The sequence below is a fragment of the Enterobacter sp. Tr-810 genome (assembly GCF_011752765.1).
Classification (GTDB): domain Bacteria; phylum Pseudomonadota; class Gammaproteobacteria; order Enterobacterales; family Enterobacteriaceae; genus Enterobacter; species Enterobacter soli.
Window position 1 is genome coordinate 226,964 of the sequence record NZ_VWWW01000002.1, and the last position, 57,671, is coordinate 284,634.

57 protein-coding genes, 1 other RNA gene, 1 pseudogene and 1 other annotated feature (2 of these 60 running past the window's edge) are annotated in these 57,671 nt (G+C 52.4%); of the genes and pseudogenes, 25 read left to right on the forward strand and 34 right to left on the reverse strand.

All coding sequences use genetic code 11. The features are described 5' to 3' along the window. Positions 1-203, reverse strand: partial view of a MerR family transcriptional regulator gene (locus tag F3J30_RS07620; RefSeq protein WP_166716857.1) — the beginning only. Its footprint begins 526 nt before the window's first position; 203 of the gene's 729 nt are visible here — the first part of the coding sequence; its start codon is at positions 201-203; its stop codon lies beyond the left edge, outside the window. A gap of 188 nt (positions 204-391) precedes the next feature. Next, positions 392-1,612: a diguanylate phosphodiesterase gene (locus F3J30_RS07625; protein WP_014069930.1), complete on the reverse strand. Its 1,221-nt coding sequence runs from the start codon at positions 1,610-1,612 to the stop codon at positions 392-394. A 338-nt stretch (positions 1,613-1,950) separates the two neighbouring features. Here F3J30_RS07625 and ycgZ point away from each other — a divergent pair, with 338 nt between their 5' ends. The 5 genes from ycgZ to F3J30_RS07650 all read left to right on the forward strand — a co-directional run bounded on the left by ycgZ (position 1,951) and on the right by F3J30_RS07650 (position 5,978). After that, the gene (gene ycgZ, locus F3J30_RS07630) at positions 1,951-2,190 is read left to right on the forward strand and encodes a regulatory protein YcgZ (RefSeq protein ID WP_014069929.1); all 240 of its coding nucleotides are present in this window, start codon (positions 1,951-1,953) and stop codon (positions 2,188-2,190) included. A 4-nt stretch (positions 2,191-2,194) separates the two neighbouring features. After that, positions 2,195-2,515, forward strand: a complete 321-nt coding sequence (locus F3J30_RS07635) for a hypothetical protein (protein WP_166716858.1) — start codon at positions 2,195-2,197, stop codon at positions 2,513-2,515. Positions 2,516-2,544: 29 nt separating this feature from the next. Further along, entirely contained in the window at positions 2,545-2,823 is a 279-nt protein-coding gene (locus F3J30_RS07640) for a biofilm/acid-resistance regulator YmgB/AriR (protein WP_166716859.1), read from the forward strand. A 185-nt stretch (positions 2,824-3,008) separates the two neighbouring features. Further along, positions 3,009-5,159 carry a formate dehydrogenase subunit alpha gene (gene fdhF / locus F3J30_RS07645; protein WP_166716860.1) on the forward strand — a complete coding sequence of 717 codons (2,151 nt, stop codon included), beginning with the start codon at positions 3,009-3,011 and terminating at the stop codon, positions 5,157-5,159. 189 nt (positions 5,160-5,348) lie between these two features. Beyond that, complete coding sequence (locus tag F3J30_RS07650; RefSeq protein WP_166716861.1) at positions 5,349-5,978, forward strand: helix-turn-helix domain-containing protein; 630 nt, start codon at positions 5,349-5,351, stop codon at positions 5,976-5,978. A gap of 46 nt (positions 5,979-6,024) precedes the next feature. Here the strand turns inward: F3J30_RS07650 and F3J30_RS07655 are convergent, their stop codons facing one another. The 3 genes from F3J30_RS07655 to F3J30_RS07665 all read right to left on the reverse strand — a co-directional run bounded on the left by F3J30_RS07655 (position 6,025) and on the right by F3J30_RS07665 (position 9,777). Further along, positions 6,025-6,219: a YdiH family protein gene (locus F3J30_RS07655; RefSeq protein WP_014069924.1), complete on the reverse strand. Its 195-nt coding sequence runs from the start codon at positions 6,217-6,219 to the stop codon at positions 6,025-6,027. Positions 6,220-6,313: 94 nt separating this feature from the next. After that, positions 6,314-6,724 (reverse strand): 1,4-dihydroxy-2-naphthoyl-CoA hydrolase, encoded by a 411-nt coding sequence (menI, locus tag F3J30_RS07660; RefSeq protein WP_166716862.1) that lies wholly within the window; start codon positions 6,722-6,724, stop codon positions 6,314-6,316. Beyond that, positions 6,721-9,777, reverse strand: a complete 3,057-nt coding sequence (locus F3J30_RS07665; RefSeq protein WP_166716863.1) for an FAD-binding and (Fe-S)-binding domain-containing protein — start codon at positions 9,775-9,777, stop codon at positions 6,721-6,723. The genes menI and F3J30_RS07665 overlap by 4 nt, the downstream gene beginning before the upstream one ends. A gap of 198 nt (positions 9,778-9,975) precedes the next feature. On the opposite strand from F3J30_RS07665, the gene ydiK reads away from it, so the two are divergent. Then, positions 9,976-11,091 (forward strand): AI-2E family transporter YdiK, encoded by a 1,116-nt coding sequence (ydiK, locus tag F3J30_RS07670; RefSeq protein ID WP_166716864.1) that lies wholly within the window; start codon positions 9,976-9,978, stop codon positions 11,089-11,091. 193 nt (positions 11,092-11,284) lie between these two features. Next, an RNA gene (rprA, locus tag F3J30_RS07675) (antisense sRNA RprA) lies at positions 11,285-11,392 on the forward strand. Positions 11,393-12,092: 700 nt separating this feature from the next. Here rprA and F3J30_RS07680 read toward each other — a convergent pair. The 8 genes from F3J30_RS07680 to ppsA form a co-directional block, all read right to left on the reverse strand. Then, complete coding sequence (locus F3J30_RS07680; protein WP_166716865.1) at positions 12,093-12,584, reverse strand: hypothetical protein; 492 nt, start codon at positions 12,582-12,584, stop codon at positions 12,093-12,095. 170 nt (positions 12,585-12,754) lie between these two features. Then, positions 12,755-13,276: a hypothetical protein gene (locus tag F3J30_RS07685; protein ID WP_166716866.1), complete on the reverse strand. Its 522-nt coding sequence runs from the start codon at positions 13,274-13,276 to the stop codon at positions 12,755-12,757. 12 nt (positions 13,277-13,288) lie between these two features. Continuing rightward, positions 13,289-13,939 (reverse strand): hypothetical protein, encoded by a 651-nt coding sequence (locus tag F3J30_RS07690; protein ID WP_166716867.1) that lies wholly within the window; start codon positions 13,937-13,939, stop codon positions 13,289-13,291. A 4-nt stretch (positions 13,940-13,943) separates the two neighbouring features. After that, positions 13,944-14,147, reverse strand: a complete 204-nt coding sequence (locus F3J30_RS07695) for a hypothetical protein (RefSeq protein WP_166716868.1) — start codon at positions 14,145-14,147, stop codon at positions 13,944-13,946. Between the two features lie 324 nt (positions 14,148-14,471). Continuing rightward, the gene (locus tag F3J30_RS07700; protein ID WP_166716869.1) at positions 14,472-14,675 is read right to left on the reverse strand and encodes a hypothetical protein; all 204 of its coding nucleotides are present in this window, start codon (positions 14,673-14,675) and stop codon (positions 14,472-14,474) included. Positions 14,676-15,632: 957 nt separating this feature from the next. Beyond that, positions 15,633-18,008, reverse strand: coding sequence for a glycoside hydrolase family 3 N-terminal domain-containing protein (locus tag F3J30_RS07705; protein ID WP_166716870.1), 2,376 nt, complete (start codon positions 18,006-18,008; stop codon positions 15,633-15,635). Between the two features lie 3 nt (positions 18,009-18,011). Beyond that, positions 18,012-19,412 carry an MFS transporter gene (locus F3J30_RS07710; protein WP_166716871.1) on the reverse strand — a complete coding sequence of 467 codons (1,401 nt, stop codon included), beginning with the start codon at positions 19,410-19,412 and terminating at the stop codon, positions 18,012-18,014. Between the two features lie 237 nt (positions 19,413-19,649). Beyond that, complete coding sequence (ppsA, locus tag F3J30_RS07715) at positions 19,650-22,028, reverse strand: phosphoenolpyruvate synthase (RefSeq protein ID WP_014069918.1); 2,379 nt, start codon at positions 22,026-22,028, stop codon at positions 19,650-19,652. Positions 22,029-22,365: 337 nt separating this feature from the next. Here ppsA and F3J30_RS07720 point away from each other — a divergent pair, with 337 nt between their 5' ends. From F3J30_RS07720 to F3J30_RS07755, 8 genes are all read left to right on the forward strand, one after another. Then, a complete protein-coding gene (locus tag F3J30_RS07720; RefSeq protein ID WP_014069917.1) occupies positions 22,366-23,199 on the forward strand; it encodes a pyruvate, water dikinase regulatory protein in 834 nt (277 codons plus the stop codon). A gap of 152 nt (positions 23,200-23,351) precedes the next feature. Beyond that, positions 23,352-24,398: a 3-deoxy-7-phosphoheptulonate synthase AroH gene (gene aroH / locus F3J30_RS07725; RefSeq protein ID WP_166716872.1), complete on the forward strand. Its 1,047-nt coding sequence runs from the start codon at positions 23,352-23,354 to the stop codon at positions 24,396-24,398. Positions 24,399-24,571: 173 nt separating this feature from the next. Next, entirely contained in the window at positions 24,572-24,760 is a 189-nt protein-coding gene (gene hemP, locus F3J30_RS07730) for a hemin uptake protein HemP (RefSeq protein WP_166716873.1), read from the forward strand. A gap of 77 nt (positions 24,761-24,837) precedes the next feature. Then, the gene (locus F3J30_RS07735) at positions 24,838-26,823 is read left to right on the forward strand and encodes a TonB-dependent hemoglobin/transferrin/lactoferrin family receptor (RefSeq protein WP_166716874.1); all 1,986 of its coding nucleotides are present in this window, start codon (positions 24,838-24,840) and stop codon (positions 26,821-26,823) included. Positions 26,824-26,871: 48 nt separating this feature from the next. Further along, positions 26,872-27,900 carry a hematinate-forming heme oxygenase ChuS gene (gene chuS, locus F3J30_RS07740; RefSeq protein ID WP_166716875.1) on the forward strand — a complete coding sequence of 343 codons (1,029 nt, stop codon included), beginning with the start codon at positions 26,872-26,874 and terminating at the stop codon, positions 27,898-27,900. Beyond that, on the forward strand, positions 27,897-28,718 hold the full coding sequence (locus F3J30_RS07745) for a hemin ABC transporter substrate-binding protein (protein ID WP_166716876.1): 822 nt from the start codon (positions 27,897-27,899) through the stop codon (positions 28,716-28,718). The genes chuS and F3J30_RS07745 overlap by 4 nt, the downstream gene beginning before the upstream one ends. After that, positions 28,718-29,710 carry an iron ABC transporter permease gene (locus tag F3J30_RS07750; RefSeq protein ID WP_166716877.1) on the forward strand — a complete coding sequence of 331 codons (993 nt, stop codon included), beginning with the start codon at positions 28,718-28,720 and terminating at the stop codon, positions 29,708-29,710. Before F3J30_RS07745 ends, F3J30_RS07750 begins: the two co-directional genes overlap by 1 nt. Beyond that, complete coding sequence (locus F3J30_RS07755; protein WP_166716878.1) at positions 29,703-30,482, forward strand: heme ABC transporter ATP-binding protein; 780 nt, start codon at positions 29,703-29,705, stop codon at positions 30,480-30,482. The genes F3J30_RS07750 and F3J30_RS07755 overlap by 8 nt, the downstream gene beginning before the upstream one ends. Here F3J30_RS07755 and selO read toward each other — a convergent pair. From selO to thrS, 14 genes are all read right to left on the reverse strand, one after another. After that, positions 30,479-31,921: a protein adenylyltransferase SelO gene (selO, locus tag F3J30_RS07760; RefSeq protein ID WP_166716879.1), complete on the reverse strand. Its 1,443-nt coding sequence runs from the start codon at positions 31,919-31,921 to the stop codon at positions 30,479-30,481. The genes F3J30_RS07755 and selO overlap by 4 nt on opposite strands. 64 nt (positions 31,922-31,985) lie before the next feature. After that, complete coding sequence (locus F3J30_RS07765) at positions 31,986-32,696, reverse strand: EAL domain-containing protein (protein ID WP_166716880.1); 711 nt, start codon at positions 32,694-32,696, stop codon at positions 31,986-31,988. A gap of 295 nt (positions 32,697-32,991) precedes the next feature. After that, on the reverse strand, positions 32,992-33,456 hold the full coding sequence (locus F3J30_RS07770; protein WP_014069907.1) for an NlpC/P60 family protein: 465 nt from the start codon (positions 33,454-33,456) through the stop codon (positions 32,992-32,994). A gap of 74 nt (positions 33,457-33,530) precedes the next feature. Next, positions 33,531-34,286 (reverse strand): vitamin B12 ABC transporter ATP-binding protein BtuD, encoded by a 756-nt coding sequence (gene btuD / locus F3J30_RS07775; protein ID WP_166716881.1) that lies wholly within the window; start codon positions 34,284-34,286, stop codon positions 33,531-33,533. Beyond that, positions 34,286-34,837, reverse strand: a complete 552-nt coding sequence (locus F3J30_RS07780; protein ID WP_166716882.1) for a glutathione peroxidase — start codon at positions 34,835-34,837, stop codon at positions 34,286-34,288. Before F3J30_RS07780 ends, btuD begins: the two co-directional genes overlap by 1 nt. Before the next feature lie 35 nt (positions 34,838-34,872). After that, entirely contained in the window at positions 34,873-35,853 is a 981-nt protein-coding gene (gene btuC / locus F3J30_RS07785; RefSeq protein ID WP_166717142.1) for a vitamin B12 ABC transporter permease BtuC, read from the reverse strand. A gap of 101 nt (positions 35,854-35,954) precedes the next feature. Further along, entirely contained in the window at positions 35,955-36,254 is a 300-nt protein-coding gene (gene ihfA / locus F3J30_RS07790) for an integration host factor subunit alpha (protein WP_003857805.1), read from the reverse strand. 4 nt (positions 36,255-36,258) lie between these two features. Further along, entirely contained in the window at positions 36,259-38,646 is a 2,388-nt protein-coding gene (gene pheT / locus F3J30_RS07795) for a phenylalanine--tRNA ligase subunit beta (protein WP_166716883.1), read from the reverse strand. A 15-nt stretch (positions 38,647-38,661) separates the two neighbouring features. Beyond that, positions 38,662-39,645 (reverse strand): phenylalanine--tRNA ligase subunit alpha, encoded by a 984-nt coding sequence (gene pheS / locus F3J30_RS07800; protein ID WP_014069902.1) that lies wholly within the window; start codon positions 39,643-39,645, stop codon positions 38,662-38,664. A gap of 62 nt (positions 39,646-39,707) precedes the next feature. Then, positions 39,708-39,832 (reverse strand) — a sequence feature (Phe leader region). Next, positions 39,783-39,827 (reverse strand): pheST operon leader peptide PheM, encoded by a 45-nt coding sequence (gene pheM, locus F3J30_RS07805; protein ID WP_001386830.1) that lies wholly within the window; start codon positions 39,825-39,827, stop codon positions 39,783-39,785. Its footprint overlaps the feature before it by 45 nt. Before the next feature lie 117 nt (positions 39,833-39,949). After that, entirely contained in the window at positions 39,950-40,306 is a 357-nt protein-coding gene (gene rplT, locus F3J30_RS07810) for a 50S ribosomal protein L20 (protein ID WP_000124850.1), read from the reverse strand. Positions 40,307-40,358: 52 nt separating this feature from the next. After that, a complete protein-coding gene (rpmI, locus tag F3J30_RS07815; protein ID WP_003030583.1) occupies positions 40,359-40,556 on the reverse strand; it encodes a 50S ribosomal protein L35 in 198 nt (65 codons plus the stop codon). Between the two features lie 97 nt (positions 40,557-40,653). Next, a complete protein-coding gene (gene infC / locus F3J30_RS07820) occupies positions 40,654-41,196 on the reverse strand; it encodes a translation initiation factor IF-3 (protein WP_014069901.1) in 543 nt (180 codons plus the stop codon). A gap of 3 nt (positions 41,197-41,199) precedes the next feature. After that, positions 41,200-43,128, reverse strand: coding sequence for a threonine--tRNA ligase (thrS, locus tag F3J30_RS07825; protein ID WP_014069900.1), 1,929 nt, complete (start codon positions 43,126-43,128; stop codon positions 41,200-41,202). A 322-nt stretch (positions 43,129-43,450) separates the two neighbouring features. Here thrS and yncL point away from each other — a divergent pair, with 322 nt between their 5' ends. Together yncL and yniD are read left to right on the forward strand one after the other, a co-directional pair. Continuing rightward, entirely contained in the window at positions 43,451-43,543 is a 93-nt protein-coding gene (gene yncL / locus F3J30_RS07830; RefSeq protein WP_021241082.1) for a stress response membrane protein YncL, read from the forward strand. A 98-nt stretch (positions 43,544-43,641) separates the two neighbouring features. Next, entirely contained in the window at positions 43,642-43,749 is a 108-nt protein-coding gene (gene yniD / locus F3J30_RS07835; protein WP_008500658.1) for a small membrane protein YniD, read from the forward strand. A 206-nt stretch (positions 43,750-43,955) separates the two neighbouring features. On the opposite strand, the gene F3J30_RS07840 is transcribed toward yniD, so the two are convergent. Then, positions 43,956-44,189, reverse strand: coding sequence for a hypothetical protein (locus F3J30_RS07840; protein WP_166716884.1), 234 nt, complete (start codon positions 44,187-44,189; stop codon positions 43,956-43,958). Positions 44,190-44,453: 264 nt separating this feature from the next. Then, complete coding sequence (locus F3J30_RS07845) at positions 44,454-45,212, reverse strand: YdiY family protein (RefSeq protein WP_014069898.1); 759 nt, start codon at positions 45,210-45,212, stop codon at positions 44,454-44,456. Positions 45,213-45,507: 295 nt separating this feature from the next. Here F3J30_RS07845 and pfkB point away from each other — a divergent pair, with 295 nt between their 5' ends. The 3 genes from pfkB to F3J30_RS07860 all read left to right on the forward strand — a co-directional run bounded on the left by pfkB (position 45,508) and on the right by F3J30_RS07860 (position 47,800). Further along, entirely contained in the window at positions 45,508-46,440 is a 933-nt protein-coding gene (pfkB, locus tag F3J30_RS07850; RefSeq protein ID WP_166717143.1) for a 6-phosphofructokinase II, read from the forward strand. 103 nt (positions 46,441-46,543) lie between these two features. Then, complete coding sequence (ghoS, locus tag F3J30_RS07855) at positions 46,544-46,834, forward strand: type V toxin-antitoxin system endoribonuclease antitoxin GhoS (RefSeq protein WP_064555877.1); 291 nt, start codon at positions 46,544-46,546, stop codon at positions 46,832-46,834. A gap of 105 nt (positions 46,835-46,939) precedes the next feature. Further along, positions 46,940-47,800: a fructosamine kinase family protein gene (locus F3J30_RS07860; RefSeq protein ID WP_014069895.1), complete on the forward strand. Its 861-nt coding sequence runs from the start codon at positions 46,940-46,942 to the stop codon at positions 47,798-47,800. A gap of 36 nt (positions 47,801-47,836) precedes the next feature. On the opposite strand, the gene F3J30_RS07865 is transcribed toward F3J30_RS07860, so the two are convergent. After that, a complete protein-coding gene (locus F3J30_RS07865) occupies positions 47,837-48,373 on the reverse strand; it encodes a YniB family protein (RefSeq protein WP_014069894.1) in 537 nt (178 codons plus the stop codon). A 149-nt stretch (positions 48,374-48,522) separates the two neighbouring features. Here F3J30_RS07865 and hxpB point away from each other — a divergent pair, with 149 nt between their 5' ends. The 4 genes from hxpB (at position 48,523) to F3J30_RS07885 (ending at position 52,296) form a co-directional block, all read left to right on the forward strand. After that, complete coding sequence (gene hxpB / locus F3J30_RS07870; protein ID WP_166716885.1) at positions 48,523-49,194, forward strand: hexitol phosphatase HxpB; 672 nt, start codon at positions 48,523-48,525, stop codon at positions 49,192-49,194. Positions 49,195-49,331: 137 nt separating this feature from the next. Next, on the forward strand, positions 49,332-50,093 hold the full coding sequence (kduD, locus tag F3J30_RS07875) for a 2-dehydro-3-deoxy-D-gluconate 5-dehydrogenase KduD (RefSeq protein WP_166716886.1): 762 nt from the start codon (positions 49,332-49,334) through the stop codon (positions 50,091-50,093). 94 nt (positions 50,094-50,187) lie between these two features. Then, positions 50,188-50,778 (forward strand): metal-dependent hydrolase, encoded by a 591-nt coding sequence (locus tag F3J30_RS07880; protein WP_014069891.1) that lies wholly within the window; start codon positions 50,188-50,190, stop codon positions 50,776-50,778. Between the two features lie 126 nt (positions 50,779-50,904). Beyond that, positions 50,905-52,296, forward strand: a complete 1,392-nt coding sequence (locus F3J30_RS07885; protein ID WP_014069890.1) for an L-cystine transporter — start codon at positions 50,905-50,907, stop codon at positions 52,294-52,296. Positions 52,297-52,344: 48 nt separating this feature from the next. Here the strand turns inward: F3J30_RS07885 and cedA are convergent, their stop codons facing one another. Then, positions 52,345-52,599 carry a cell division activator CedA gene (cedA, locus tag F3J30_RS07890; protein WP_071881293.1) on the reverse strand — a complete coding sequence of 85 codons (255 nt, stop codon included), beginning with the start codon at positions 52,597-52,599 and terminating at the stop codon, positions 52,345-52,347. Between the two features lie 188 nt (positions 52,600-52,787). Here cedA and katE point away from each other — a divergent pair, with 188 nt between their 5' ends. Then, positions 52,788-55,037 (forward strand): catalase HPII, encoded by a 2,250-nt coding sequence (katE, locus tag F3J30_RS07895; protein WP_166716887.1) that lies wholly within the window; start codon positions 52,788-52,790, stop codon positions 55,035-55,037. A gap of 90 nt (positions 55,038-55,127) precedes the next feature. Here katE and chbG read toward each other — a convergent pair whose 3' ends face one another. The 3 genes and pseudogenes from chbG to chbR all read right to left on the reverse strand — a co-directional run. Continuing rightward, a complete protein-coding gene (chbG, locus tag F3J30_RS07900; RefSeq protein WP_166716888.1) occupies positions 55,128-55,886 on the reverse strand; it encodes a chitin disaccharide deacetylase in 759 nt (252 codons plus the stop codon). Positions 55,887-55,897: 11 nt separating this feature from the next. Continuing rightward, positions 55,898-57,253, reverse strand: a complete 1,356-nt coding sequence (locus F3J30_RS07905) for a 6-phospho-beta-glucosidase (protein ID WP_014069886.1) — start codon at positions 57,251-57,253, stop codon at positions 55,898-55,900. 111 nt (positions 57,254-57,364) lie between these two features. Beyond that, positions 57,365-57,671: pseudogene (gene chbR / locus F3J30_RS07910) on the reverse strand (transcriptional regulator ChbR); its annotated part runs 530 nt beyond the window's last position; the annotation flags it as partial.

Below are 57,671 nucleotides of genomic sequence, written 5' to 3' on the forward strand. Positions count from 1 at the left end.
ACTTTAACTTTTCCGACCGAAACGCCGCTTTTCATCAGGCGTTTGATCTCTTCAATACGCAGAATATCTTCATCGTCAAACTGACGATGTCCCCCTTCGCTGCGCTGCGGCTTCAACAATCCATAACGACGCTGCCAGGCACGCAGCGTAACGGGGTTGATACCGCATCGTTCGGCCACTTCGCCGATACTGTAATAGGCCATTAACTCCCTCACGCTCAGAACTTCCATACCTAACTACACTAACCTTATCAGATTGTACAAACCATTTGTATAACTAAGACCACATTTTACTCAGGTGAATGGGCTACTCTTCCCTTCGCCTGTGAATATATTGTTGTATAAAATTTACCATTCGTACAGTTAAGTCTGCCGCTTTGTGTACAGCTTTATCAGAATTCGAATTTTTTCTCCGGCCACGCAATAACCGGAATACCGCCATGCCGGGGGCTGGCAAAGAGATGCCCCTGGAACTGGGAAATTCCCGCAGACTCCAGCCACATCCACTCTTCCGCCTTCTCCACACCCACCGCGCAGAACTGGATCTCAAGCGTGGTACAGCATTTGATAATCGCCTGAATGATAGCCTGTCGGGGGCCACTTTTGTGCACGTTAGCGACAAGATCGCGATTTATCTTAATTCTGTCCGGCTGGAACTGAGCCAGCAGTTGTAGCCCCGCGAAACCGGCGCCAAAGTGATCGATCGTCACACTGATGCCTGCACTTTTTAGCTGCCTGACCGAATCCGAGAATTCATCAAAGCGGGAAATGGCTTCACTTTCAGTAAACTCCACCACAATTTGCTCTGGCACAAACCCATTTGCTTCAATCGCTGTGAGCAGAAAATCCACGGCGTTGGGAATGTTAACCAGCGTCATGGGCAGCAAGTTAAGGGATAATGTTTGGTCCTGTAATCCCAGCGCGCTGGCCATTGAAAGCGCCACCTGCTTGCTTTGCAGATCGGACGTATACACTTCGTCACGCGGGAGTTTGGCAAAATAGGCCTCCGGCGAGCCGCCGTCATGGGTGCGGATAAGCGCCTCCCAGGAAACGACCTGCTGCATAAACGGATCGACTATCGGCTGGAACGCAAAGCTGCAATCCGCTCCCTTGGCGATCACCTCGGGCTGCGCGGATAAGCGCGTTTCTTCGGGAACAAAATCCCATGAATCCGCAGGCGGAAGTTCAAAGTAGTTCTCTTTTTCCGTGGCATCGACAAAGGTGCGGAAAAACTGGAGTGGGCGGTCGTTATACGTCAGCTGGTAGCGAGTCGTTCCTTTGTCGAGCACCTGCTGTAGCACCTCATCCCTGTCGAACTGGCGTAAATCGAAAAGCTCCATGCCCACGTTGCCAAAGCGCCGAACAGGCCCGTGATCGCGCATCAACTCCACCACATTATGGTGACGTGGGTCGTTACAGATCTGCTCATAGATCGACGAAACGTGCTCCACTGGCCCTTCAAGCAGTTGGAAAAAATGAGTGCCGTTAAACAGCAGGATCCCCGTGACATTAGATTGCTGATTTTTACTGTTTGCAGCAGCGACCATGGCTTCCAACGCTTTCACTGGAACGTCCTCGCAGATATGACTGCGGTAAATGATGGTTGTGAGCATGCTATTCCTGGGGTTCGGGTTTTTTCCACAAAAGACGTGGGTAATGTTCATTTATAGCACATTAATTGCTTAACAAATAATTTACATCTCAACCATTTACAGCAGTTAATGAGACCTGTTTTCTCTGCTGTACAACTTACCAGTGCCTGCTCTTTTTGTACAATATATCCTGTAACATTAGCGCTTCACGAAAGACATATAACCAATTAAAAACAAAAGACTTTATTAAAAATATTAAAAAAAACACAAAAATTTGTACATTTTTCATGTACAGATTTTGAAATTGTGTATACCTTAAATGTAACGTTATTGACGACATGATTTTACAGGAGTGAGACATGCAGCAGGAAGGTTACGGCACAGATTCCGCAGCAGCGATTGCACAGTACTTTGAAAAGGCTGCGCTTCCCACCCAGCAGGAGACGCTGGGTCAGGTAGTGGTTGAAATTCTCAGCGACGGACGAAACCTTAATCGCAAATCGCTTTGTACCAAGCTGCTCAGCCGCCTCGAACGAGCCGACGGGCCGGAAGAGGAAGAACATTACCACATGCTGCTTGGTTTGCTCTTCGAACGGTAAAGTTATGAACAGCAGTGACGCAGACCGACTGATCGACACGCTTATCGGTGAAGCCGTTCTTTCTCTTCTGAAAGAGCGGGGACCTGTGACAACCGAAGGATTGCTACAGCGTCTGCGGGTGATGAAGGAACATGAAAAGGATCCCCAGCGGCGGGAGACACTTGCGATGGTGATTACCGAAATCGGCTCAAACAGCATCGCCCTTAGACGTCGCAGAACCGCGCAAGGACGAACGAAAAGAGAGGGACCTCTTAACAACAACAGAGACAATGTCATCCCTTTATTTGGAAATGGAAAACCGTCAGACCCCAAAAAAATACATTGACTGCAATTTAACAGCTACGGTGAGAACAAATGAGACAAAATATTCAGCTTCAACCCGAATACCATTCTGCTTTTATAGACAGTGCGCTGTCGGAATATTTCCGTCACGCAGGCGATCGTTTTGCTGAAGAGTCCGCTGTTTTTTCTACTGCAGTACGCTGTGTTCTGGCCTCCGAGGGACACCTGTCCAATAAAGCGATCATCCTCTGGCTCATTCAAACTTTGGAAACCACCCACGACGTGGTTCAGGCAGATGTGATCCGTAAGACCCTGGAAATCGTGGTGGGTTACACGATGGACGATCTCTAAGGCCCCTTCACTCCCCTAACGTGTCATCGTCAAAACTGACGAACGGTCTGACGATGACACGCACCTATGAGCATAACACCCTGTAAAACCAGCAAAGCAAACCTGGCACGGTTCCTGCTTACCTTCGCCTACGGGACTGGGTTTTCCAGTCAACTTTGCTTCATTTCTTAACAGGTCTGTTATTGATGAAAAAAATCGCAAGCGTCTGCCCTTACTGTGGTGCAGGCTGCAAATTGAATCTTGTCGTCGAAAATAACCGAATCATCCGTGCCGAAGCCGCCAATGGCGTCACTAACCAGGGCACGCTGTGTCTGAAAGGCTTTTACGGATGGGATTTTCTCAACGATACCCGCCTGCTGACTCCCCGCTTAACACAACCCATGATCCGCTATCACAAAGGTGAAGCATTCACCCCCGTTACCTGGGAAGAAGCCATTCGCTATACCGCCCACAAACTGAAAAGCATTAAGGCGCAGTTCGGCCCCCGTTCGATTATGACCACTGGCTCTTCCAGGGGTACAGGCAATGAAACCAACTACGTAATGCAAAAATTTGCCCGGGCGGTGCTTAACACTAACAATGTGGATTGCTGCGCGCGTGTCTGCCACGGCCCTTCCGTAGCAGGCCTTCAGGAGACACTTGGCAATGGTGCCATGAGCAACTCCATCAACGACATTGAAAACTCAAAATGCCTGTTGGTCTTTGGCTATAACTGCGCTGACTCGCATCCGATCGTGGCAAGACGCGTGCTCAAAGCGCGTGAAAATGGCGCGAAAATTATTGTCTGCGATCCGCGTCGCATCGAAACCGCGCGCATTGCCGATCAGCATTTGCAGCTTAAAAACGGCAGTAATATGGCACTGGTGAATGCCTTCGGCTACGTACTTCTGGAGGAAGAGCTATACGACAAAGGCTATGTTGCGCGCTTTACCGAAGGGCTGGATGCCTATCGCGAGGCGGTAAAAGATTACGCCCCAGAGAGTGTCGAACACCTTACCGGCATTGCCGCCAGCGACGTTCGCCAGGCGATGCGCACTTTCGCGGCAGCACCGTCGGCCACCGTCATGTGGGGGATGGGTGTTACCCAGTTCGGGCAGGCTGTTGATGTGGTTAAAGGGCTTTCCAGCCTCGCCCTACTGACCGGTAACCTGGGACGCCCGGCTGTCGGCGTCGGCCCGGTACGTGGACAGAATAATGTCCAGGGTGCCTGTGATATGGGGGTGCTGCCTAACATGTTCCCCGGTTATCAGGATGTCACCGATGTAGCGGTCCGGCAAAAATTTGCCGATGCCTGGCACATCGATTTCAACCAGATGGATGCCCGCGTCGGGACACGCATCACGGAAGTCCCACACCTGGCGCTGGAAGGTAAGATCAAGGCCTACTACATCATGGGGGAAGATCCGCTCCAGACAGAGGCCGATCTTGGCCTGGTACGCCGGGGTTTCGAGGCCCTTGATTTTGTGGTGGTGCAGGACATTTTCATGACCAAAACCGCCGAAGTGGCAGATGTGTTGCTGCCTGCGACCTCCTGGGGTGAACATGGCGGCGTATTTACCTGCGCTGACCGGGGCTTCCAGCGGTTCGGCAAAGCCATTGAGCCCAGCGGCAACGTGAAACGCGACTGGGAAATCATCAGCCTGCTTGCCACCGAAATGGGCTATCCGATGCACTATACGTCCAACCAACAGATCTGGGATGAGATGCGCGAGCTGTGCCCACTGTTCTTTGGCGTGACCTATGAAAAAATGGGCGAGATGGGTCATGTCCAGTGGCCATGCCCAACACTGGAACACCCGGGGACCCCTCACCTGTATAAAGACAATCAGTTCGACACGCCAACCGGCAAAGGGCAACTTTTCGCTACGGCATGGCGCCGCCCAGCTGAAATTCCTGATGCGGAGTATCCCCTTGTGCTCTGCACGGTAAGGGAAGTTGGCCACTACTCCTGCCGCTCAATGACCGGCAATTGTGCAGCACTGCAAAGCCTTGCCGACGAACCTGGCCGCGTGCAGTTAAATCCGGCAGATGCCGACGCGCTGAACATACGCGACGGGCAGCTGGTCTGGGTGCGATCGCGCAGGGGGAAAGTGATCACCCGCGCCAGCATCAGCGAGCGCATCAATGCCGGTGCGGTTTATATGACGTATCAGTGGTGGATTGGTGCCTGTAATGAGTTGACGCAGGATAATCTCGACCCGATATCGAAAACACCGGAAACAAAATACTGTGCAGTACAAATTGAGGCGATTGAAGACCAACGCTGGGCGGAAGATTTTGCCGCATCAGCGTATCAGTCCATGAAGACGCGATTAATCAGTGCAGTAAATGTATGACGCCCCTGAGGCTCGCCTGGCGAGCCTCTCACTCACGCAATGATCAACTTGCCTCCCCCGCCATCCAGACATTCGCGAAAATGGTTGGCGCAGGCCACAGTCTCTGCCAGCCTGATACTGGCGTAATTGTGGCACAGGTTCCCGCACTGGCAATATAATCAGATGGGCTTTTCTTAAAGGTTATCCGCCATGTCTGCTTCAGGCTCATCTCATCGAGGTTCACCCTACGCGCAAGAGCTTATTGCCCATTTACAGCCCTACTCTGTAACGCGAAAAACGGGCCGTGGTGAGCAACTTGACCTTCAGGTAAACCATCAGGGCATGTGTTATCTGGTTATTGAAGGGACAATCGCTATATATCGCAGAAGCGACAATAGGCTGCTTTCTACGGCGAAAGGCCCGGCCGTTTTAGGTGTCGCCAATATCACAGATATCTTCTTTGATGACTATCTTAAAACCATCACCCCCTGCCTTATCGCCACACTGACGACTGAGCAACTTAACGAGATTATCAAAGACGAAGCGCTGTGGGGGCTTATCTCAAAACACCTGATGTTTATGTATAACCGGCTCTATAACAATATCATGCCCCGCGGTGTACCAACGGCATATGAGATGATTCGCCAGCAGCTTATGCTGTTGATGAATGAAGACGAGAATTTTCGCAGGAGTATCACAGTGGAGCGGTATATCAGGGAGAAAACCCAGCTCTCGCGCAGCGGCGTGATGCGCATTCTGGCAGATTTAAAAACCGGCGGATTTATCGAAATGGAAGATGGCAGGCTCATTAAAATCAACAAACTCCCCGCCCGATACTGAATTTCAAACACAAAAAAGGCCGCAAACGCGGCCTTTTTATCAGCAATCAATGGACATGAACGCCCAACCGCCAGGCAAAATAGATCTCTTCTTTCAGCTCGCTGGAAGAGAGCGCGAGTAAGTCAGCAAATTCCAGCTCAAGCTGTTTCAGCTTTTTCAGGTACTGTGCCGGAGACAGGTTGCTCTTATCGCGACGTAAATATTCAACTGCCAGTTGGGTTGGGTTCAATTCGGTATCCATGATGTCCTCGCTTATGTACAAAACCTGAGCAGTATAACACGTTTCACTGCACATATTTTGACCAAAGGCAAAACATCACGGATGTTTACACGCTTTACACTACCGCCGTTGTCAGACGCGATGAACAGCACAGACGGTCCTGTTCATCCAGGATATCAATCTGCCACACCTGATGACGGCTGCCTGCGTGCAATGCGCGGCAAACACCGCGCACACGACCACTGCGTACAGAGCGAATATGGTTGGCGTTCACTTCCAGTCCCACCACTTTGTGTTCCCCTTCGGTACACAAATAGCCTGCGACTGAGCCAAGCGTTTCAGCCAGTACCACCGACGCACCGCCGTGCAGCAGGCCAAAAGGCTGATGCGTGCGGCTATCGACAGGCATGGTCGCTTCCAGCGAATCCTCACCAATATGGGTAAACTGAATATCCAGCAAACCCACCATATTCCCTTCTCCCATGGCATTGAGCGCCTGAAGCGTCACTGCTCGTTTCCAGATCATCCCATAATCTCCAGTAAAGCCTGTAATGGATGGCGTACACCGTTACCTTCAACGCGTTTCACCTGGCTGCGGCAGGAGTAACCTGTCGCCAGACAGCGGTTGCGCGGTAAACGCTGCATGGCCTGATGCCATGACAACTCGTAGATCCCAAGTGAGTTCTCATGATTTTTGACTTCATGCCCGTAGGTTCCCGCCATGCCGCAACACCCCACGCTGACGCTCTCAAGCTTCGCGCCGAAGCGGGCGAAAATAGAGGCCCACTGTCCAGGCGCCCCCGGCAATGCAGTTACCTCGGTACAGTGCCCAAACAGATACCAGGACTCACCGCTGACCTCTTTGGCCGCTGTTTTTTGCAGCGCCGCAGGCAGCCATTCGTGCACCAGCATGACGTGGAAATCCCCACGTTTTTCGCCAAGCGTCTGCTTGTACTCATCGCGGTAGCAGAGCACCAGCGCCGGGTCGACGCCGACCATTGGGATCCCCAGCGTAGCAACACGGTTGAGGAAGTCCGACGTTTTTTGCGCAGTTTTCGCAAAGCGATTCAAGAAGCCTTTGATGTGCTGCGCCTTGCCGTTTGGCGAGAACGGCAGCACTACCGGCTGAAAACCGATTTTTTCAGCCAGACGGACAAAATCGGCCACGACCTGCGCATCGTAGTAGCTGGTGAACGGATCCTGCACCACCAGCACTACGTTGGCTTTTTGCTCTGCGCTTAACGCTTCAAGCTGCTCCAGGGTCATGTTTGCAGAACGATGTCCCACCAGCTGACGCTGTAATGATGGCGTCGACAGCAACGGCAGGTCCACCATGCCGATATGTTTCTCTGAGAGCTTGCGTACCAGCGGTTGATTAATAAAGAAGTTGAACGTCTTAGGCGCTCGCGCCATCAGCGGCGCATAGCTTTCCACCGTGGCGACCAGATGATCGCGAACCGGGCGCAGATAGCGCGTGTGGTAAAGTTGCAGGAAACGCGAACGGAATTCCGGGACGTCGATTTTAATCGGGCACTGGGTCGAACAGGCCTTACAGGCCAGACAACCGGACATGGCTTCTTTGACTTCATGAGAGAAATCATATTCGCCTTTACGGGCGTGCCAGCTGTTCCGCGTGCGTTCGATCAGCGTGCGCAGGCTGGCCGCTTTTTCCGGCAACTCGCTTTCCAGCTTCAGCGGATCAACACCGCGATCGGCCAGCAGACGCAGCCATTCCCGCACCAGGGTTGCACGCCCTTTTGGCGAATGAATACGGTTACTGGTGATTTTCATCGACGGGCACATTGGACTTTTCGCGTCGAAGTTAAAGCACAGACCGTTCCCGTTACACTCCATGGCACCACGCCAGGATGAGCGAACGGCGATAGGAATTTGCCGGTCATAAGTGCCGCGTTTCACCGCATCCACGCGCAGCATTGGCGCATACACGCCTTCTGGCGGGCAAATCTTGCCCGGGTTGAGACGGTTATCCGGGTCAAACGCCGCTTTGACTTTACGCAGCTCCCCGAACAGTTGCTCACCGAAAAACGCCGGGCTGTATTCCGCGCGGAAGCCTTTTCCGTGCTCGCCCCACAGCAGACCGCCATATTTTGCCGTTAACGCGACGACGTCATCGGAGATCTGTTTCATCAGGATCTCCTGCTGCGGGTCGCACATATCCAGAGCCGGGCGCACGTGCAGTACCCCGGCGTCCACGTGGCCAAACATGCCATAGCTCAGCCCGTGGCTATCCAGCAACGCACGGAACTCAACAATATAGTCAGCCAGATGCTCCGGCGGTACGCAGGTGTCTTCTGCAAACGGAATGGGTTTCGCTGCACCTTTGGCATTGCCCAACAGCCCCACCGCTTTTTTACGCATCGCATAGATACGCTCAATACCGGAAAGGTCGTTACACAGCTGCCAGCCAATAACCCCGCCCTCACCTCTGGCGATAAGCTCGTCCAGACGCTGGCAGAGCATCGACACCTGGCTTTCAATCAGCTCAGCGTCATCGCCTGCAAATTCAACGATGTTCAGGCCAAGCATCTCTTTATCCGGTACATCGGTGATCAGTTCGCTCACGGAGTGCCAGACAATATCTTCCCGCGCCAGGTTAAGCACTTTGGAGTCGACGGTTTCAACCGACAGCGCCCGCGCGTCAACCATAAATGGCGCATTGCGCAGCGCAGAATCGAAAGAGTTGTATTTCACATTGACCAGGCGGCGTACCTTCGGCAGCCGGGTGATATCCAGACGCGCCTCGGTAATAAATGCCAGGGTGCCTTCCGAACCGGTCAAAATACGGGTCAGATCGAACTGGGTCAGGTCATCGTTAAACACATGACGCAGATCGTAGCCCGTCAGGAAGCGGTTCAGTTTGGGGAATTTATCGAGGATCAGCTGGCGGTTGTCGCGACAACGTTCCAGTACGGTGCGATAGATTCGCCCGCTGGCGGTGTTATCTTTGCCCAGCGTTTCAGCCAGCGCAACGGGCATTGGCTGAGTATCAAGGATGTCGCCGCCCAGCAGTACAGCGCGGACGCCCAGCACATGATCGGAGGTTTTGCCATACACCAGCGACCCCTGTCCGGACGCATCGGTGTTGATCATCCCGCCAATGGTCGCGCGGTTACTGGTAGAAAGCTCTGGCGCGAAAAAGTAGCCGTAGGGCTTTAAATACTGGTTGAGCTGATCTTTGATAACGCCCGCTTCAACACGCACCCAGCCCTCTTCAGGGTTGATTTCAATAATGCGGTTCATATAGCGGGACATATCAATGATGATGCCCTGATTAAGCGCCTGGCCGTTTGTGCCGGTGCCGCCGCCACGCGGGGTGAACACCAGGGACGTAAAACGTTCCTGCGCCGCCAGACGGGAAATTAATGCCACATCTGCCGTCGAGCGGGGAAAGACGACGGCATCGGGAAGAAGCTGGTAGATACTGTTATCGGTCGCCATCGTTAGCCTGTCGGCATAATTTGTGGCGGTATCACCTGTAAAACCCTGTTGCTCCAGTGCCTGCAAAAAATTAAGCACCAGCTGAACGACGCCAGGTGCCTGAGAAATCTGTGGGATCATTACGGTCGACCCTAATTAGAGGTGTGAAATCGTTTGCGTTGTGTCGTGAAAGTTTTATCACATTTTTTTCTTATACGCTCAGCTGAATTACATGCAGAATCTGCCTGTTAAAAATCGCTGAAATCACTAATGATTAGAGTGACGCGGTTTCATGTTCTCGCCAGCCTGGCTGGTGTTCATCTAAGGAAAGTTTTATTTATGGTCAATCTTCGTCAGCCGAGGGATGTTGCGCAAATCCTGCTGTCAGTGCTGTTTCTGGCAATCATGATTATTGCGTGTCTGTGGATTGTTCAGCCATTTGTGCTCGGCTTCGCCTGGGCCAGTACCGTAGTCGTCGCCACCTGGCCACTGCTGCTGCGTTTACAGAAACTGCTGTTTGGCCGCCGTGCGCTTGCCGTGCTGGTCATGACCTTACTGCTGTTCCTGCTGTTTATTATTCCGATTGCCTTACTGGTTAATAGCCTGGTTGATACCAGCGGCCCGGTTATTCGCGCCATCAGCAGCGGCGACATGACGCTGCCGGATCTCGCCTGGCTAAATAGCATTCCGGTTATCGGTTCAAAACTGTACAGCGGCTGGCACGGCCTGCTGGAGATGGGCGGCAGCGCATTGATGGCGAAAGTGCGTCCTTATATTGGCACGACAACCACCTGGTTTGTCGGGCAGGCCGCACACATCGGTCGCTTTATGATGCACTGTACGCTGATGCTGGCCTTCAGCGCCCTGCTGTACTGGCGTGGTGAGCAGGTCGCACTGGGTGTGCGACATTTTGCTACTCGTCTGGCCGGTAAACGCGGTGATGCGGCGATCCTGCTGGCGGCTCAGGCCGTACGCGCCGTAGCGCTGGGAGTGGTGGTGACGGCCCTGGTGCAGGCTGTTCTGGGCGGTATCGGTCTTGCGATTTCTGGTGTGCCATACGCCACTATCTTTACCGTGATCATGATAATGACCTGCCTTGCGCAACTTGGGCCATTGCTGGTGCTGATCCCTTGCATCATCTGGCTCTACTGGTCCGGGGACACCACCTGGGGCACCGTTCTGCTGGTCTGGAGCTGCGTGGTCGGTACGATGGATAACGTTATTCGCCCGATACTCATTCGTCTGGGCGCAGATCTGCCGCTGATTCTGATCCTGTCTGGCGTTATCGGCGGGTTGATTGCATTCGGCATGATTGGCCTGTTTATTGGCCCGGTGCTGCTCGCTGTCACCTGGCGTCTGTTCTCTGCCTGGGTGCATGAAGTACCACCACCAGGCACCGACCCCGATGTGATCCTCAGCGAACTGGAAGATCTGGAAGAGAAGAACAAACAGTAACGGTATTGCCGGGTGGCCCTGCGCTTACCCGGCCTGATTTCCTCGCAATACTTAAACATCATTAATCATTTCACTGGTCAGACCCGCCACATTGCCTGTAACTCTGTCATTCACCTCAAAAAATCTTTACGTCTCTTTAACTATTGAGACGAATCTGATCGACGCAAAAAACCTCAATGCCTACTATTACCTCACGGTTATAAATCAACACCTTGATTTATAAGCATGGAAATCCCCTGAGTGAAACAACGAATTGCTGTGTGTAGTCTTTGCCCATCTCCCACGATGGGCTTTTTTTTCGTTTGCATACAGCTAATTAGGGATTTCGCTAGGTGCTTAGTGTGTGCCGCGTGTATGTAGCTTAAAATGCGTTGCCTCTTTTCCCCTGAAAGAATCAATAGCTTAGAGTGTGTATTACTTTGTTTCTGGTGTGCATCAAACGAGAAAAGGCCACCTGTTAAGGCAGCCTTTGAGGGTTAGGCACTCATGCGTAACACATCACCCATTTGCATTGTTAACCCTAGCGTGAATGGTCCAGATCGTGAATCTTTGCCTCTGGTGAAGTCCAGTTAACGTAGCCATCATTAGACAGCTTCCAGCTAGCTCTAAGCGCTTCACTCATTTCTAGAGGAATATCACTAACCAGATAGCCACCCTCACCCCGTAAGCCGTAGCAAGCAGGAATATAGCTAGTAACAGTAATATCACCTTCACCAATCCAGTGATGAACAGGTCACCAGGCTATATAAATACAATACTACAAAAGAAAAAAGCGGCAAGAAGCCGCCTAACGCTGATAGGAATAAGAACAGAATTAAGAGATTATTCTTAAGCACGTTTATAATCACATACACCCACTGTACCTAATGCCCCTAGAGGCGTATAGCTAAATACACGTTGCGTATTATTAGTTTTTCCACCTGCACATTCATCAACCCATTTATTATAGGATGAACAGGAGCAGCATAGCAGGATTATTAGCCCTACCATCAGAGGCTTCATTAGTGGTTATTGGTATTGTTCAGCGTGTTGTTAATCACTACAGGCTGTTTCCCTGCATTCACCGTGTTCAATGGACTATTAACATTCACGCTATTCACGTTGGCTACAGTGTCCACAGTTACGGATTCATCTAAATCCCATGCAGCACCCGTAGCCAAATCAACACCACCACACACAATAATTCCGCAAAGCAAATCACCCCACAGCCACCCGTTCAGATTGTCAGTGATTTGGCTTGTCGCCTCCTGACTATCATCAGTGCGTTTCAGGCTCACCGTGTAAGGCGCTCCATCCCTTCTAAGGTTCACGGTAGCAGGAGCAACACCAGAAGCCACCGTAGCCCCTTCATCGTTCTTAATGGTGTACAAAGCAGGTGCATTAGTTTTAATGGCTACAGGCTGCGTTTTACCATCAACCGTTAAAGCACATCCTGAAACAGACACGCAAGCAAGCACAGCAGCTAAAGCAGCAGCTAAAGATTTAACTTTCATTTATTAATTCCTATTGAGTAAAAATAACATTGCCCTAGTGGGCTTTTCTTTCCATTCCTTATAGCGTTCTGCTAAATCGCCGTAAGGGTGAAACTTCAATCTTTCAATAGCCCTTCCTAGTGGGTTAATTTCCTCTCTACCTATCCTGTAAATTGTGAGGCTATCTAATTTCATCTAACCACATGTTTAGCCATATCGAATACTTCACCTGTTTCATTAAAATCAATCTTCCCGAAAATATAACGAGACTTTAGTTTAAATGGTAAATCTACTCTCATGACTACATCATTATCAAAAAACATCACCAGCGTATTATCTACCACTTGAGAAAGAAACGCCGTGTAGGTTGTTCCATTCATTTTAAATTCAGTATTAGGACGCCTATCAAAATCAGCAGGAAACAACACCCCCTTATTCACTACCTTTAAATTATCTTCAAGCTCTATCGGGAAATGCCACCCTAAAAGCTCTGTTTCAGGGTGTTCAGTATTAAAGCGGCTAATAGCAGCTTCTTCACGCGCTTCTTCCTCTGCTGCCTCCTTCTCATATCGCGCCTTACGCTTTCTGTATTTAACCCTGTCAATCCATCCACCAATTAAATAGAACGGGGCGTAGATAGCTAACAGGATTGCAAACAAACCCAAACACCACACACCAGCCTTAACAATCATTACACCTATAGAGAAAATCATCACCATCACCTGTTAACGAGAAAGCTTTATTGCTATACGTGGTGAATCATATCCCTGCTCCATCCAGCCACATTCTTTACCCATTTCAATTGGAAAATTAAAATGAATCCTCACGCCATCATTAAACCAAACATCTAAACAGTGTTCGCGCTTCATAAAGTCTGTAGATGGTGGTGTGTATTCTGAACGCTTCCAGCTAAATTCTTCTTTGTTGTGTGTTCCTTTTGATAACCGTGTTGGAAATGTAGAGCCACCTTCAAACACAGCAATATTCATATAATAATAAAGCCAGTCACATTCTTCATTACGTTCTACATGGTGAATACCAAAACCATTAGGCAAATAAATAGATTCGGGGTGTTCATGCTTAAATAACTCAAACCTATTAGCCCTGTCTGCCTGTTCGTGCTTCTCCATCATCCAGAAGATAGCCACCAACACCACGATCGCAGCACCAAAGCCTAACAGGTATTGAACCCAGCTATCATTATCAAAGAAGATAGCTAGAAGCATTACAGGCACAAGGAGCATAGCCACACAAAGCGCTTTATATTGATGCTGACCATCTTTTAAAGACAAGGCCAAACACACCAACATATAAAGAACAGCAAGCCCTAACACAACCGGATAGCCAACAACTACCACTGAAATAATTGAATCCACTTGCCTACCAGCTCCAGCTACTAATTAATGAATGTTGAACCATCACACTATGCACAGTTGATTTAAGCTTGCCCTGCATACAGCTATAAGCCATACGACCGACACCAAACCTAGCCCACATAGCACCACCTTCCATTACTTCTACAAATCCAGCACATCCATTTACTAAGAAGTGAGCATAATGCTTAACGCTATCTTTCTTGCTCATTCCTAATAATTCTCATAACCCAAACCAGCCCTAATAAATATATACAGAAGATATAAGACCACACAAATAACCATTCCAATAGCAGCGCACGAGTCAACATCAAAGGAACGTAAATCACCATCTATCTGACTAATCACTAAACCAATTAAGCTACCTGTAATAGCACAAACCCAAATAGTTAGCATGAAATGACCTAACCACGCTGCAAAGTGCGTAGATTTAATAGTTACGTGTTGCATGTTAATTGTCTTTTGTGGATGTCTCTAAAACGCTCTGTAAGCCCCGCCATTCATTTTATTATTAACCGCGTCACCAGAATATTAATTAACCTAATAAAGCTTGCTGTACGTCGTCTGTGGTTGCTCCTGCAATAATCAGCTTAGCTACCTCAATCGTTTTAGTTGGTACTTTCTCACCTGCTGTAGCTTTGTCTAATGCTGTTTGAGCCTTAGCGATTAATTCAGCTTCATATTCCCACTTACTAGGCTCTTGTTCTGGGTGTGGAATCATTGCAGCTAAGCCGCCCATTTCGGCCCCTACTTCTGCCAGAATACGCGCCTGCGCTGCTTTTATTTTCCTGAGGTACAGGTCAATACAGGATTAATAATAGCAACACCAGCAGCAGTGCTGATTCATAACATCTTTATTTTAACGCTTTCGCATTTCATTACTGTCAGCAGTATAAGGACATCATCATTTTTAAAGGTTTACGATATTTAGATGTAAACTAAACCACATCCTTATTAGACCATTTAGCAGTCTGTAATGGCTAACACAGAGCTCATTCTGAAAGTGATATAGCCAGGTCAATTATATTAACAGTCATAATAAATGATAAGTTTAAAAATACAGAGTCATAAGTTATGTCCTAAGGGCAAAAGTTCATTACTCAATTAGAATAACAACTCCCTCAATGGAGTGAATTATAATCGCCATGAAATTATTTCCCTCCCTGGAAAACAGAAGCAGTCTCCGTTAATCAAACAAACACCACAGATAATATAGTGTTTGTTTACACTTTCACTTTAACCATAAACAGCCTCCTGCACAGTATGTATCAGGAGCATTATCCATGCTGTGATAGCATCTAGATTTCCTCATTACTTTCCTTTATTAATCACGGTAACGATCCGCGAAAAGCATATGCCTCACTCACAGTTCCGGCCTCAACCTCTTTACCTACAATCTATGAAGCATCTGTGACTCAGTTCACCACCTCACTGACCTGAATCATCTTGTTATATTTTTCATTATCTATTAATTCATTTAAAACATTCACCCAATGAATAAAATCTATAGTTGCTAACGCGGTGTTCTATAGTAAAAATATCAGAAATATTGGACCAGATAATTGAACGGCGTAAGATTATTCTCATGTCGCGCTGATTTTTGGGGTAATTGTGCTATTCAAGAAGATATTTTTCTTTTTTTATACGATATATTCATGCTCACCCTCGCAATAGTGCCCAGGGTGAGCATAATTGATTATTTCGCAACCACCTCACATTGACTTAGCATCCGCCAGTCGGCAGGCAATTCACGTGTCTCACCGGCGACGTTCACCGTAACCACTTCGCGAATATCTGCCGACGACGTGCCAATCTGTAGCTCAAACTCACCAGGCTCGACAATTCGTTTACCGTCGCGGCGGGTAAAGTTGAACATATCGACCGGCAACGTGAAGGTCAGCCGGGTTGTCTCACCGGGTGAGAGCGTCACCCGCTGGAAGGCTTTCAACTCCTGCAACGGGCGCACCTGGCTTGCTACTTTATCGCGCACATAAACCTGCACCACTTCGCTGCCGCTGCGTTCACCGCGGTTGGTCACATCAATACTCAGGGTCACTTCCCCTGTGATATCAATCTTATCTGATGCCAGTTTTGGGTTGCTTAAGCCAAAGTCGCTCCAGCCCAGACCAAACCCGAAGGGATAACGCGAGCCAAAATGAAACGCAAATGGTGTGCCGCCACTTTTGAGTTTGTGGTTGTAGTAATACGGCATCGCCCCTGCGCTTTTCGGCACGCTGACCACCAGCCTGCCCTGTGGCTCAGCACGGCCGGTCAGCACGTCGGCAATCGCCCAGCCGCCCTCCTGTCCTGGTGCCCAGGCCAGCATAAATGCCGCGACCTTGTCCTCCAGGCCTTGCAGGTTGTACGGCCTTCCCCCGGTCACCACCACCACCACCGGTTTACCTGTTGCGACAAGCGCTTCCAGTAGCTGCTGTTGCACGCCTGGCAGGTTCAGGGAGTCCGTGTCGGAACCTTCCCCGACGGTCCCGCTCTGGAACAACCCGGCAAGATCCCCCACGCAGGCCACCACCACGTCACTCTCTTGTGCCGCACGCACAGCCTCGGGGATCAGGGCGGTACTGCGCGAAACCGGAGATTGCTGCATCGGTTTTCCGCCGCTGTCGCCCGGGAAGACCGGCGCGCCCGCCATGCGTTTTTCGATGATGTGACAACCTTTGGCATACCGAACCTGTGACGCCCCCAGGTAGTGCTCAAGCGCCGCGCGCGGTGTCGTCACCTGCGAGGTTTCGTCCACCATATCGCTGATTATCAGATGTACCGGGAAGCTATAACCACTGAGCAATGCCAGAGGATCGTCTGCCGTAGGCCCCACCACCGCCACACGCGGTTTTCCGCTGAGCGGCAGGATGCCGTTATTCTCAAGCAAGGTTAGCGAACGGGTCGCTACCTCACGCGCAACCTGCCGGGTGGCGTTATTTTGCAGATCAATGGCGTTTTCATCAGCATAGGGTTTTTCAAACAAACCAAGACGGAATTTCTCGGTCAGTACGCGCCCCACGATCTCATCCACCTTCGCCATGGTGATAAGCCCGCGTTCAACCGCCTGTGCCAGATGGCGCGCGCAATCATCTTTTGGCAGCTCAACGTCCAGCCCGGCATTAAACGCCAGAGCTGCCGATTCAGCGGCGTCATGCGAAATACCGTGATGCTGATGCAGAAGGCTCACGCCACCGTAATCGGCAACGATAATGCCATCAAAACCCCACTGCTCGCGCAGCACCGTCGTCAGCAGGAAACTGTCACTGTGGCCAGGCTGGTTGTCGATATCGTGATAAGCAGGCATTACCGACCCTGCATTAGCGAGTTTCACCGCCATTTCGAACGGCAGCAGGAAGGTATCGTTCAGTTCACTGAACCCCAGATGCACGGGCGCATGGTTACGCGCCCCTTCGCTGAAGGAGTGGCCAACATAGTGTTTCAGGGTTGCCAGCAGGTCGCGTTTTTCGCCCTGTAATCCCTCGACATAGGCGCTGGCCATCACGCCTACTAACCACGGGTCTTCACCAAACGTCTCTTCGGTGCGCCCCCAGCGGACATCGCGTGAGACATCCAGAACCGGTGCCAGCCCCTGTTGACAACCCACCGAGCGGGCCTCGGCACCAATGTGCTCTGCGGCACGTTTGACGAGCGCCGGATCCCAGCTTGAACCATAGTTCAACGATGAGGGGAATAAGGTGGCGTCTTTACAGAGCAAGCCGACCAGACACTCTTCGTGGAACAGCGCCGGGATGCCGAGCCGCGTCTCTTCCATCATCATCCGTTGCAAGCGATTTGCCGCCCGCACGCCCGTTCTGGCGTCAACAATATGCGTCCCCAGTGGCCGGGTTATCTGTCCGACACCCAGCTTCAGCCTCTCACCCAGCGCAGCCTGTTCGCTGGCGCCCGCAAACTCATCACTTAAATCCGTCCGCTCGCGGTGGTTGCCGTGTTCATCGAGGATCAGCCAGTACGCGTGCATCTGCGCAAATTTCTCTTCTGAGGTCATACGGGCCAGTAAATCCGCCACACGTTCGTGCACGGGACGACCCGCATCCTTATAGATTGCAGTCATACGTTACTCCTTGATTACATGATGAAGTGCCGGGGTGAGTGCTTCTTCGTCCGGGCGCGCCTGGCGCTTGCTGGCAAGCTCGCGGGCAATAGTGTCAACCAGTCGGCTATTGAGTTTGTAAACGGTGAGCAGCGCGACCATACCGATGAACAGCGCGCAGGGGATCAGCGTAAAGAGTGCGTTGATGGTGCTCAGCACATGCGGAGCCTGTACGGCCTGGCCCGGTGCATAGTCCACCATGCCCAGCACCCAGCCCACCACGGCCCCACCCAGCGCCAGGCCAAATTTGATGGCAAACAGCGCGGTGGAGAACACCAGCCCATCCAGACGACGGCCACTGCGATGCTCTTCGTAATCCACCACGTCAGAGAACATGGTCCATTGCAGCGGCGTGGTCAGGTTTTGAATAAAGCTGAAGATAATGTTCAGGCCGAATATCAGCCAGACCTGCGACGGCGGCAGGAAGAAAATAAGTGCGCCGAATATAACGAAAGTGATAATCGTCCACTGATAGGCCCGCACCCGGTCGAATTTACCCAATAACCGTTCAGACAATAATGCACCACTGAGGGAAGCCACCATACCGGAAACAATAAAGGCGAAAACCAGCTCCGGGCGTAACAATACATAGTTCACGTAATACAGGGTTGCCGAGCCACGCGTCACCACTGCGGTCAGCAATAAAATATTAAATACAAACACTATCCGCCACTGACTATTTCCTGCCAGTCGTTTTAAATCGGTAATCATCGAGCCGGAAGTGTCGCTGCGCGGAGAATAACGCTCGCGGGTCATCAGGAAACAGCAGAAGAATAAGATAATGCCTAATAACCCCATTAAACTCATGGCGTAGAAATAGCCTTTTTGCACATTGCCATCACCCAGTTTTGCCACCAGCGGCAGCGCAATGACCGTGACAATCAGGCCGCCGATAAAGGACAACCCAAAGCGCCAGGATTGCAGTGAATGACGTTCACGCGGGTCAAGGGTGAGCGATCCAGGCATCGCGCAGTAGGGAACATTAATGGCCGAATAGATAAGGCTCAGGATAGTGTAGGTCACGCAGGCGTAGATGATTTTCGCCGTTGGCCCGACATCAGGAACATAGAACGTAATCAGGCAACTCACGCCAAAAGGAATGGCGAACCATAACAGCCATGGGCGGAAGCGGCCATGACGGGTTTGCGTGCGATCCACCAGCGCGCCAATACAGGGATCGACAAAGGCATCAACCACGCGCACCACTAAAAACATGGTTCCCATTATTGCTGCCGGCAGACCAAATACATCCGTATAAAAATAGGCAAGAAATAAGGTTGCGGTTTGCCAGACCAGCGCGCTGGCCATATCACCTAAACCGTAACCTATTTTATCTTTCGTACGTAAGACAGGGGAGATGTTCATTTTTATGGGCCTTTTATCAGGTTAAAACGTATTTCAACCAGTTGCGCATCGTGTAGGGTAATGCGCAGTTAAGGCTCAAGTATTAGCAACGCTTTGCGCGCTAACAATTGTCTAAATTAACAGACAAATTATGATATTTGGTTTTTTGCTTTATTTGTGACGGGGAGCATGTCGGCATGAAAATAAAAAAGGTGAGGATAAATATCCTCACCTTTTCTGCAAACGGGTATTACGGCATTACTTTTTCAGTTCTGCCAGGCTCAGCCAGGTTTGCACCACGGTGTCCGGGTTCAGGGAGAGGCTATCGATCCCCTCTTCCATCAGCCAGGCGGCAAAATCTTCATGGTCGGATGGACCCTGACCACAAATCCCGACGTATTTACCCTGCTTCTTCGCCGCTTTGATGGACATTGACAGCAGTGCTTTAACCGCCTCATTACGCTCATCGAACAGCTCGGAAACCACACCAGAATCGCGATCCAGACCCAGCGTCAGCTGCGTCATGTCGTTTGAGCCGATAGAGAAACCGTCGAAATATTCCAGGAACTGCTCAGCCAGCAGGGCGTTAGACGGAATTTCGCACATCATGATGAGCTTCAGTCCGTTTTCACCACGCTTCAGACCCTGACGCGCCAGTTCCTCTACTACCGCTTTGGCCTGTGCCACGGTACGTACGAACGGGATCATGATTTCAACGTTGGTCAGCCCCATGTCGTTGCGCACGCGTTTCACCGCATCGCACTCCAGCGCAAAGCAGTCACGGAAGCTGTCAGACACATAACGTCCGGCACCACGGAAGCCCAGCATCGGGTTCTCTTCTTCTGGCTCGTAACGCTCACCGCCCACCAGGTTGGCGTATTCGTTAGATTTAAAGTCAGACAAACGCACGATGACGCGTTTCGGATAGAACGCCGCACCCAGCGTCGCGATCCCTTCGGTCAGACGGCCAACGTAGAACTCTTTCGGCGAGTCGTAGCCTTTCATCATTTCGCGAATTTCGTTTTGCAGTTTCGCGTCCTGATCGTCAAACTCCAGCAGTGCACGCGGGTGCACGCCAATCATACGGTTGATGATAAATTCCAGGCGCGCCAGGCCAACCCCTTCGTTTGGCAGGCAGGCGAAGTCAAACGCCCTGTCCGGATTACCCACGTTCATCATGATCTTCAGCGGCAGGTCCGGCATGGTATCCACGCTGGAGCTTTTCACGCTGAAGTCCAGCAGCTCGGCATAGACATAACCGGTATCACCTTCCGCACAGGAGACGGTGACGTTCTCGCCATCCTTCATGCGTTCGGTCGCATCACCACAGCCAACCACCGCCGGGATACCCAGTTCACGGGCGATAATCGCCGCATGGCAGGTACGGCCACCACGGTTGGTAACAATCGCCGCAGCCTTCTTCATGATCGGTTCCCAGTCCGGGTCGGTCATGTCGGTAACGAGCACGTCACCCGGCTGAATGCGGTTCATCTCGCTGATGTCCTGAATAACTTTCACCGGGCCCGCACCAATGCGGTGACCGATGGCACGGCCTTCAGCAATCACTTTGCCCTGTGCATGAAGCGTATAACGCTCCATCACCTGACCGCGAGAACGGACGGTTTCCGGGCGCGCCTGCACGATAAACAGCTTGCCGGTGTTGCCGTCTTTGGCCCACTCGATATCCATCGGGCGGCCATAGTGTTTCTCAATCTGCACGGCCTGCTTCGCCAGCTCCTGCACTTCGGCATCGGTCAGAGAGAAGCGGTCGCGCTGTTCCTGCGGCACGTCTTCAATTTTAACCTGCTTGCCGTGCTCCTGAGTCGGGGCATAAATCATGCGGATCTTTTTCGATCCCATGGTACGGCGCACGATAGACGGACGGTTTGCCGCAAGCGTTGGTTTGTGCACGTAGAATTCGTCCGGGTTAACCGCACCCTGCACAACCATTTCACCCAGACCCCACGCAGAGGTGATAAACACCACCTGGTCGAAGCCGGATTCGGTATCAATGGAGAACATCACGCCGGATGAGCCGACATCTGAGCGCACCATGCGCTGAATGCCTGCCGAGAGCGCCACGCCACGGTGGTCATAGCCCTGATGCACGCGATACGAGATGGCGCGGTCGTTGAACAGGGAAGCAAACACGTGCTTCACCGCCACCAGCACGGCATCGTAGCCCTGCACGTTGAGGAAGGTTTCCTGCTGACCGGCGAAGGAGGCATCTGGCATATCTTCTGCGGTGGCTGAAGAGCGTACCGCAAACGAGGCCTGCGCATCATCAGAGGAAAGCTGGTCGTACGCGTCGTGAATCGCTTTTTCCAGCTCCGGCTGGAAAGGTGTGTCGATGACCCACTGGCGGATCTGTGCGCCGGCTTTGGCAAGCTCAGCAACATCATCAATATCCGTTTTATCCAGCAGTTCGTAAATGCGCTGGTTTACACCGCTTTGGTCAAGAAACAGGTCAAACGCTTCGGCGGTAGTGGCAAACCCATTCGGTACGGAGACACCCATACCGGACAGGTTGGTAATCATTTCACCCAGGGAGGCATTTTTGCCCCCAACTCTGTCTACATCATTCATGCCGAGTTGGTTATACCAAAGCACCAGCGGTGACGAGCCATTGTTGGACATCGAAACAATCCTTTTGTGATATTTGAACGGGATTAAGAAACACCTTAATGCGTATTTATCCTGGCATATTTGTTCTCGCGAAAAAAACGGTGAATCGTGTAAGCAACTTTATTTTTTATTTTTTCGGACACTTCCCCATCAATCGCTAACCCAATGATTACAATGGATTCCCACAAAAATGTTCGGTTTATATCGGTTTTTCAAAAAATGAAATCCACTTTTCATTAAAATTAAAAATACCGTTTCATTTATAATTAAGACGATTCCCTCTCTGTTGTATTTTACTTTTTTAATTTATGCTTTCAGTCAATTAGGTCCGATATTCAGGGTGAGAAAAATGGATAATGCTGTCGATCGCCACGTTTTTTATATTTCTGATGGTACGGCGATTACCGCCGAAGTGCTGGGACATGCGGTCATGTCGCAGTTCCCGGTTTCCATCAACAGCATCACGCTGCCGTTTGTGGAAAATGAGAGTCGCGCGAAAGCCGTGAAAGACCAGATTGACGCCATCTATCAGCAATCAGGCGTGCGTCCGCTGGTCTTCTATTCCATCGTGATCCCGGAAATTCGCCAGATTATTTTGCAAAGTGAAGGCTTTTGTCAGGACATCGTGCAGGCCCTGGTAGCTCCGCTGCAAGGTGAACTGAAGCTTGATCCCACGCCGATTGCCCATCGCACCCACGGTCTTAACCCCGGAAACCTGATCAAGTACGATGCCCGTATCGCGGCCATTGATTACACCCTGGCTCACGATGACGGTATCTCCCTGCGTAATCTCGATCAGGCGCAGGTGATCCTGCTTGGCGTATCACGCTGCGGCAAAACCCCGACCAGCCTCTACCTGGCCATGCAGTTCGGGATCCGCGCAGCGAACTACCCCTTTATTGCTGACGATATGGATAACCTGGTGTTACCCGCCGCGCTTAAGCCACTGCAACATAAGCTGTTTGGCCTGACGATAAACCCGGAACGCCTGGCCGCCATTCGTGAAGAGCGCCGTGAGAACAGCCGCTACGCCTCGATGCGCCAGTGCCGTATGGAAGTCTCAGAAGTTGAAGCCCTGTACCGAAAGAACCAAATCCCGTGGCTTAACAGCACCAACTATTCGGTAGAAGAAATCGCTACCAAAATCCTCGATATCATGGGACTGAATCGTCGCATGTACTAATATGCTAGTACATTAATCCAGATTAAGGTATCATCCTGCACATCATCGGGGCGGCTTCGCCCCGAACTTGAAATCAGCAGGGATTGGTTTAAGGTGATGCCCATCACTTCCCGGTAGTCTGCCGATGAAGCAAAAATTTTCTGAGATATTCCATGAACAAAACCGACGAACTCCGCACTGCGCGTATTGATAGCCTGATTACCCCGGCTGAACTGGCGGTGCGACATCCTGTTTCCGCAGGCGTTGCGGAACATGTCACGGCCTCGCGCCGTCGTATTGAAAAAATCCTGAATGGTGAAGATCGCCGTCTTCTGGTGATCATCGGCCCTTGTTCCATTCACGACCTGGATGCCGCGATGGATTACGCTAAACGACTTCAGGCGCTGCGTGAAAAACACCAGCATCGCCTGGAAATCGTGATGCGTACCTACTTTGAAAAACCCCGCACCGTTGTTGGATGGAAAGGGCTAATTTCTGACCCTGACCTGAACGGCAGTTATCGCGTGAATCACGGTATTGAGCTGGCGCGTAAGCTGCTGTTACAGGTCAATGAACTGGGTGTGCCTACCGCGACCGAATTCCTCGATATGGTGACCGGGCAATTTATCGCCGACCTGATCAGCTGGGGCGCGATTGGCGCACGAACCACTGAAAGCCAAATCCACCGCGAAATGGCATCTGCCCTCTCCTGCCCGGTTGGGTTTAAAAACGGTACCGACGGCAATACCCGCATCGCAGTTGATGCGATCCGCGCGGCCCGTGCCAGCCATATGTTCCTCTCGCCGGATAAAAATGGCCACATGACCATTTACCAGACCAGCGGGAATCCGTACGGCCATATCATTATGCGCGGTGGCAAAAAGCCGAATTACCACGCAGAAGATATCGCTGCCGCCTGTGAAACGCTGGCCGAATTTGATCTGCCTGAGCACCTGGTGGTGGACTTCAGCCACGGCAATTGCCAGAAACAGCATCGCCGCCAGCTGGATGTCTGCGATGAGGTTTGTCAGCAGATCCGCAGCGGCTCAACGGCCGTGGCCGGGATCATGGCTGAAAGCTTCCTGAAAGAAGGGACGCAGAAAGTGGTGGCTGGCCAGCCTATCGTTTACGGCCAGTCGATTACCGATCCGTGTCTGAGCTGGGAAGACAGCGAGCTACTGCTGGAGAAACTGGCGGCAGCGGTAGACTCTCGATTCTGATGTTTTTCCCTTCCCCCTCTCCCTCTGGGAGAGGGCCGGGGTGAGGGCACCAGACCGCACCCTTCTCCTCAAATTTGATCCCGTCACAAATTTTTCACAAAAAGGCTTGCCGTGAATTTTGACTTTGTTGATAATGATTATCATTGTTACATTGATTGTTATTTGTAAACATTATGTCACGTATGGATAACACCGCGGCAACGCCTATAAAAACACACACAGCGCCTTTCCCTTCTCCTGACGACCGTCGTATCGACAGCAAAAGTCTGCTGGGTGATGAGGGGCGGGTCATTATCGAGCATGACGGCCAGCACTACCTGCTGCGCCAGACCCATGCCGGAAAACTGATCCTGACTAAATAAATTACTCAAAAAAATACGCCAGCCACCCAGGTAATCCCCAGGCAGCCAGCGCTTTCGATTCTTAATGGAGAGTTGCTATGCCACACCTGCATTCCGCGTCTTTGCGTCCATCACTTCTGGCGCTGGCCATTGTCAGCACCTTGCCGGGCGCCGCGTTTGCTGCCGCAGATGATATTACCGTTACCGCGACCGGTAATCCCCGCAGTGCCTTTGAAGCCCCGATGATGGTGAGCGTGATTGACGCTACCACCCCGGAAAACCAGACCGCCAGCTCCGCCGCAGACCTGCTACGCAAAGTCCCGGGCCTGACGCTCGACGGCACCGGACGTACAAACGGCCAGGATGTCAACCTGCGCGGTTACGATCGTCGCGGTGTGTTAGTGCTGGTTGATGGTGTACGCCAGGGCACTGACACCGGGCACCTCAACAGCACCTTCCTGGATCCGGCGCTGATCAAGCGCATTGAAGTGGTTCGCGGCCCGTCTGCCCTGCTGTACGGCAGTGGTGCGCTGGGTGGCGTGATCTCCTATGACACCGCCGATGCCAAAGACCTGCTGGAGCCCGGCAAAAACAGCGGTTATCGCGTATTCGGGACTGGGGCTACAGGCGATCACAGTATCGGGATGGGGGCGAGCGCCTATGGTCGCACCGATACCCTGGATGGCTTAGTCGCCTGGTCAAGCCGCGATCGCGGGGACATTCGCCAGAGCAACGGCACGACTGCACCAAACGATGAATCCATCAGCAATATGCTGGCGAAAGGCAGTTGGAAAATCGACACCGCCCAGACGCTGAGCGGCTCTCTGCGCTATTACAACAATGCGGCGCAGGAGCCAAAAAATCCGCAAACGTCTGAAGCCAGCGATACCAGCAATCCAATGACAGACCGTTCCACCATCCAGCGGGACGCCCAGCTCGGCTACAACATTGCCCCGGAAGGCAACGACTGGCTCAATGCCGATGCAAAAGTCTACTGGTCGGAAGCGCGTATTAATGCCCAGAACGTCGATGGCTCGGGCGAATTCCGCAAGCAAACCACCAAAGGCGGCAAGGTTGAAAACCGCACCCGTCTGTTCTCTGATACTTTCGCATCACACCTGCTCACCTACGGCGGCGAATACTACCGCCAGGAGCAGAACCCGAGTGGCGTAACCACCGGTTTCCCGGACGCGAAAATTGACTTCAGCTCTGGTTGGTTGCAGGACGAAATCACCCTGCGTGACCTGCCTGTGACGATCCTCGGCGGTACGCGTTATGACAACTATCGCGGCAGCAGTGATGGCTATGACGATGTGGATGCCGACCAGTGGTCATCCCGCGCGGGGTTAACCGTCAGCCCGACCGACTGGCTGATGCTGTTCGGCTCTTACGCCCAGGCATTCCGCGCCCCGACAATGGGTGAGATGTACAACGATGCGAAGCACTTCTCCATCGGCAGTTTCTATACTAACTACTGGGTGCCAAACCCGAACCTGCGCCCGGAAACCAACGAAACCCAGGAGTACGGTTTTGGTCTGCGCTTTGACAACCTGATGCTGGCCAGTGATGCGCTGGAGTTCAAAGCCAGCTATTTCGACACCAAAGCGAAAGATTACATCTCAACCACCGTCGATTTTGCTGCCGCGACGACCATGTCCTATAACGTGCCGAACGCCAAAATCTGGGGCTGGGACGTGATGGCGAAATACTCCGCCGACCTGTTCAGCCTGGATATGGCCTATAACCGTACACGCGGCAAAGATACCGACACCGGCGAGTACATCTCCAGCATCAACCCGGATACCGTCACCAGCAAGCTGGACATTCCGGTGGCGCAAAGCGGTTTCTCGGTGGGCTGGATCGGCACATTTGTTGATCGTTCAACGCATATCAGCAGCAGCTACAGCAAACAACCCGGCTACGCGGTCAACGATTTCTACGTGAGCTATAAAGGCCAGGAGCAGCTGAAAGGGGTAACCACCACGCTGGTGCTGGGTAACGCCTTTGATAAAGAGTACTGGTCACCGCAGGGCATCCCACAGGATGGCCGTAACGGTAAGATTTTCGTGAGTTATCAGTGGTAATCCCCTCGCCCCGGTTCGCCGGGGCAACTATAAAGAAAGGAAGAGACAATGAATCACTACACACGCTGGCTTGAGCTAAAAGAAGAAAACCCGGGTAAGTACGCGCGTGACATCGCAGGCCTGATGAATATCAGTGAAGCCGAGCTGACCTTTGCACGTGTGGGGCATGATGCATGGCGGCTGCACGGAGAAATTCGCGAGATCTTAGGCGCACTGGAAACCGTGGGCGAAACCAAGTGCATCTGCCGCAACGAATATGCCGTTCACGAGCAGGTTGGCACCTTCACCAACCAGCACCTCAACGGCCACGCCGGGCTGGTGCTGAATCCGCGTGCGCTGGACTTACGTCTGTTCCTGAACCAGTGGGCGAGCGTGTTCCATATCAGCGAAACGACCGCCCGTGGTGAACGTCAGAGCATTCAGTTCTTCGACCATCAGGGCGATGCGCTGCTGAAGGTGTACACCACCGACAATACTGACGTTTCTGCCTGGGGCGATGTGCTGACGCGCTTTATCTTTGCCGATAACCCGCCACTGGCGCTGAAAGCCGCGGAACTGCCTGTTCATACTGAAAACGCCGACGGTGCTCTCGTGGATAAAGAGTGGCGTGCCATGACCGACGTCCATCAGTTCTTTACCCTGCTGAAACGCCACAATCTGTCCCGCCAGCAGGCCTTCCGCCTGGTGGGTGACGATCTGGCGTGCAAGGTCGATAACCGCGCGCTGGCACAACTGCTGGATACTGCCCGTCAGGACGGCAACGAAATTATGGTGTTTGTCGGCAACCGCGGCTGCGTGCAGATCTTCACCGGCGTAGTGGAAAAACTGGTGCCGATGAAAGGCTGGCTGAACATCTTTAACCCGACCTTTACCCTGCATCTGCTGGAAGAGACCATCGCCGAAACCTGGGTAACCCGCAAACCTACCGCTGACGGCCATGTGACCAGCCTGGAGCTGTTTGCCGCCGACGGCACGCAAATCGCACAGCTGTACGGTCAGCGTACCGAAGGTGAACCAGAGCAAAGCCAGTGGCGTAGCCAGATTGATGCCCTGACACCAAAAGGGCTGGCCGCATGAAAAAATGGTTCGCCCTGCTCAGCGCCTTACCGCTAGTCGCGTTTGCGGCCACGCCTGAGAAAGTGGTCACGCTTGGCGGCGATGTCACGGAGATTGTCTATGCATTGGGTGCTCAGTCGTCGCTGGTCGCGCGCGACAGTACCAGCCAGTGGCCGCAGGCGGCAAACGATCTCCCGGATGTGGGGTATTTGCGCCAGCTTAATGCCGAAGGGATTTTATCCATGCGCCCGACGCTGGTGCTGGCAAGTGCGCAGGCACAGCCTTCTCTTGCCTTAAAGCAGGTCGAACAAAGCCATGTGAAAGTCGTCACCGTCCCCGGCAGCAATGACCTGAGCGTGATTGATGAAAAAGTCCGTGTGATTGCGCAAGCCACTCATCAGCAGGCACAGGGCGAGATCCTGCGCGGCAAGCTGCGTCAGGAATTAGCAGCACTGCCCACGACACCGCTTAACAAGCGTGTGCTGTTTATCCTCAACCACGGCGGCATGACCGCAATGGCGGCAGGACAACAGACCGGGGCCGATGCCGCCATTCGGGCCGCAGGGTTGCAGAATGCCATGCAGGGCTTCACCCGCTATCAGCCACTCTCGCAGGAAGGGGTTATCGCAAGCCAGCCCGATCTGGTTGTGATTTCTCAGGACGGTGTGAAAGCGCTCGGTGGCGAAGAGAATCTGTGGAAACTGCCAGGTCTGGCGCAAACGCCGGCTGGACGTAACAAACAGGTTCTTGCCATTGATGATATGGCGCTGCTGGGCTTCAGCGTGCGCACGCCGCAGGCCATTCAACAATTGCGCACCAAAGCCGAGCAGTTGCCCTGATGACCCGGCGTATCACACTCTCCCTGTGTATGCTGGCCGTAGCACTACTGGTGATGACGCTTCTGGCAACCGGTTTTGGCGCGTTGCGCCTGCCGGTGAGCCTGCTGTGGAATAACAGCGATGACGCACTTCGTCAGATCTGGCTGACCATCCGCCTGCCCCGCGTGCTGCTGGCGCTGGTGATTGGCGGTTCGCTGGCGCTGGCGGGCTGTGTGATGCAGGGGCTGTTTCGCAATCCGCTTGCCGATCCGGGTCTGCTTGGGATCAGCAGCGGCGCTGCACTGGCCGTCGCACTGTGGGTGGTTATCCCGCTTTCGCTGCCAGCCCTGGTGATGTTATATGCGCCGATGCTGGCGGCATTTCTCGGCGCGCTGGCGGCAACCGTGGTGATTTTCCTGCTCAGCCAGCAGCGGGAAAGCTCGCTGTCGCGGCTGCTGCTGGTGGGTATTGCCATCAACGCGCTGTGTGGCGCGGCGGTGGGGGTACTTTCCTGGATCAGCAACGATGCTCAGCTTCGCCAGCTCTCGTTGTGGGGAATGGGTAGCCTTGGGCAGGCCCAGTGGTCAACGCTTCTGGCCGTGACCTCGCTGATGGTACCCACGGTGTGGATCATCTGGCGGCTTGCGACTGCGCTCAATCTGCTGCAACTGGGCGAAGAAGAGGCGCATTATCTCGGGGTCGATGTGAAGGTTGTTCAGCGCATTTTACTGCTGTGCAGCGCGTTGCTGGTGGCGGCTGCCGTTGCCGTCAGTGGCGTTATCGGCTTTGTCGGGCTGGTGGTGCCACATCTGATGCGAATGTGGCTTGGGGCCGACCACCGGGCGGTGATCCCTGGCTCCGTACTGGCTGGCGCATTTTTACTGTTGATTGCCGATACGGTTGCGCGAACCCTGGTGGCTCCGGCGGAAATGCCGGTTGGGCTTCTGACCAGCATCCTTGGCGCCCCCTGGTTCCTGTGGCTTATTTTCCGTCGGGGAGGCCAGCATGGCTGATTGTTTTAGTGCAGAAAATCTCACCTTTCGCGTAGCACACCGCACCCTGATTAATGACGTATCCCTTTCGTTATCCCAGGGTGAACTGGTGGCGCTGATTGGCCCTAACGGTGCCGGGAAATCGACGTTATTGCGCCTGCTCACGGGTTATCTCAAACCGGCGAGCGGACAATGCTTACTGGCGGGAAACCCCCTTCACGACTGGCACCCGGAAAAATTATCCCGTCGTCGGGCAGTGATGCGACAGCAGACACAGCTGGGCTTTGACTGGCCGGTAGAAGCCGTAGTAGGAATGGGCCGCGCGCCCTGGACACACCATCCTGAAGCGGCGGTTGTACGTGAAGTGATGCAGATAACGGGCTGTTTACCGCTGGCCGGACGGCAGTTCGCGGCGTTGTCCGGAGGAGAACAGCAGCGCGTGCAGCTTGCCCGCGCGCTGGCGCAGTTGTGGTGCGATGGCGAGCCAGGCGGCTGGCTGTTTCTGGATGAGCCCACCTCGGCGCTGGATCTTTACCATCAGCAGCACCTGCTGCGTCTGTTGAAAACCTTAACCGGTCGGGGAAAATTACACGTCTGTATTGTTCTGCACGATCTGAATCTTGCCGCGCTGTGGGCGGATCGGGTTGTGTTATTACATAACGGGCAGATAGTTTCCCACGGTTCGCCCGAACAGGTCTTGCAGGCCGACACCCTGGCGCACTGGTATGGCGCGCAGGTTCACGTCGGCAGGCATCCGGCTCACCACGTACCGCAGGTTTTTCTCGCCCCTTAGCTTGAGCAGCTGACCTCCAGCCGCTTGCCCCAGTCCGGCGGGCGGCTGACATAATCATCATCCCTGTCGGCAAAAGGCGTGCGTAACGCCAGGTGCAACCGGTGCAGCTCCGAGTATTCACCCTGCTCTGCCTGTTCAATTGCCCGCTGCGCCAGCCAGTTGCGCAAGACCATCGCCGGATTAGCCGCATTCATTTGCGCCTGACGGGTTGCATCATCCACATTATCGCGCTGCAAACGCGCCCGATACTGCCGGTACCAGTCATCAAAGGCCTGGCGGTCGATGAACTCATCGCGCAGCACAGAAGCACTACTGTGTTGCTCCGTCTGGCCCAGCATCCGGAAGGTACGGGTGTAATCGCTGCCCTCGCGGGCCATCAGCGCGAAAAGCCCGTTCAGGATGTCGTTATCCCCCTTCTCTTGCGTTATCAGCCCCAATTTCCCGCGCATTAATTTTCCGTACTCGCGCAGCAGAACGTCCTGATAGGTATCGAGCGCATCGTTGAGGGCGTCAACATCAATAAACGGCGATAAAGATTGCGCCAGGCGCTGCAAATTCCACAGCCCGACCGCTGGCTGGTTGTCAAAGCTGTAACGCCCCTGGTAATCAGAGTGGTTACAGATATAGCCCGGCTGATAATCGTCGAGGAAGCCGTACGGGCCATAGTCAAAGGTCAGCCCCAGGATGGACATGTTATCGGTGTTCATCACACCGTGCGCAAAGCCCACGCTTTGCCAGCGGGCAATCATTGACGCGGTACGCGCCACCACATCACAGAACCAGAGTCGGTATTTATCCTCCTCGTCCTGCAATGCGGGCCAGTGGCGGCGAATAGCGTAATCGGCAAGCTGGCGGACCTTGTCCGGCTCACGTCGATAATAGAAATGTTCGAAATGGCCAAAGCGCAGGTGGCTTTGCGCAACGCGCATCAGCATCGCCCCCTGCTCCATCGTTTCTCGCGCGACAGGTGTGTCGCTGGTCACGATGGATAACGCCCGTGTGGTGGGAATACCCAGGGCATGCATCGCTTCAGACGCCAGACATTCGCGAATGGTTGAGCGCAGTACCGCGCGGCCATCGCCCATGCGGGAATACGGGGTAAGACCCGCACCTTTCAGATGCCAGTCGAATGATTGTCCGTCGGGGAGTTGTTGTTCACCCAACAAAATGCCTCTGCCATCGCCCAACTGCCCCGCCCAGACGCCAAACTGGTGTCCGCTGTAGACCTGGGCCAGGGGATTCATGCCAGGGAGCAGCGTTTCGCCGCCCCAGACGCCAGCGCCTTCAGAGGGCTGGAATAACGCAGGCGGAACGCCCAATGCATCGGCAAGCTGGTCGTTATGCCAGATCAGCCGGGCATTTTGTAATGGGGTTGGTTTGAGCGCGGTGTAAAAGCCGGGCAACTCGTCATGCCAGTGTGCAGTAAAAGACAGGGTCATAAGTCCTCCTGCTTTTAGTGTAGAGGGTTTACCTGGACTTAAACACGGGCGAAAACAAGGGTTATCACTGAACCAACAGAGTCACTTGTTCCGCCGTGACGGCAGGCCACAGCCCACCCTGCATCGCGCCGAACTCAAATGGCATCACGCGCTGCAATGTTCCGTGGTCGTCGATACCAGCGACAATCACCGACTGGCAGTGCGGTGTTATTTGCCAGAGGATCGCACGCATAAAAGGCTCGAATGACAGCTCGGTGACGCGTTGCTGAATAAAGTTTCTGTCGATGATCACACGTTTAAACAAACCGTCATACACAGGCTTCAGAGAAGCGGCCCCGGCACCAAAATTGGCCAGTACCAGCGGATAACGGATCGCCATCCTTGCCATCGCCAGATCGTCCTTCCCGTTATTTAAACCTGGATAGTTCTCATTAACAGTAAACTCCAGAAACGGGAAGCGTTCGATTATTGAAACAGCGTTTTCATTTGTTAATAAAAACTCAACAATTGCAGGTGTAATATTAATCCATGCAATAAGCTGATGCTGAATAAAGAACAGTTTGCAGGTCTCGAGCAGTTGCAGTTTTTCCTGAAACAGCGCGAGTTCTTCCGCTGGTGAAAGATGTGGGATAACCAGTTCAGTGGGGATTCGTACGTCTGTATCCACGCCAACAAAGTTAACCATAATTTCTAAAGCTTTAAGCTCCCCGGCACTATTACGTGCAGGACAAAGTAAAAACTCAGACTGGTAAGCATTATCTAGCGTGATAATCATTGCGCTCGCCCCGCTTTAAAGATGAAAGAGGACATCCTGGAGCAATTGCTGACACAATTCCACTGTATTGATTTTAATAAGATTAATTTCATTAGTTCCGTATTAGTTTTCAGATTTATCCCTGAATCTAAAAATAATCTTATCCTGGTTACTCATTAATAGCCAGTTTTAGATAAAACAGACACATACAGACATAATTAATTCGGCATAAATTTAACTTTAATCAACATATATCTGAAATTCAGGCGCGTTTTTTTAGCCAGTACGCGCCAGGAAACTGACATGTTAAGCATTGCTAAATACGCCTGGCTTGCCAGAAGTTTTTACGCCAGTAAACATTATCGAGAGATGAACGCATCACCCCACGACTGGTTGAGGCATGAATGAACTGGTTATCCGTATCATAAATACCAACATGAAGACCGCTTTCGCCTGAGCCTGTTTTGAAAAATACCAGGTCGCCAGGCAGTAAATCGTCCTTATCAATTTCAGTGCCGATTTCAGCCTGTTTACGCGTTTCACGCGGTAGCTGTAAATCAAACTTATCGCGAAACGTCATGAGCACAAAACCCGAGCAATCCACACCGCCACGGCTCATCCCACCGTAACGATACGGCGTGCCGCGCCAGTTGCTCAGCTGATCGTTAAGGCTGGCAATGACCGTAATGGAATCAGACAGTCGCGCATTAGGTGGTGGCGCACGATGGCTACTGCATCCCGCAAGAAATAACGCCGCTGCAAGGAGAAACCAGAATCGCATTTTCAGACGAATCCTCTGCTTTTATTGTTCTTTTCGTAATTTAGCGTGCAATTGTGCAACCGCGCAAGAAACGGTTACTCCTGAGCCGTAGAAATCAGCATCTTATGCCCTTCGATATCCAGCCTGCGAAAGTGCATGTTATAGGCGGTAGCCAGATGAGGAGGCGTCAGCACGCTATCCCGCGCGCCGCTGGCAATCATTTTACCCCGGGCCAGCAACCATACCCGGTGGGCATGGCGTAGCGTATGGTTCAGATCGTGGCTGCTCATGACCACAGCGACACCCGCACGGGTGAGTGAACTCAGGATAGTGTCGAGCGCGGCCTGCTGAGCAACATCCAGGCCGCTCATTGGCTCGTCCAGCAACAGCAAGCATCCCTGCGAATTACCCGCAGGATGGATCTGAAGAATAACGGCCGCCAGACGCACACGTTGCCACTCGCCGCCAGAAAGCTGGCTGGCATTTCGCGACAGTTTGTCCTCTAGCCCCAATGCCGCCGCCACCTCTTCGAGAAGCGCAGTGCGGCTTTTATCATGCAGATGCAGCGTAAGATAGTGCCAGACTGGCATCGCAAATGGCGGGACTTGCTGTTGCACTAAATAACCCCGCCGGTGCGCCAGCGACACAGGTGACCATTGGTCAAGCGAGTGGCCCAACAGGGTTATCTCCCCTTGCCCGGTGGTCAGCCCCGCGATGCGCGCCAGCAGCGTGCTCTTTCCTGCGCCATTCGGCCCCACAAGATGCAGGATCTCTCCTGCATTGATGGCAGCGCTCATTGGCTCAAGGCGTCCTTTTTCAGCCACATCCGTCAGCTGCATCAGCAAGGTCATTAGTGCGCCAGCGCCTTTTTAATCGCGTCAGTCACTACGGCGTCTTCCGGCGTCATATCCGGAGAGAAACGCTGTACAACCTGCCCGTCACGCCCAATCAGGAATTTCTCAAAGTTCCACAGGATATCGTCCGGGTAGAGCGGCGCACGTCCTTTACTGGCCATACGCTCGTAGAAGCCACTGCCCTGCGGGGCAACCGCGGTCGGTGCCGCAGACACCAGCTTTTCATACAGAGGATGACGGTGCTCGCCATTGACATCAATCTTGCTGAACAGCGGGAAGGTCACACCATAGGTGGTACTGCAAAATGTTTTGATCTCTTCTTCGCTGCCCGGCTCCTGGCCCAAAAACTGATTGCAAGGGAACCCAAGCACGGTAAAGCCTTCGCTCTCCCAGTTTTTTTGCAGCGCTTCAAGCTGCTCGTACTGCGGCGTCAGGCCACATTTGGAGGCCACATTCACCAGCAGCAAAACGTTGCCCTTGTAGCCCTCAAGCGTGGTTTTTTCGCCGTCAATGGTGGTCACTTCGGTATTCAGAATATCGTACTGCATAGCATCCCCTCAGTTTATTCCGTGGTTGGGTAGGTTTAACGTCCGGCTTTTAATAGTAGCCAGATAAATACTGGCGCGCCTAGCGTGGCGGTGACCACGCCAATCGGCAACTCAGCGGCAGTCAGTGCAAGCCTGGCGATAATATCAGCCACCAACAGCGTTGCCGCACCGGCTATGGCCGCGCTCGGGAGTAACGTGCGGTGATCCGTGACGCCACAAAGTCGTAGCATGTGCGGGATGACAAGGCCAATAAAACCTATGGCACCGGCCAGCGCTACGCTCACCCCTACCATCCAGCCAATGGCAATAACCAGCACATTGCGCCATAAATTCATCGACATGCCGAGCTGGCGGGCAGAGGTTTCCCCCAGTGCAAGGATGTTCAGCGGTTGTGCCTGGCAGCACGCCCAGATTATCACCGGGATAAGCAATACCATCAGCCACCCCTGGTGCCAGTCAACGCCGCCAAACCCGCCCATCATCCAGTACATCAGCTGGCGTAAATCAAATGAGGTTGAAAAGTAGACCGCCCAGGTCATCAGTGCGCTGCAAATGATCCCCAGCGCAACCCCGGCCAGCAGCAACCGGCTGGTCGATAGATGACGTCTTGCGAAGCGCAGGAGTATCACGGTAATAACAAGCGCACCGATAATGGCGCTCAGACTAATACTCCAGGCTGAAAGCTCGCCGCCCCCCAGCATGACCGCTGCAATCAGGCCCACACCCGCCCCATTTGATACCCCCAGCAGGCCCGGCTCCGCCAGCGGGTTTTCAAACAGCGCCTGCATCATGGTGCCGCAGAGCGCCAGCGCCGCGCCAACGAGGATCACCGCCAGGGTGCGCGGCAATCGGATTTGCCAGACAAAAAGCTGCCCGTCTGCGCCAAACCAGCTTTCCGGCCCCAGCCACCTGTCGCCCGCGCACAGGCTGACGGCTGCGGCAACAAAGAGCAGCAGCACAAGTGCAAGCAGGCGGCGCAGGTCGGATTGGCGCTGGCGGTGAGCGAAATCAGGCATAGACATGGTTTTATCAGAATGAGATGTATTTGATTTTACGGTGGGTTTACAGGAGAGCAAAGAAAAAAGGCCGCGAATGCGACCTTTTTAGTTAGTTCATATTACTCTGCTTTGGGCGTTGCGTTTTCGACACGGCTTTTTAACTTCTGGCCGGGTCTGAAGGTCACCACGCGGCGGGCTGTAATGGGAATATCTTCCCCCGTCTTCGGGTTGCGGCCCGGACGTTGGTTTTTGTCTCGCAAATCAAAATTGCCAAAACCGGAGAGTTTTACCTGCTCGCCGTTTTCCAGAGCGCGACGGATCTCTTCGAAAAACAGCTCTACCAGCTCTTTGGCATCCCGTTTGCTAAGCCCAAGCTTATCAAACAGATATTCTGACATTTCAGCTTTTGTAAGCGCCATAGGTTCAATCCCTCAATGATGCCTGGAATCGCTCTTTTAATGCCTCTACACATTTGGCGACGGTAGCGGCAATCTCCTCTTCTTCGAGTGTACGGCTGGTATCCTGAAGGATAAGGCTGATAGCGAGGCTCTTGAAACCTTCTGCTACGCCCTTGCCGCGGTACACGTCAAATAAGTTTACGCCAACTACCTGATTTACGCCAACTTTCTTACATTCGGCCAAAATATCTGCTGCAGGCACGTTTTCAGCGACCACAACCGCGATATCACGGCGGTTCGCCGGGAAGCGTGAAACATCCTGCGCCTGAGGAATGACGCGGTCTGCAACCGGGTTCCACTCCAGCTCGAACACGATGGTACGGCCGTTCAGGTCCAGTTTGCGCTCCAGCTCAGGGTGAACAACACCAATGAAACCAACGCGTTTGCCATCTAAATAAATGGCAGCGCTCTGGCCAGGATGCAGGGCCGGGATGGATTCCGCACGGAATTCAATTTCAGATAATTTACCGGTCAGATCGAGAATCGCTTCCAGATCGCCCTTCATATCGTAGAAATCAACCGTCCCTTTTGCCAGGTCCCAGTGTTCTTCATAGCGGTTACCGCTGATGGCGCCAGCCAGCATGAGATCCTGACGGATGCCTAAATTTGCCTGATTATCTGGCACAAAGCGCAATCCACTTTCAAAAATGCGCACACGGTTTTGCTGACGATTCTGGTTGTAAACGATAGTCCCGAGCAGCCCCGTCCACAGGGACAGACGCATTGCTGACATTTCGCTTGAGATTGGGCTTGGCAGGATCAGCGCTTCCTCAGCCGGGTGGATCCACTGCTGTACCTTCGGATCAACGAAGCTATAGGTGATCACTTCCTGATAGCCTTTGTCATTGAGCATGGTTTTCACACGCTTCAGGGACAGGTCGGCTTCGCGGTGAGAGCCCATGACCAGGCCTGCCTGTACCGGCGCGTCTGGAATGTTGTTGTAGCCGTAAACACGCGCCACTTCTTCCACCAGGTCTTCTTCGATTTCCATATCGAAACGCCATGATGGCGCAACGGCTTTCCATTCGTCCTGACCTTCGGTGACTTCACAGCCCAGACGACGCAGAATGTCGCTAACCTGAGCATCCGCAACGTGGTGGCCAATCAGACGGTCCAGCTTGCTGCGGCGCAGGGTGATGGTTGCGCGTTTCGGCAGAGTAGCGTCGTTTGTCACATCAATAACCGGGCCCGCTTCGCCGCCACAGATATCGATCAGCAGGCGCGTTGCACGCTCCATTGCTTTGTATTGCAGTGCCGGGTCAACGCCACGCTCGTAGCGGTGAGAAGCGTCGGTATGCAGGCCATGACGGCGCGCACGGCCGGTGATAGACAGCGGGCTGAAGAAGGCGCATTCCAGCAGTACGTTTTGCGTTTCGTCATTCACACCGGAATGCTCACCACCGAAGATACCGCCCATCGCCAGCGCTTTACCATGATCCGCAATAACCAGGGTGTCGGCGTTGAGTTTTGCTTCGCTGCCGTCCAGCAGAACCAGGGTTTCACCCTCTTTCGCCATACGCACAACAATACCGCCTTCGATACGATCTTTATCGAACGCGTGCATTGGCTGACCCAGCTCCAGCAGAACGTAGTTAGTCACGTCTACAACCGCATCAATGGAGCGGATGCCGCAACGACGCAGCTTCTCTTTCATCCACAGTGGGGTTGGCGCTTTAACGTTAATGCCTTTCACAACACGGCCCAGGTAACGTGGACACGCATCGGCCGCTTCAACCTGAATCGGCAGAGTGTCGGCGATGGTGGCAGCCACTGGCGTGATATCTGGCACGTTCAGCTCAACCTGGTTCAGCACGGCAACATCACGCGCCACACCGATAATGCCTAAGCAGTCGGCACGGTTTGGCGTCACGCTGATCTCGATGGTGTTGTCGTCGAGTTTCAGGTATTCGCGAATATCCGTACCGATTGGCGCATCCAGCGGCAGCTCAATGATGCCGTTGTGGTCGTCGGAAATACCCAACTCAGAGAAAGAGCACAGCATCCCTTCAGACGGCTCACCACGCAGTTTTGCGGCTTTGATTTTGAAATCACCCGGCAGTACCGCACCCACGGTTGCCACAGCAACTTTCAGCCCCTGACGGCAGTTTGGCGCGCCACAGACGATATCCAGCAGGCGTTCGCCGCCCACGTTCACTTTTGTTACGCGCAGTTTGTCGGCATTAGGATGCTGGCCGCATTCAACCACTTCACCCACAACCACACCGTTAAAGGCACCTGAAACCGGCTCAACGCCGTCAACTTCCAGGCCTGCCATGGTGATTTGGTTGGAAAGCGCTTCGCTATCGAGAGAGGTGTTCACCCATTCGCGTAACCACAGTTCACTGAATTTCATTGTTCTGTCCTGCCCTTATTTAAACTGTTTGAGGAAACGCAGATCGTTTTCGAAGAATGCGCGCAAATCGGTTACGCCGTAGCGCAGCATGGTCAGACGCTCCATGCCCATACCGAAGGCAAAGCCAGAGTACACTTCAGGATCAATGCCGACATTACGCAGAACATTTGGGTGCACCATGCCGCAGCCCAGCACTTCCAGCCATTTGCCATTTTTACCCATCACGTCAACTTCCGCAGAAGGTTCGGTGAACGGGAAGTAGGAAGGACGGAAACGAACCTGCAAATCTTCTTCAAAGAAGTTATTCAGGAAGTCGTGCAGCGTCCCTTTCAGGTTGGTAAAGCTGATGTTTTTATCAACGATCAGGCCTTCCATCTGGTGGAACATTGGGGTGTGCGTCTGGTCGTAATCGTTACGATAAACACGGCCTGGCGCGATGATGCGAATTGGCGGCTCTTGATCTTTCATGGTACGGATCTGCACGCCAGAAGTCTGGGTACGCAGCAGACGCGTAGCATCGAACCAGAAAGTGTCGTGGTCAGCACGTGCCGGATGATGGCCTGGAATGTTCAGCGCATCGAAGTTGTGATAGTCATCTTCGATTTCCGGGCCAGTCGCCACGGTAAAGCCGAGCTCACCGAAGAAACTTTCAATACGGTCAATAGTACGGGTAACCGGGTGCAGACCGCCGTTCTCAATACGACGACCAGGCAGGGAAACATCGATGGTTTCTTCAGCCAGACGCGCGTTCAGTGCCGCATTTTCCAGCGCGGATTTACGCGCATTCAGCGCCTGCTGTACCTGCTCTTTGGCTTCGTTAATCACCGCACCCGCTGCCGGACGCTCTTCTGCTGGCAACTCACGCAGGGTAGTCATTTGAAGGGTCAGGTGCCCTTTCTTACCCAGATATTCGACGCGGACGTTGTCTAACGCGGCAACATCTGAGGCCTGGTTAATGGCGGCCGTTGCACTGGCAACCAGCTCTGCGAGATGTGACATGGTTTTCCTCATTATGTCGGTGCAGACACCGATTTGGTGGACTTAATCTCTCGAATTTAGACACAAAAAAAGCCTCCATCAGGAGGCTTATTCGGCGCTGTTTTTCGTTTCATCTTTCACGCGCTAGCCTCCTGATATCAGGTGCTAAAGTAAAAGAAGAAGCGGAAAATAGCAGCATTCATGCTTGCGTTACCTTATAGGTTTAGAGCCGTTAAGACCTTATTGAAAAGCCTGGACGGGTAAAAGTCAATGTTCTGATAAGGTTAAAACAAAAGAGGGAGCAAAGCCCCCTCTTCCAACTGGCTTACGCCAGTGCTGCTTTCGCTTTTTCGACCAGAGCGGTGAACGCTACTTTGTCGAATACTGCGATGTCAGCCAGGATCTTACGGTCGATTTCAACAGAGGCTTTTTTCAGGCCGTTGATGAATTTGCTGTAAGAAATACCGTTCTGACGTGCTGCTGCGTTGATACGTGCAATCCACAGTTGACGGAACTGACGCTTACGTTGACGACGGTCACGGTAAGCATACTGACCAGCCTTGATAACAGCCTGGAAGGCAACGCGGTATACGCGTGAACGCGCACCGTAGTAGCCTTTAGCTTGTTTCAGAATTTTTTTGTGACGTGCACGAGCAATTACACCACGTTTTACGCGAGCCATGTGAGCTCTCCTGTATCTATATTCTTAGTAAAAAAAATTAAACGTTAACGGCTTATGCGTACGGCAGGCACGCGATAACCAGACCCAGATCGCCTTTAGACACGAGGCCTTTTGGACGCAGGTGACGTTTACGTTTAGTAGATTTTTTGGTCAGAATATGACGCAGGTTTGCGTGCTTACGCTTAAATCCACCACCACCGGTTTTTTTGAAGCGCTTAGCAGCACCGCGTACGGTCTTAATTTTTGGCATCTTAATAACTTCCACTTCGCATTGTTAAATAAACGAAACATAGGCGAGCAAAACCTATGAGGCCCGAAGGCTCCACAGATTTTGCTGCTTGAAGGCCTTACTGTTTCTTCTTAGGAGCGAGCACCATGATCATCTGGCGGCCTTCGATCTTCGTAGGGAAGGATTCGACTACTGCCAGTTCACTCAGATCGTCACGGACGCGGTTAAGCACTTCCATACCAATCTGTTGGTGGGCCATCTCACGACCGCGGAAACGCAGTGTGATCTTGGCCTTATCGCCATCTTCCAGAAAGCGAATCAGGCTGCGGAGTTTTACCTGATAATCGCCATCGTCGGTACCAGGACGGAATTTAATTTCCTTAACCTGGATAACTTTTTGCTTCTTCTTCTGTTCCTTAGAAGACTTACTTTTTTCATAAAGGAACTTGCCGTAGTCCATGATACGACAAACTGGCGGTTCGGCGTTAGGGCTGATTTCAACTAAATCTACTCCAGCTTCTTCAGCTTTTTCGATCGCTTCTCTCAGACTCACAATTCCCAGTGGCTCACCTTCCAGATCTGTTAAGCGAACTTCCTGGGCGCGAATCTCGCCATTGATACGATTCGGACGTGCCGTTTGAACTCGTTTTCCGCCTTTAATACCTTATTCCTCCAGTTGTTGAAGACTGCGGCTGCGAATCTCTTGTTGCAGCTTCTCAATCACTTCACTTACGTCCAGGCTCCCCAGGTCTTTACCACGGCGGGTGCGAACGGCAACTTTGCCTGCTTCCACCTCTTTATCACCACAGACCAACATATACGGGACACGACGTAAAGTGTGCTCGCGGATTTTAAAGCCAATCTTCTCATTTCTCAAGTCCGCTTTTACGCGAATGCCCGCATTTTGTAGTTTCTGCGTCAATTCTTTAACGTATTCAGACTGAGAATCGGTAATGTTCATCACGACTACCTGCACTGGCGCAAGCCAGGTTGGGAAGAAGCCGGCGAACTCTTCGGTCAGGATGCCGATGAAGCGCTCCAGAGAACCGAGAATTGCACGGTGAATCATTACAGGTACCTGACGTTCGTTGTCTTCGCCAACATAAGAGGCGCTTAAACGCTGCGGCAGGGAGAAGTCCAGCTGTACAGTACCGCACTGCCATGCGCGATCGAGGCAGTCATACAGGGTAAATTCAATTTTCGGGCCGTAGAAGGCACCTTCGCCAAGCTGGTATTCGAACGGAATACCGTTCTCTTCCAGCGCAACGGCCAGATCCGCCTCAGCACGATCCCAGGTCTCGTCGCTGCCGATACGTTTTTCAGGGCGAGTTGAGAGTTTGACCACGATCTTCTCGAAGCCAAAAGTGCTGTACATATCGTAGACCATACGAATACAGGCGTTAACTTCGTCACGTACCTGATCTTCAGTACAGAAGATATGCGCATCATCCTGAGTAAAGCCACGAACACGCATCAGACCGTGCAGCGCACCTGATGGCTCGTTACGGTGGCAGCTACCGAACTCCGCCATACGTAGCGGCAGGTCGCGGTAGGATTTCAGACCCTGGTTGAAGATCTGAACGTGACCCGGGCAGTTCATTGGCTTGATGCAGTATTCACGGTTCTCAGAAGAGGTGGTGAACATCGCATCTTTGTAGTTGTCCCAGTGGCCGGTTTTTTCCCACAGCACACGGTCCATCATGAACGGGCCTTTCACTTCCTGATACTGGTACTCTTTCAGCTTGGAGCGCACGAAAGTTTCCAGTTCACGGAAGATAGTCCAGCCATCGTTATGCCAGAAAACCATACCCGGCGCTTCTTCCTGCATATGGTACAGGTCAAGTTGCTTACCGATTTTACGGTGGTCGCGTTTTGCGGCTTCTTCCAGGCGTTGCAGGTAGGCGCTCAGGGCTTTCTTATCTGCCCATGCGGTACCATAAATGCGCTGCAACATCTTGTTGTTGCTGTCGCCACGCCAGTAAGCGCCTGCAATCTTCATCAGTTTGAAGTGATGACAGAAACGCATGTTCGGCACGTGCGGCCCACGGCACATGTCGATGTATTCTTCGTGATGGTACAAGCCTGGCTTGTCATCATGAGAGATGTTCTCATCAAGAATAGAGACTTTATAGCTCTCGCCGCGCTTCACGAAGGTTTCACGCGCTTCGTGCCAGCTGACTTTCTTCTTAATGACGTCGTAGTTGGATTCAGCGAGCTCGTGCATACGTTTTTCGAGCGCGTCGATATCTTCCTGGGTCAGGGTGTGGTCAAGGTCAACGTCATAGTAGAAACCGTTGTCGATAACCGGGCCAATCGCCATTTTGGTATTTGGCCACAGCTGCTTGATTGCATGACCTAACAGGTGCGCACAGGAGTGACGAATGATCTCAAGACCTTCTTCATCTTTCGCTGTGATGATTGACAGTTTCGCATCGTTTTCAATCAGATCGGACGCATCAACCAGCTCACCATTTACACGGCCAGCAATGGTCGCTTTTGCGAGTCCAGGACCGATGTCCAGGGCCACATCCATTGGGCTAACAGCGTGGTCGTATTGGCGTTGGCTGCCATCAGGAAGAGTAATTACAGGCATTTTATATCCTTATTTGCAGTGATGCCCCACACATAAGAGCATATACAAAGAAAATAATCGTGATTTAACAGTAGATTACGAGGCCATCTGACCAACAATCGTCAAATTGGTTCGTTATCATGCACCTGACGAATTCAGACAAATGCGGATTTACGGCAGGCCTTGCAATGTTAACACTAACAAAAGGGAGAATGCACCCTCTGTGGCAGACAGAAGTACCTGGTACTTTCGCATGAGTTTGCAGGGGTTCGCTTCCTGGCGCTCGCATTCCAGTCGTGCTGAGCTATTCTTGAACAGGTCCTTAAACCTTAAGGGGCACAACATGAACGTATCCAGTAGAACCGTAGTGATATTGAATATACTTTCAGCCACCGGTTTATTGTTGATTCTCGCCGAAAGATTCCACTGGTTCTGAACCGCACCACTATGATGTGGCATAACCTAACCCCGGATAATGCGCATTTCACCGCTCTCTTTGGTACACTGGCATTATCAACAGACAAGGATTAGGTTATGCCAACAAAACGATTTGCCGTAAAACACTGGAAAATGGTGCTGGTGTTAATTGCTATCTGCGGAGCGATGTTACTGTTGCGCTGGGCGGCAATGATCTGGGGCTAAAACGTCATGGAATTAGACAGGCGAAATGCCTTTACCGAATAATACATTTCGGTGAAGGTTTTTTTGCGAATACGAAATACAGGTAATGAATAAACTTTAATTATCTTTACATCATTTTAAACCGCAAAAAACCGGTACATCACAATCCGGTTTTTGACGGGTTGAGTTATTGGTTTAATTTCAATAACAACGCGACAAGAAACGTATCAGGACCACTCACCTGCAACCAGTTTATGCACATCAAATGCGTCATTCATTGATTGACCGGTAGATTGTGAGCCCGGGGCAATGTTAGAGCCTGCTTCAACGTCAGACGCTTTAGCAATGCCGACCTGGGTATTGGTGTTACTGGCAGGTGGAGTCACTTCATCAGCAGCGAATACGCCAAAGGAGAGTGCAGAAAGCACCATTGCTGCTGCGGCAGTTTTGATTTTTTTCATAATGATTATTCTCTTACTGAATTATTGCAGAACGACTTAAGGCGAAATTTTGCCTGTGTTATGAGTGTAGATCTGGATCACACTTTTGCCTAGTCAATTTATTTATCAATTCGTGTCAAATAAACTGAATGTAATACGAAGAGAGTCATTATGGAGAAAATATGGAGATATCTGCCGAATAAATATTTTAAAACGCTGTTCAATATAAAATAGCACAGTTCGTAAAAATAAAAAACGGGCCGATAATATTTCGGCCCGCGGAAATTACATTTTGTAGCCCAGTGAAATCGTGGTTCTGCGGTCGGTGTGATCCGGTGCAGTATCTGGAGGTGAAGAGTTCCAGGTCACGTTGTAAGCCACTTTTAAACCAAAGTGTTCATTGATTGCTACATTCAGCGCCGTTTCAGAGTTTAGCGTTGTATCATCGGCACCGAATACAGAAACACCCTGAGTAAATTTGGTGTTGTCGGTCATCTGCCAGGCATAAGTACCAGACGCATAGCCTAACGGTTGGGTTTTAGTATCGCCGTCGGTGTACTCGTCATAACGTACACCAGGACCGAATTCAAAACGGAAGCTGTGAACAGGCCCGTTCAGGAACTGGCGACCATAACCTGCGGTGAAGACATCACGCTGGCGATAGCCATTGTACCGGTCGGTTAACCAGCTGGCCTGGCCGAACAGGTAGTCGTAATCGGTCATATTGTAACGGCTACGTCCACCTACTGCGTATTTTTCGGAAGAGCGTTCGTCGTTAGCGGAGGTGTTGCTGGCGTTACCCCACAAGGACCAGGCCGTGTTGCTACCGTACCAGGTCAGCGTGCTGTCCGCCGTCAGCGAAGAACTTTTCGTGTTACCGGATTGCGCCAAATATCCGGCGTTCAGGTTACCTTCAAAGGGCTTTTGCGCCGTGGTGGGATCGTCCATGACAGTAAAAACGGTATCATCGGCGGTCGCATTCATTGACGCAAACACGCCACCCGCCAGCATCAGTGCAGCGGGTACTGTCTTCAAAAGCTTCATTTTATTAAGGAGTCCGTACAACAAAAAAAGAGACCATCACGGTCCCGGAAACTTTCTTGAGGATCAATGACAAGGCGTCCAGAGAAAGGTAAGAAATTATAAAAAGCCTCAAATAACATAGCAATGTTTTCTTATTTCATTTTTTGAATAAGAACGATCCCAAAACGCGTTTTATTTTATAAAACAATTTGGTTACTTTCCTCGTTATTCATATTGAAAATCATGATGTTAATTACTTTGCCTTCTGGTGAATTGGTGCCAGGATTACTGATACCCATACTAAAAGGAGGTAATGATGGTTTCTATTTATACACTCACGCTCTCCCCTTCCCTCGACTCCGCCACCCTGACGCCGCAGATTTACCCGGAAGGTAAACTGCGCTGTAGCGCCCCTGTATTTGAACCAGGCGGCGGTGGGATCAACGTGGCGCGCGCCATTACGCACCTCGGCGGAAAGGCGACGGCAATATTCCCCGCCGGCGGCGCTACCGGGGAGCATCTGGTCGCACTGCTGGCAGATGAAAAGGTCGCAGTTTCAACCGTTAACGCCCAGGACTGGACGCGGCAGAACCTGCACGTCCACGTGACATCCAGCGGCGAACAGTACCGTTTCGTTATGCCCGGCGCGAAACTGAGCGAAGATGAATTCCGCCAGCTTGAGGAAAAAGTTCTGGCCATCGAGAGTGGTGCCTTGCTGGTCATTAGCGGCAGCCTGCCGCCTGGTGTCAAAACGGAAAGGCTGACGCAGTTGATCCGGGCCGTCCAGCAGAAGGGGATCCGCTGCATTGTTGACAGCTCTGGTGAAGCACTTCAGGCCGCCTTAGAGCCAGGGCAACTTGAGCTGGTCAAACCCAACCAGAAAGAACTAAGTGCGCTGGTCAACCGTGAGCTCACCCAGCCTGACGATGTTCGCACTGCGGCGCAAGAACTGATTCACAGCGGCAAAGCCCTGCGCGTGGTGGTGTCTCTTGGTCCACAAGGGGCGTTAGCCGTTGATGGCTCCGGTTTTGTGCAGGTGGTCCCGCCGCCGATGAAGAGCCAGAGCACCGTGGGTGCAGGCGACAGCATGGTGGGTGCAATGGCGCTGAAACTGGCGCAAGGGGCCTCGTTACTGGAGATGACGCGCTACGGTGTGGCGGCAGGTAGCGCAGCAACGATTAACCAGGGTACACGGTTGTGTTCTCTTGCCGATACGCTAAAAATTGTGGATTACCTTTCCAGAAGTTAAGACATTCTCCCCTTCTTCATGGAGGGGAAATGCTCCCCGGGTTCGCCAAACGCGTACTATCGACTATGCTAAGAAAACTTTCATGATAACAATGAGGTGAAATATGAGCAGTGGAGATATCACTCGCTATGTCATAACCGTCAGTTTTCATGAAGCATCACTGACCGAACTCAATGAAATCAACAACGCCTTTACTCGTGCCAATTTTTTACTCACGCTAACGGATGAAGAAGGCAATATTCATGAACTCGGCACGCTGACATTTGGGCTGATAAGCGCGTTATCCAGAGATGAAGTCAGCGCGCTGGCAAGCAGCCTGATTGAAAGTGCCACCCACAAAACAGCCGACATTGACGTAGACACCTGGGAAAACTGGCAAAAAAAAGAACAATAAGTGCCCTGCGTGGATCCAAACGGCTCAGGTGTGCGTTAGTTCGTATTTTTTTACAGCGGTTTTGCGCTAACTTTATGATCTGGCAGACAACATGGGAGAGACATCATGTGGCAGGCTATCAGTCATCTTTTAAGTGAGCAACTGGGTGAAGGTGAAATTGAACTGCGTAACGAACTGCCAGGCGGAGAGATCCACGCCGCATGGCATTTACGCTACGCAGGACGTGATTTCTTCGTAAAATGTGATGAACGGGAGCTCCTCCCTATCTTCACGGCCGAAGCCGACCAGTTAGAGCTGTTATCCCGCAGCAAGACCGTTACGGTACCTCAGGTCTGGGCGTTAGGCAGCGATCGTGACTACAGCTTCCTGGTCATGGATTATCTCCCTGCCCGTCCGTTAGATGCCCATAACGCCTTTATCCTCGGGCAGCAACTGGCGCGTCTGCACCAGTGGAGCGACCAACCCCAGTTTGGGCTCGATTTTGATAACGATCTCTCCACCACTCCGCAACCCAATGCCTGGCAACGCCGCTGGTCAACTTTCTTTGCCGAACAACGCATCGGCTGGCAGCTTGAGCTGGCTGCGGAAAAAGGGCTGGAATTTGGCAATATCGACGCCATTGTCGAGCACGTTCAGCAACGTCTTGCTTCGCATCAGCCTCAGCCTTCGCTTCTGCATGGCGATTTATGGTCAGGAAACTGCGCGCTGGGGCCAGATGGACCGTATATTTTTGACCCGGCCTGCTACTGGGGCGACAGAGAGTGCGATCTTGCCATGCTGCCGCTCCATCCTGAGCAGCCTGCGCAAATCTATGACGGGTATCAGTCAGTGTCGCCACTCCCGGCAGACTTCCTTCAGCGCCAGCCGGTTTACCAGCTTTACACCCTGATTAACCGCGCGATTTTGTTTGGCGGCGAGCACCTGGTAAATGCCCAGCGCGCGCTGGAGCGCGTACTGGCGGCATAAGACAGGAACGGGTGGCCAGATGCCACCCGTTTGTTCTTATATGAAACCGAGTAACGAGAAGAAGAAATATCCGGCCACGATAATTATCACCGGCAGGACGTAGAGCGGAAAAATCTGTAGGAAAATGGTGTGACGCGGAACCACGATGCGGGACTCAATCTGCTCGCGGCTCAATCCTTCCGCCCCTTTCGCCTGCTCCAGGATCAGTTGGTCTTCCACACCTTCACGCAAAAAACGCGTCTGGCGACTCATTCTGGCACCCGACGCCTGGAGCGCCATTGCGACAAAGATCAGCGCATAGATTATCCAGAAGCCGACATTGAGCTTCTGGTGAAAATCGGGCGTTGGTGAGTTGAACCAGAAGAAGTTTAAAAAAGGCGTATTAAAACGCATCATTTCAATCATGACATGCGCAAAATCAAGCATTACCGCATTGATACCCGGCTGTTTTTCGCTGTGATCGTACATAAACTTAAGTACGGAAATCAGCGTGGAAATCACGGCCGGAATAAAGATCACCCACCCGGCAATACGTTTTAAGACAGCAATGCGTCCAGCTTGTTGATACGTCATCAGTTCCCCTTCCAAAAGACGCGTTATTTGTGCCTAAGTCTACCTGCTGCACATCATTTTCGCCCGCTCTTTAAAGGCAATATGCTAAATTGCAGACTGTACTTAGCACTTATCGTCTGTCGTACACCCTGAATTAAGGAGAAGTTGTGATGTCGACACCGCGCCAAATTCTTGCCGCTATTTTTGACATGGATGGATTACTTATTGATTCCGAGCCGCTGTGGGATCGTGCAGAACTGGATGTTATGGCCAGCCTTGGCGTGGACATTCGTCGCCGTAACGAACTCCCCGATACGCTGGGGTTACGCATCGATATGGTGGTTGAACTTTGGTACGCCCACCAGCCGTGGGTTGGGCCTGGCCGCGACGAAGTGACTGCGCGCATCATCAATCGCGCTATTACGCTGGTTGAAGAGAATCGCCCGTTGTTACCTGGCGTGCGTGACGCAATCGCCCTGTGCAAAGCGCAAGGCCTTAAGGTTGGGCTGGCTTCTGCTTCTCCACTGCATATGCTGGAAAAAGTGCTGACCATGTTCGAGCTGCGTGACAGCTTTGATGCGCTGGCATCGGCAGAAAAGCTCCCCTACAGCAAGCCGCACCCGCAGGTCTACATGGACTGCGCCGCGAAGCTTGGGCTTGATCCTCTCACCTGCGTTGCGCTGGAAGATTCCGTTAACGGCATGGTGGCATCAAAGGCTGCGCGGATGCGCTCAATTGTCGTCCCTGCCGAAGAAGGCCAGCATGATCCGCGCTTTGCGCTTGCTGACGTTAAACTTGCCTCACTGACCGACCTGACCGTGCAACACCTGCGCGGTGAATAACGCATTTCCTCAGGCAGCACCCGCTGCCTGAATTTGCAAATCATAAAAATAAAACATCGTTTCATTTTATTTGCTTTTCTGCTTATTGCCTCCTATTCTTGGGTCAGAACGACAATAACCCTACTTCTGAGGCACGTATGATACTGGATACCTTCACTCTTTCTGGAAAAGTGGCCATCGTCACCGGGTGCGATACCGGGCTTGGACAAGGCATGGCCATTGCCCTGGCTCAGGCCGGGTGCGATATCGTGGGGGTAAACCGAAAAATTCCTGAAGAAACGGCCGCCCGGGTCACCGCCCTCGGCAGACGTTTTTTGGCGATCCGGGCCGACCTCGGCAAGCAGGAAAGTCTCCATGACGTCGTCGCGAAAGCGGTTGCAGAGATGGGGCGCGTCGATATTCTGGTGAATAACGCGGGCACCATCCGCCGTGAAGACGCGCTTTCCTTCAGTGAAAAAGACTGGGACGAGGTCGTTGACCTGAATCTGAAATCAGTCTTCTTCCTTTCTCAGGCGGTCGCCCGGCAGTTTATTGCCCAGGGCCAGGGCGGTAAAATTATCAACATTGCCTCCATGCTCTCGTTCCAGGGCGGCATCCGTGTTCCCTCTTATACGGCCTCGAAAAGCGGCGTGCTTGGCATCACTCGCCTTCTGGCAAACGAATGGGCGGCTCAGGGGATTAACGTCAATGCCATTGCGCCAGGTTATATGGCCACCAACAATACGCAGCAGTTACGTGATGATGAGCAACGCAGTCAGGCGATCCTGGACCGTATACCTGCGGGGCGATGGGGATTGCCCGACGATCTGCAAGGCCCGGTGGTATTCCTGGCGTCACCGGCATCAGACTACATTAATGGCCACACCTTAGCCGTTGATGGTGGCTGGCTCGCACGTTAACGTAGTTTTGTGACAAAGAGTTACACCGTCACCTCTTCCGCCCACTGTATAAAAACCCTATACTGTATGAATTGACAGTTTCCTGGGTTTTATCATGACGGCGGAAGGCCACCTGCTTTTTTCTATTGCTTGCGCAGTGTTTGCCAAAAACGCTGAGCTAACGCCCGTACTGGCCCAGGGTGACTGGTGGCATATTGTGCCTTCAGCGGTACTCACCTGCCTGTTACCCGATATTGATCACCCTAAATCATTTCTTGGACAGCGGTTGAAGTGGTTTTCCAAACCCATCGCCCGGGCGTTTGGTCACCGGGGATTCACTCACAGCCTGCTGGCCGTGTTTGGTCTGTTGACACTCTTCTATTTAAAGGTTCCTGAAAGCTGGATTGTGCCCGCAGATGCCATTCAGGGCATGGTGCTCGGCTATCTGAGCCATATTCTCGCCGATATGCTGACCCCTGCAGGTGTGCCGTTACTGTGGCCGTGCCGCTGGCGGTTCCGCCTGCCGATCCTGGCGCCACAGAAAGGTAACCAGCTGGAGCGCGTTTTATGTATGGCGCTTTTTGCCTATGCCGTGTGGATGCCGCAAACCTTGCCCGAAAATGGTGCAGTTCGCTGGTCTTCCCAGATGATCAATTCGCTGCAATTTCAGTTCAATCGATTTATTAATCATCAAATAGAACATTAAATCCGCAAAATAAGCGTATTTGTCATAACCCATTCCATTTGGATATAAGCGCTACATCACACTTCTGCTAACCTTGCGCCAACAGGTTCGGTAAAACCGACCACATAATAAATCAGGAGAACGGGGATGAACTTTCCACTCATCGCGAACGTCGTTGTGTTCGCTATTTTGCTATTGCTTCTGGCTCAGGCGCGCCACAAACAGTGGAGCCTGGCGAAGAAAGTACTGGTCGGTCTGGGTATGGGTGTCGTATTTGGTCTGGTATTACAGGCTATTTATGGCTCAGATAATCCGGTACTGAAAGACTCTATTCAGTGGTTCAACATCGTGGGTAACGGCTACGTACAGCTGCTACAGATGATCGTGATGCCGCTGGTATTTGCTTCCATTCTGAGTGCGGTTGCACGTCTGCATAACGCCACTCAGTTAGGTAAAATCAGCTTCCTGACCATCGGTACGCTGCTGTTCACTACGCTGATTGCCGCACTGGTGGGTGTTCTGGTAACCAACCTGTTTGGTCTGACCGCAGAAGGTCTGGTGCAAGGCTCTGCTGAAACCGCGCGTCTGGCGGCCATTCAGTCTAACTACGTAGGTAAAGTCGCCGACCTGACCGTGCCACAAATGGTGCTCTCCTTCATTCCGAAGAACCCGTTTGCTGACCTGACCGGTGCGAACCCAACCTCAATTATCAGCGTGGTTATCTTCGCGGCCTTCCTGGGTGTGGCAGCGCTGAAACTGCTGAAAGACGATGCCCCGAAAGGTGAACGCGTTCTGACGGCTATCGATACCCTGCAAAGCTGGGTCATGAAGCTGGTGCGTCTGGTAATGCAGTTAACGCCTTACGGTGTACTGGCCCTGATGACCAAAGTCGTTGCTGGCTCTAACTTGCAGGACATCATTAAGCTGGGTAGCTTTGTGGTTGCCTCTTACCTGGGTCTGGGCATCATGTTCGTGGTGCATGGCATCCTGCTGGGTGTGAACGGCGTTAGCCCGCTGAAATACTTCCGCAAAGTATGGCCGGTACTGACATTTGCCTTCACCAGCCGTTCCAGCGCAGCATCCATTCCGCTGAACGTTGAAGCGCAAACCCGTCGTCTGGGTGTGCCTGAATCTATCGCCAGCTTCTCTGCGTCCTTTGGTGCCACCATCGGTCAGAACGGTTGTGCAGGTCTGTACCCGGCAATGCTGGCTGTGATGGTTGCCCCTACTGTGGGTATTAACCCGCTCGACCCGGTGTGGATTGCAACGCTTGTGGGCATTGTCACCGTGAGCTCCGCAGGTGTTGCTGGTGTGGGCGGTGGTGCTACCTTCGCCGCGCTGATCGTACTGCCTGCACTGGGTCTGCCGGTCACTCTGGTTGCGCTGCTGATTTCCGTCGAGCCGTTGATTGATATGGGCCGTACCGCACTGAACGTGAGCGGCTCCATGACCGCGGGTACGCTAACCAGTCAGTGGCTGAAGCAGACTGACAAAGCGGTTCTGGAAAGTGAAGACGACGTCGAACTGGCGCACCGTTAATCATTGCTGAATTAAAAAAACCGCCTGATGGCGGTTTTTTTATGGCTGTTATTCTTCAACCTCTTCATCCTGGCGGGTCTGTACCGCCCAGCGCTGCGCCGATTCCGGCACCGTAAACGCAGGGGAACGACGGAAGTGTTCGCCGATCAGCACAAAGGCCACGTATTTACCCCGTAGCTGCCAGACATCGCGAAAACCATCCACTTTCAGAGCATGGTCAGGCGGAGCGGGTTCAACGCGGGGCACATAGCTAATAACCTGGCGGTTTTGTTGACGAAGAGGTTTCATAAGAGACTGGTTCACTAAAGCAAATTCTGGAAACAGGAAAATTCTATGATAGCCGATCCTTCCCCCACGCGTCGCGCCTTCCATGCAGTATGCAGCTTCTTTCGTTAACAATGGCATCTGAAAACTCTGAGTTCGCCAGCCACCTCATCACATTGTTCTACCCTTAATAAGGTTTTTAGCAATGAATAAAGGAGACGCGTGCAATGTCGAACAAAGATAAAACACATCAATCACCCATTCATGGCACTGAAGAATCTCAACCGGGCATGGACTCACTCGCACCTGCGGATGGATCGCATCAACCTTCCCCCGGCCTTTCAGCCCCAGGCGAACAACCTACGGCATCAGGAAGCCTGAAATCCCCGGATACGGGGAATGAGAAGCTGAAATCGCTTAACGCTCAGCGCAAAAACGGCGAAGACTTTGCCCTCACCACCAATCAAGGGGTACGTATCGCCGATGACCAGAACTCCCTGCGCGCAGGGACGCGTGGGCCAACCCTGCTGGAGGACTTTATCCTGCGGGAGAAAATAACCCATTTCGACCACGAGCGGATCCCGGAGCGGATTGTTCACGCTCGCGGTTCCGCTGCACATGGCTATTTCCAGCCCTATAAAAGCCTGAAAGCGATCACCAAAGCGGGCTTTCTTTCCGCCCCGGAAAAAATCACGCCCGTGTTTGTCCGTTTCTCCACCGTTCAGGGTGGCGCAGGTTCAGCTGACACGGTGCGCGATATCCGCGGGTTCGCGACCAAGTTTTACACCGACGAGGGCATTTTCGATCTGGTTGGCAATAACACCCCGATATTCTTCATTCAGGATGCGAATAAATTTCCTGACTTTGTCCATGCGGTAAAACCTGAGCCCCACTGGGCCATACCGCAGGGACAAAGCGCGCACGATACGTTCTGGGATTATGTCTCTCTGCAACCCGAAACGCTGCACAACGTCATGTGGGCAATGTCGGACAGAGGCATTCCGCGAAGCTTGCGCACGATGGAAGGGTTTGGTATTCACACCTTCCGCCTGATTAACGCCGAAGGTAAAGCCACCTTTGTGCGCTTTCACTGGAAGCCTGTTGCGGGTAAAGCCTCACTGGTGTGGGATGAAGCCCAAAAGCTGACCGGGCGTGATCCGGACTTCCACCGCCGTGAACTGTGGGAATCTATCGAAGCGGGAGATTACCCGGAATACGAGCTTGGACTTCAACTGATCCCGGAAGAGGACGAATTCAAATTCGATTTCGATCTGCTGGATCCGACCAAGCTTATTCCCGAGGAGCTGGTTCCGGTGCAACTGGTCGGCAAAATGGTGCTCAATCGCAACCCGGACAATTTCTTTGCCGAAAACGAACAGGCGGCATTCCACCCAGGGCATATCGTTCCCGGACTCGATTTCACCCATGATCCTCTGTTACAGGGGCGTCTGTTCTCTTATACCGATACACAAATCAGCCGTCTTGGCGGGCCAAACTTCCACGAGATCCCAATTAACCGGCCGACCTGCCCGTATCATAATTTCCAGCGTGACGGGATGCATCGCCAGGATATCGATACCAATCCGGCGAACTATGAGCCAAATTCAATCAACGATAACTGGCCACGTGAAACCCCACCGGGCCCGCAACGCGGCGGTTTTGAGTCTTATCCGGAACGTGTTGAAGGGACAAAAATCCGTGAGCGAAGCCCATCGTTTGGCGAATATTATGCGCATCCTCGCCTGTTCTGGAACAGCCAGACCCCGATTGAGCAGCAACATATTATCGGTGCCTTTAGCTTTGAACTGAGCAAAGTCGTGCGAACTTACATCCGCGAGCGCGTTGTCGACCAACTGGCGCATATTGATATTCAGCTGGCTCAGGGCGTTGCCGATAAGCTCGGCATTACCCTGAGCGACGAGCAGCGCAATGCCGTACCGCCAAAAGACGTCAACGGGCTGAAGAAGGATCCGTCCCTCAGCCTTTATGCGGTGCCGGGCGGCACGATTAAGGGTCGCGTGGTGGCTATCTTGCTGAACGACAAAACACGTGCCAGCGACGTGCTGGGCATAATGCAGGCGCTCAAAACGAAGGGTGTGCACGCTAAACTACTTTATTCTCGTATGGGGGAAGTGAACGCCGATGACGGTTCAGTGCTGCCCATTGCCGCAACCTTTGCCGGTGCGCCTTCCCTGACTGTGGATGCGGTAATTGTGCCTTGTGGCGATATCAACAGCCTGCTTAACAATGGTGATGCCGTTTACTATCTGCTGGAAGCTTATAAGCACCTGAAACCCATTGCGCTGGCGGGCGAAGCGCGCCAGTTTAAAGCGTTGTTAAAGGTGGCAGCTCAGGGCGAAGAAGGGATTGTCGAAGGCGATAACGTCGACGATGCATTTACGACGAAGCTGTTTGAATTGCTTGCTGCCCACCGCGTGTGGTCGCGCAGCAGTAAGATTGACCGGATACCGGCGTAAAAAAGCCGGGTGGCGCTTGCGCTTACCCGGCCAACATTTCGACTGGTTTTGTAGGCCCGGTAAGGCGAAGCCGCCACCGGGCTTTTTTACTCACAGATCCCTGAACGTCCCCAGACGATACCCGCGCTCGGCAATCGCATATTTCAGCGACGCCGACGTCAGGACATCCAGTTCCGCCAGGCGTGGCCAGCAGTAGGCGCTCTTGCGCACGATGTTGTCGACAAACGCAGGATGCGCCATCACCTCTACCGAGCGTTCACCGCGCGCGACAGAATCATCCAGCACTTTCAGAAACAGTGCTTCGCTAATTTCATCACCGTAAAACGCGCTGCTGAAACCGTCGGTCGTTGCCGCAGAGGATAACAACAGCCCGTGCAGCGCCTGCACTTCACGATCCACGCGCATCGCCACCCCTTTACGTTGGGCAAAATCCGCAACAATCGGGAAAATTGCCGGGATCATATGCACGTGATGATGGCTATCAATGTGCGTTGGCTCACGACCGAAGAGATCGACAAAACGGTTGAACTGACAATCCAGTTCACGGGTAATTTCCTCGAGTGGCAAGGCATTCTGCTCGGCCATTTCCCAAATCCATTTACCCAGCTGTCCGTCGCGTGTCAGCCCCGGCATCGGTGAAATCGGCATCCCGAGAGTGAGGACAAAATGCATCCCCACGCCCAGCTCCGGAACTTCACGGCTCAGCGCTGCCGCATGGTCAACCGCCTCGCCGTTGACAAGCGTCGTGGTCGAAGTCACCACACCCCGACGACAGGCTTCAATGATGCCGTAGTTCTGCCCTTTCGACAGGCCAAAATCGTCGGCATTTACGATCAGCAGGTTTTCCATCGCTCTCCCTCTTAACGGTGGTTGAACTTCAGCTTCTCAACCGTTGCAGCAAAGTTTGGCAGCCATTTTTCATGCGCCAGGATCATCTCGCTCGCCAGCTGTTCTGCGTCACGATCGGAATGCACCAGCGGGCTCAGGTTCAGCGCCAGCAGGACATCATTCAGCTCGCCGCTCAGTGCCGCGTTGCTTGCCGCCACTTCAAACCCTTTGATGGTATGGATAAGTCCCATCACTTTGTCATCAAAGTGAGTGATACGCGGATGCGGTTTCGCGCCATCGCGACCCAGGATGCAGGTCATCTCAACCGCCCAGTCAGCCGGGATGTTGTCGATGTGTCCGTGGTGCGGCACGTTGACGTAGTGCTCGGCCTGTTTGTCGTTGTAGATAGCGTTGATCACTTCACAGGCCGCATCTGAATAGTACGCCCCGCCGCGCTGTTCCAGCTCTTTTGGTTTCACGTTCAGGTTTGGATCTTTGTACAAATCAAACAGTTGTTTTTCAACTTTCTGCACGACCTGCGCGCGTGCTCCGCCTTTATAGTACTCGCCCATTTCGATGGCCAGCATCTCTTTCTGCTTGAAGTAATAAAGCAGATACGAACATGGAAGCAGGTTCAGGGAACGGATCAGCCCTTCACTGAACGGCAGATCGAAGATATTTTTAACCGATGCCGCGGTCAGGCGACCGGAAGCTACGCCGTCGAGCAGTTCAGCAAAGCGCGATTTACCGTTAACAATCACATCTTTGATAAAGACCATGTGGTTCAGGCCGAACAGATCGATGGAGAGATCGTCGCTGTCGCTCAGTTCCAGCACGTCGCGGATAAACATTTTCATGCCGATAGGAATGTTACACACGCCGATAAAGCGTTTAAAACCGGTGTGACGATAGACGGCTTCGGTCACCATGCCGGCCGGGTTGGTGAAGTTAATCACCCACGCCTTCGGACAAATTTCTTCCACATCTTTGATGATGTCGAAAATCACCGGAATGGTTCGCAAACCTTTAAACAGACCGCCCGCACCGTTGGTTTCCTGGCCCAGATAACCGTGGCTTAGCGGGATGCGCTCGTCCAGTTCGCGGGCTTTCAGCTGGCCTACTCGAAGCTGCGTCGTCACGAAATCGGCATCTTTCAGTGCCAGACGGCGATCCAGTGTTTTATGCACGGTTAACGGTACGCCCGCTTTTTCGACCATGCGCTTGCACAGTTCGAAAATAATATTAAGCTTCTCTTGCCCTTCTTCTACGTCCACCAGCCATAATTCGCTGACCGGCAATTCATGATAACGTTTCAGAAAACCTTCGAGTAATTCCGGGGTATAACTGCTGCCGCCGCCAATGGTTACGACTTTTAATTTCTGTTGCATAATATCTCCCTTAACGTATCAGGTTAACCGCCTGCAAAGTATAGCGCTCTCGTCCCGCTATTTTGGGCAAGCAATTACGTCAATATTTCTGGCGGATAATACCGCCGATAGTCAATTAATTACCGTCAAACTTTTCCGGTAACTGTTAGGCGTGAATGAGGTGAATTTTTTAAATGTTTTAATAAACAGGCTGGGGCTACTGTAGCCGGACTCATAAGCAATGTCGGTTACGGAGTAGTTGGTAATTTCCAGCTGTTTTTTGGCAAAGTTAATGCGGATCTCATTAATAATTTGCACCGGTGTCTTACGATAATAACGCTGGGTAGCCCGGGTTAAATATTCCTGAGATTTTCCTGACAGCGTCACCATATTCTCCAGCGCATTGTCGCTGAACTGGCCTTTATCGTGCATAAGCTCA

Bases quoted from the DNA above. Each gene is read 5' to 3' on its own strand.
- katE (WP_166716887.1), top strand. From the start codon at position 52,788: ATGTCGAACAAAGATAAAACACATCAATCACCCATTCATGGCACTGAA.
- hxpB (WP_166716885.1), top strand. From the start codon at position 48,523: ATGTCGACACCGCGCCAAATTCTTGCCGCTATTTTTGACATGGATGGA.
- F3J30_RS07765 (WP_166716880.1), bottom strand. From the start codon at position 32,696: ATGATTATCACGCTAGATAATGCTTACCAGTCTGAGTTTTTACTTTGT.
- thrS (WP_014069900.1), bottom strand. From the start codon at position 43,128: ATGCCTGTAATTACTCTTCCTGATGGCAGCCAACGCCAATACGACCAC.
- F3J30_RS07640 (WP_166716859.1), top strand. From the start codon at position 2,545: ATGAGACAAAATATTCAGCTTCAACCCGAATACCATTCTGCTTTTATA.
- yncL (WP_021241082.1), top strand. From the start codon at position 43,451: ATGAACGTATCCAGTAGAACCGTAGTGATATTGAATATACTTTCAGCC.
- ghoS (WP_064555877.1), top strand. From the start codon at position 46,544: ATGAGCAGTGGAGATATCACTCGCTATGTCATAACCGTCAGTTTTCAT.
- pheT (WP_166716883.1), bottom strand. From the start codon at position 38,646: ATGAAATTCAGTGAACTGTGGTTACGCGAATGGGTGAACACCTCTCTC.
- F3J30_RS07710 (WP_166716871.1), bottom strand. From the start codon at position 19,412: ATGAACATCTCCCCTGTCTTACGTACGAAAGATAAAATAGGTTACGGT.
- F3J30_RS07880 (WP_014069891.1), top strand. From the start codon at position 50,188: ATGACGGCGGAAGGCCACCTGCTTTTTTCTATTGCTTGCGCAGTGTTT.
- F3J30_RS07735 (WP_166716874.1), top strand. From the start codon at position 24,838: ATGCCACACCTGCATTCCGCGTCTTTGCGTCCATCACTTCTGGCGCTG.
- F3J30_RS07745 (WP_166716876.1), top strand. From the start codon at position 27,897: ATGAAAAAATGGTTCGCCCTGCTCAGCGCCTTACCGCTAGTCGCGTTT.
- btuC (WP_166717142.1), bottom strand. From the start codon at position 35,853: ATGCCTGATTTCGCTCACCGCCAGCGCCAATCCGACCTGCGCCGCCTG.
- F3J30_RS07860 (WP_014069895.1), top strand. From the start codon at position 46,940: ATGTGGCAGGCTATCAGTCATCTTTTAAGTGAGCAACTGGGTGAAGGT.
- F3J30_RS07720 (WP_014069917.1), top strand. From the start codon at position 22,366: ATGGATAATGCTGTCGATCGCCACGTTTTTTATATTTCTGATGGTACG.
- chbG (WP_166716888.1), bottom strand. From the start codon at position 55,886: ATGGAAAACCTGCTGATCGTAAATGCCGACGATTTTGGCCTGTCGAAA.
- chuS (WP_166716875.1), top strand. From the start codon at position 26,872: ATGAATCACTACACACGCTGGCTTGAGCTAAAAGAAGAAAACCCGGGT.
- ihfA (WP_003857805.1), bottom strand. From the start codon at position 36,254: ATGGCGCTTACAAAAGCTGAAATGTCAGAATATCTGTTTGATAAGCTT.
- F3J30_RS07780 (WP_166716882.1), bottom strand. From the start codon at position 34,837: ATGCAGTACGATATTCTGAATACCGAAGTGACCACCATTGACGGCGAA.
- kduD (WP_166716886.1), top strand. From the start codon at position 49,332: ATGATACTGGATACCTTCACTCTTTCTGGAAAAGTGGCCATCGTCACC.
- rplT (WP_000124850.1), bottom strand. From the start codon at position 40,306: ATGGCTCGCGTAAAACGTGGTGTAATTGCTCGTGCACGTCACAAAAAA.
- F3J30_RS07665 (WP_166716863.1), bottom strand. From the start codon at position 9,777: ATGATCCCACAGATTTCTCAGGCACCTGGCGTCGTTCAGCTGGTGCTT.
- F3J30_RS07625 (WP_014069930.1), bottom strand. From the start codon at position 1,612: ATGCTCACAACCATCATTTACCGCAGTCATATCTGCGAGGACGTTCCA.
- hemP (WP_166716873.1), top strand. From the start codon at position 24,572: ATGTCACGTATGGATAACACCGCGGCAACGCCTATAAAAACACACACA.
- F3J30_RS07680 (WP_166716865.1), bottom strand. From the start codon at position 12,584: ATGAAAGTTAAATCTTTAGCTGCTGCTTTAGCTGCTGTGCTTGCTTGC.
- F3J30_RS07865 (WP_014069894.1), bottom strand. From the start codon at position 48,373: ATGACGTATCAACAAGCTGGACGCATTGCTGTCTTAAAACGTATTGCC.
- F3J30_RS07750 (WP_166716877.1), top strand. From the start codon at position 28,718: ATGACCCGGCGTATCACACTCTCCCTGTGTATGCTGGCCGTAGCACTA.
- rpmI (WP_003030583.1), bottom strand. From the start codon at position 40,556: ATGCCAAAAATTAAGACCGTACGCGGTGCTGCTAAGCGCTTCAAAAAA.
- yniD (WP_008500658.1), top strand. From the start codon at position 43,642: ATGCCAACAAAACGATTTGCCGTAAAACACTGGAAAATGGTGCTGGTG.
- ydiK (WP_166716864.1), top strand. From the start codon at position 9,976: ATGGTCAATCTTCGTCAGCCGAGGGATGTTGCGCAAATCCTGCTGTCA.
- F3J30_RS07655 (WP_014069924.1), bottom strand. From the start codon at position 6,219: ATGGATACCGAATTGAACCCAACCCAACTGGCAGTTGAATATTTACGT.
- F3J30_RS07885 (WP_014069890.1), top strand. From the start codon at position 50,905: ATGAACTTTCCACTCATCGCGAACGTCGTTGTGTTCGCTATTTTGCTA.
- F3J30_RS07770 (WP_014069907.1), bottom strand. From the start codon at position 33,456: ATGCGATTCTGGTTTCTCCTTGCAGCGGCGTTATTTCTTGCGGGATGC.
- aroH (WP_166716872.1), top strand. From the start codon at position 23,352: ATGAACAAAACCGACGAACTCCGCACTGCGCGTATTGATAGCCTGATT.
- pfkB (WP_166717143.1), top strand. From the start codon at position 45,508: ATGGTTTCTATTTATACACTCACGCTCTCCCCTTCCCTCGACTCCGCC.
- ppsA (WP_014069918.1), bottom strand. From the start codon at position 22,028: ATGTCCAACAATGGCTCGTCACCGCTGGTGCTTTGGTATAACCAACTC.
- selO (WP_166716879.1), bottom strand. From the start codon at position 31,921: ATGACCCTGTCTTTTACTGCACACTGGCATGACGAGTTGCCCGGCTTT.
- btuD (WP_166716881.1), bottom strand. From the start codon at position 34,286: ATGACCTTGCTGATGCAGCTGACGGATGTGGCTGAAAAAGGACGCCTT.
- F3J30_RS07700 (WP_166716869.1), bottom strand. From the start codon at position 14,675: ATGGGCGGCTTAGCTGCAATGATTCCACACCCAGAACAAGAGCCTAGT.
- F3J30_RS07650 (WP_166716861.1), top strand. From the start codon at position 5,349: ATGTCTGCTTCAGGCTCATCTCATCGAGGTTCACCCTACGCGCAAGAG.
- F3J30_RS07840 (WP_166716884.1), bottom strand. From the start codon at position 44,189: ATGAAAAAAATCAAAACTGCCGCAGCAGCAATGGTGCTTTCTGCACTC.
- F3J30_RS07635 (WP_166716858.1), top strand. From the start codon at position 2,195: ATGAACAGCAGTGACGCAGACCGACTGATCGACACGCTTATCGGTGAA.
- F3J30_RS07695 (WP_166716868.1), bottom strand. From the start codon at position 14,147: ATGAGCAAGAAAGATAGCGTTAAGCATTATGCTCACTTCTTAGTAAAT.
- F3J30_RS07685 (WP_166716866.1), bottom strand. From the start codon at position 13,276: ATGATTTTCTCTATAGGTGTAATGATTGTTAAGGCTGGTGTGTGGTGT.
- pheS (WP_014069902.1), bottom strand. From the start codon at position 39,645: ATGTCACATCTCGCAGAGCTGGTTGCCAGTGCAACGGCCGCCATTAAC.
- F3J30_RS07845 (WP_014069898.1), bottom strand. From the start codon at position 45,212: ATGAAGCTTTTGAAGACAGTACCCGCTGCACTGATGCTGGCGGGTGGC.
- ycgZ (WP_014069929.1), top strand. From the start codon at position 1,951: ATGCAGCAGGAAGGTTACGGCACAGATTCCGCAGCAGCGATTGCACAG.
- F3J30_RS07755 (WP_166716878.1), top strand. From the start codon at position 29,703: ATGGCTGATTGTTTTAGTGCAGAAAATCTCACCTTTCGCGTAGCACAC.
- F3J30_RS07705 (WP_166716870.1), bottom strand. From the start codon at position 18,008: ATGACTGCAATCTATAAGGATGCGGGTCGTCCCGTGCACGAACGTGTG.
- menI (WP_166716862.1), bottom strand. From the start codon at position 6,724: ATGATCTGGAAACGAGCAGTGACGCTTCAGGCGCTCAATGCCATGGGA.
- F3J30_RS07905 (WP_014069886.1), bottom strand. From the start codon at position 57,253: ATGCAACAGAAATTAAAAGTCGTAACCATTGGCGGCGGCAGCAGTTAT.
- fdhF (WP_166716860.1), top strand. From the start codon at position 3,009: ATGAAAAAAATCGCAAGCGTCTGCCCTTACTGTGGTGCAGGCTGCAAA.